This window comes from Roseofilum capinflatum BLCC-M114 (assembly GCF_030068505.1).
GTDB lineage: Bacteria > Cyanobacteriota > Cyanobacteriia > Cyanobacteriales > Desertifilaceae > Roseofilum > Roseofilum capinflatum.
This window is the reverse complement of record NZ_JAQOSO010000087.1, coordinates 54705-112375: the sequence shown is the minus strand read 5'-3', so window position 1 is coordinate 112375 and position 57671 is coordinate 54705. Positions and strand designations below refer to the sequence as shown.

General features: G+C 44.9%; 53 protein-coding genes, 1 tRNA gene and 1 pseudogene (1 of these 55 only partly in view). 26 read left to right on the top strand and 29 right to left on the bottom strand.

Annotation, left to right across the window (positions count from 1 at the left end; genetic code table 11):
• From PMG25_RS16730 to PMG25_RS16700, 7 genes are all read left to right on the top strand, one after another.
• Positions 1-1015, top strand: the 3' portion of a protein-coding gene (locus tag PMG25_RS16730) for a DUF1822 family protein (RefSeq protein WP_283768038.1). It extends 320 nt beyond the left edge of the window; only the last 1015 of its 1335 coding nucleotides appear in the window; its start codon lies off the left edge, out of view; it ends in the stop codon at positions 1013-1015.
• A gap of 84 nt (positions 1016-1099) precedes the next feature.
• Positions 1100-1906, top strand: a complete 807-nt coding sequence (locus PMG25_RS16725; RefSeq protein WP_283768037.1) for a substrate-binding domain-containing protein — start codon at positions 1100-1102, stop codon at positions 1904-1906.
• A gap of 132 nt (positions 1907-2038) precedes the next feature.
• The gene (locus tag PMG25_RS16720; RefSeq protein WP_283768036.1) at positions 2039-4057 is read left to right on the top strand and encodes a HAMP domain-containing sensor histidine kinase; all 2019 of its coding nucleotides are present in this window, start codon (positions 2039-2041) and stop codon (positions 4055-4057) included.
• A gap of 53 nt (positions 4058-4110) precedes the next feature.
• Positions 4111-4497, top strand: coding sequence for a hypothetical protein (locus PMG25_RS16715; RefSeq protein ID WP_283768035.1), 387 nt, complete (start codon positions 4111-4113; stop codon positions 4495-4497).
• Positions 4472-4831 carry a DUF5615 family PIN-like protein gene (locus tag PMG25_RS16710; RefSeq protein ID WP_283768034.1) on the top strand — a complete coding sequence of 120 codons (360 nt, stop codon included), beginning with the start codon at positions 4472-4474 and terminating at the stop codon, positions 4829-4831. Before PMG25_RS16715 ends, PMG25_RS16710 begins: the two co-directional genes overlap by 26 nt.
• A 20-nt stretch (positions 4832-4851) precedes the next feature.
• A complete protein-coding gene (locus tag PMG25_RS16705; RefSeq protein ID WP_283768033.1) occupies positions 4852-7281 on the top strand; it encodes a CHASE2 domain-containing protein in 2430 nt (809 codons plus the stop codon).
• Between the two features lie 12 nt (positions 7282-7293).
• Entirely contained in the window at positions 7294-8022 is a 729-nt protein-coding gene (locus tag PMG25_RS16700) for a hypothetical protein (RefSeq protein ID WP_283768032.1), read from the top strand.
• A 20-nt stretch (positions 8023-8042) separates the two neighbouring features.
• On the opposite strand, the gene PMG25_RS16695 is transcribed toward PMG25_RS16700, so the two are convergent.
• The 9 genes from PMG25_RS16695 to PMG25_RS16655 form a co-directional block, all read right to left on the bottom strand.
• Positions 8043-8243, bottom strand: coding sequence for an element excision factor XisI family protein (locus tag PMG25_RS16695; RefSeq protein ID WP_283768031.1), 201 nt, complete (start codon positions 8241-8243; stop codon positions 8043-8045).
• A 432-nt stretch (positions 8244-8675) separates the two neighbouring features.
• Entirely contained in the window at positions 8676-10433 is a 1758-nt protein-coding gene (gene pyk, locus PMG25_RS16690) for a pyruvate kinase (protein WP_347178864.1), read from the bottom strand.
• A 137-nt stretch (positions 10434-10570) separates the two neighbouring features.
• Positions 10571-10780 carry a hypothetical protein gene (locus tag PMG25_RS16685; RefSeq protein ID WP_283768029.1) on the bottom strand — a complete coding sequence of 70 codons (210 nt, stop codon included), beginning with the start codon at positions 10778-10780 and terminating at the stop codon, positions 10571-10573.
• A gap of 20 nt (positions 10781-10800) precedes the next feature.
• Positions 10801-11019, bottom strand: coding sequence for a hypothetical protein (locus PMG25_RS16680; protein ID WP_283768028.1), 219 nt, complete (start codon positions 11017-11019; stop codon positions 10801-10803).
• Positions 11020-11122: 103 nt separating this feature from the next.
• Complete coding sequence (locus PMG25_RS16675; RefSeq protein WP_283768027.1) at positions 11123-11446, bottom strand: BrnT family toxin; 324 nt, start codon at positions 11444-11446, stop codon at positions 11123-11125.
• Between the two features lie 77 nt (positions 11447-11523).
• Positions 11524-12558 (bottom strand): ribonucleotide-diphosphate reductase subunit beta, encoded by a 1035-nt coding sequence (locus PMG25_RS16670; RefSeq protein ID WP_347178863.1) that lies wholly within the window; start codon positions 12556-12558, stop codon positions 11524-11526.
• Between the two features lie 123 nt (positions 12559-12681).
• Positions 12682-14946 carry a ribonucleoside-diphosphate reductase subunit alpha gene (locus PMG25_RS16665; RefSeq protein ID WP_283768025.1) on the bottom strand — a complete coding sequence of 755 codons (2265 nt, stop codon included), beginning with the start codon at positions 14944-14946 and terminating at the stop codon, positions 12682-12684.
• Between the two features lie 192 nt (positions 14947-15138).
• On the bottom strand, positions 15139-16449 hold the full coding sequence (locus PMG25_RS16660; protein WP_283768024.1) for an AAA-like domain-containing protein: 1311 nt from the start codon (positions 16447-16449) through the stop codon (positions 15139-15141).
• 97 nt (positions 16450-16546) lie between these two features.
• Positions 16547-17311: a PEP-CTERM sorting domain-containing protein gene (locus PMG25_RS16655; protein ID WP_283768023.1), complete on the bottom strand. Its 765-nt coding sequence runs from the start codon at positions 17309-17311 to the stop codon at positions 16547-16549.
• Between the two features lie 766 nt (positions 17312-18077).
• Here PMG25_RS16655 and PMG25_RS16650 point away from each other — a divergent pair.
• Positions 18078-18845, top strand: coding sequence for an SIMPL domain-containing protein (locus PMG25_RS16650; RefSeq protein WP_283768022.1), 768 nt, complete (start codon positions 18078-18080; stop codon positions 18843-18845).
• A 146-nt stretch (positions 18846-18991) separates the two neighbouring features.
• Here the strand turns inward: PMG25_RS16650 and PMG25_RS16645 are convergent, their stop codons facing one another.
• Positions 18992-19345, bottom strand: coding sequence for a single-stranded DNA-binding protein (locus PMG25_RS16645; RefSeq protein WP_283768021.1), 354 nt, complete (start codon positions 19343-19345; stop codon positions 18992-18994).
• A gap of 228 nt (positions 19346-19573) precedes the next feature.
• Between PMG25_RS16645 and PMG25_RS16640 the strand changes: the two genes are divergently transcribed.
• From PMG25_RS16640 to modB, 6 genes are all read left to right on the top strand, one after another.
• A complete protein-coding gene (locus PMG25_RS16640) occupies positions 19574-20611 on the top strand; it encodes a rod shape-determining protein (protein ID WP_347178861.1) in 1038 nt (345 codons plus the stop codon).
• 5 nt (positions 20612-20616) lie between these two features.
• Positions 20617-21402: a rod shape-determining protein MreC gene (mreC, locus tag PMG25_RS16635; RefSeq protein ID WP_283768019.1), complete on the top strand. Its 786-nt coding sequence runs from the start codon at positions 20617-20619 to the stop codon at positions 21400-21402.
• A 20-nt stretch (positions 21403-21422) separates the two neighbouring features.
• Positions 21423-21998 carry a rod shape-determining protein MreD gene (gene mreD, locus PMG25_RS16630; protein WP_283768018.1) on the top strand — a complete coding sequence of 192 codons (576 nt, stop codon included), beginning with the start codon at positions 21423-21425 and terminating at the stop codon, positions 21996-21998.
• Positions 21999-22083: 85 nt separating this feature from the next.
• Positions 22084-22779, top strand: a complete 696-nt coding sequence (gene hetL, locus PMG25_RS16625; RefSeq protein WP_283768017.1) for a heterocyst differentiation pentapeptide repeat protein HetL — start codon at positions 22084-22086, stop codon at positions 22777-22779.
• Positions 22780-22856: 77 nt separating this feature from the next.
• Positions 22857-23642 carry a molybdate ABC transporter substrate-binding protein gene (gene modA, locus PMG25_RS16620; protein ID WP_283768016.1) on the top strand — a complete coding sequence of 262 codons (786 nt, stop codon included), beginning with the start codon at positions 22857-22859 and terminating at the stop codon, positions 23640-23642.
• Between the two features lie 155 nt (positions 23643-23797).
• Positions 23798-25651, top strand: coding sequence for a molybdate ABC transporter permease subunit (gene modB, locus PMG25_RS16615; protein WP_283768015.1), 1854 nt, complete (start codon positions 23798-23800; stop codon positions 25649-25651).
• A gap of 27 nt (positions 25652-25678) precedes the next feature.
• Here the strand turns inward: modB and PMG25_RS16610 are convergent, their stop codons facing one another.
• From PMG25_RS16610 to acsF, 4 genes are all read right to left on the bottom strand, one after another.
• Positions 25679-25807, bottom strand: coding sequence for a hypothetical protein (locus PMG25_RS16610; protein ID WP_283764744.1), 129 nt, complete (start codon positions 25805-25807; stop codon positions 25679-25681).
• Between the two features lie 33 nt (positions 25808-25840).
• On the bottom strand, positions 25841-26053 hold the full coding sequence (locus PMG25_RS16605; protein ID WP_283768014.1) for a hypothetical protein: 213 nt from the start codon (positions 26051-26053) through the stop codon (positions 25841-25843).
• Positions 26054-26186: 133 nt separating this feature from the next.
• Positions 26187-26777 (bottom strand): CAP family protein, encoded by a 591-nt coding sequence (locus PMG25_RS16600; protein WP_283768013.1) that lies wholly within the window; start codon positions 26775-26777, stop codon positions 26187-26189.
• A gap of 100 nt (positions 26778-26877) precedes the next feature.
• Positions 26878-27954 carry a magnesium-protoporphyrin IX monomethyl ester (oxidative) cyclase gene (acsF, locus tag PMG25_RS16595; RefSeq protein ID WP_283768012.1) on the bottom strand — a complete coding sequence of 359 codons (1077 nt, stop codon included), beginning with the start codon at positions 27952-27954 and terminating at the stop codon, positions 26878-26880.
• A gap of 390 nt (positions 27955-28344) precedes the next feature.
• Here acsF and hemF point away from each other — a divergent pair, with 390 nt between their 5' ends.
• Complete coding sequence (hemF, locus tag PMG25_RS16590; protein WP_283768011.1) at positions 28345-29385, top strand: oxygen-dependent coproporphyrinogen oxidase; 1041 nt, start codon at positions 28345-28347, stop codon at positions 29383-29385.
• Positions 29386-29403: 18 nt separating this feature from the next.
• Here hemF and PMG25_RS16585 read toward each other — a convergent pair whose 3' ends face one another.
• A complete protein-coding gene (locus PMG25_RS16585) occupies positions 29404-32295 on the bottom strand; it encodes an NACHT domain-containing protein (RefSeq protein WP_283768010.1) in 2892 nt (963 codons plus the stop codon).
• A 311-nt stretch (positions 32296-32606) separates the two neighbouring features.
• Here PMG25_RS16585 and PMG25_RS16580 point away from each other — a divergent pair, with 311 nt between their 5' ends.
• On the top strand, positions 32607-32744 hold the full coding sequence (locus tag PMG25_RS16580) for a hypothetical protein (protein WP_283768009.1): 138 nt from the start codon (positions 32607-32609) through the stop codon (positions 32742-32744).
• Between the two features lie 30 nt (positions 32745-32774).
• Positions 32775-33455 carry a Uma2 family endonuclease gene (locus PMG25_RS16575; protein ID WP_283768008.1) on the top strand — a complete coding sequence of 227 codons (681 nt, stop codon included), beginning with the start codon at positions 32775-32777 and terminating at the stop codon, positions 33453-33455.
• A gap of 63 nt (positions 33456-33518) precedes the next feature.
• Here PMG25_RS16575 and PMG25_RS16570 read toward each other — a convergent pair whose 3' ends face one another.
• On the bottom strand, positions 33519-33998 hold the full coding sequence (locus PMG25_RS16570) for a helix-turn-helix transcriptional regulator (RefSeq protein WP_283768007.1): 480 nt from the start codon (positions 33996-33998) through the stop codon (positions 33519-33521).
• Between the two features lie 371 nt (positions 33999-34369).
• Here PMG25_RS16570 and PMG25_RS16565 point away from each other — a divergent pair, with 371 nt between their 5' ends.
• Together PMG25_RS16565 and PMG25_RS16560 are read left to right on the top strand one after the other, a co-directional pair.
• Positions 34370-34888 (top strand): hypothetical protein, encoded by a 519-nt coding sequence (locus PMG25_RS16565; protein WP_283768006.1) that lies wholly within the window; start codon positions 34370-34372, stop codon positions 34886-34888.
• Entirely contained in the window at positions 34845-35384 is a 540-nt protein-coding gene (locus PMG25_RS16560; protein ID WP_283768005.1) for a COP23 domain-containing protein, read from the top strand. Before PMG25_RS16565 ends, PMG25_RS16560 begins: the two co-directional genes overlap by 44 nt.
• 46 nt (positions 35385-35430) lie before the next feature.
• On the opposite strand, the gene PMG25_RS16555 is transcribed toward PMG25_RS16560, so the two are convergent.
• Genes PMG25_RS16555 through PMG25_RS16540 form a run of 4 tightly spaced genes read right to left on the bottom strand, consistent with a single transcriptional unit; the run spans position 35431 to position 36729 of the window.
• On the bottom strand, positions 35431-35820 hold the full coding sequence (locus tag PMG25_RS16555) for a type II toxin-antitoxin system VapC family toxin (protein WP_283768004.1): 390 nt from the start codon (positions 35818-35820) through the stop codon (positions 35431-35433).
• Positions 35813-36055: a hypothetical protein gene (locus PMG25_RS16550; protein ID WP_283768003.1), complete on the bottom strand. Its 243-nt coding sequence runs from the start codon at positions 36053-36055 to the stop codon at positions 35813-35815. The genes PMG25_RS16555 and PMG25_RS16550 overlap by 8 nt, the downstream gene beginning before the upstream one ends.
• 3 nt (positions 36056-36058) lie before the next feature.
• Entirely contained in the window at positions 36059-36253 is a 195-nt protein-coding gene (locus PMG25_RS16545; RefSeq protein WP_283768002.1) for a hypothetical protein, read from the bottom strand.
• Between the two features lie 2 nt (positions 36254-36255).
• Positions 36256-36729 carry a type II toxin-antitoxin system VapC family toxin gene (locus tag PMG25_RS16540; protein ID WP_283768001.1) on the bottom strand — a complete coding sequence of 158 codons (474 nt, stop codon included), beginning with the start codon at positions 36727-36729 and terminating at the stop codon, positions 36256-36258.
• 169 nt (positions 36730-36898) lie between these two features.
• Between PMG25_RS16540 and uvrA the strand changes: the two genes are divergently transcribed.
• Both uvrA and PMG25_RS24515 read left to right on the top strand, forming a co-directional pair.
• The gene (uvrA, locus tag PMG25_RS16535; protein ID WP_283768000.1) at positions 36899-39739 is read left to right on the top strand and encodes an excinuclease ABC subunit UvrA; all 2841 of its coding nucleotides are present in this window, start codon (positions 36899-36901) and stop codon (positions 39737-39739) included.
• Positions 39740-39931: 192 nt separating this feature from the next.
• Positions 39932-40090 (top strand): annotated as a pseudogene (locus PMG25_RS24515) (transposase); the annotation flags it as partial.
• Positions 40091-40102: 12 nt separating this feature from the next.
• Here the strand turns inward: PMG25_RS24515 and PMG25_RS16530 are convergent.
• The 6 genes from PMG25_RS16530 to PMG25_RS16505 all read right to left on the bottom strand — a co-directional run bounded on the left by PMG25_RS16530 (position 40103) and on the right by PMG25_RS16505 (position 44604).
• Positions 40103-40186, bottom strand: a tRNA-Leu gene (locus PMG25_RS16530).
• An 86-nt stretch (positions 40187-40272) separates the two neighbouring features.
• Entirely contained in the window at positions 40273-41427 is a 1155-nt protein-coding gene (locus PMG25_RS16525) for an ABC transporter permease (RefSeq protein WP_283767999.1), read from the bottom strand.
• Between the two features lie 110 nt (positions 41428-41537).
• Positions 41538-42704, bottom strand: coding sequence for an RNA-guided endonuclease InsQ/TnpB family protein (locus PMG25_RS16520; RefSeq protein ID WP_283767998.1), 1167 nt, complete (start codon positions 42702-42704; stop codon positions 41538-41540).
• A gap of 213 nt (positions 42705-42917) precedes the next feature.
• Positions 42918-43115: a hypothetical protein gene (locus PMG25_RS16515; RefSeq protein WP_283767997.1), complete on the bottom strand. Its 198-nt coding sequence runs from the start codon at positions 43113-43115 to the stop codon at positions 42918-42920.
• Positions 43116-43198: 83 nt separating this feature from the next.
• Entirely contained in the window at positions 43199-43381 is a 183-nt protein-coding gene (locus tag PMG25_RS16510; RefSeq protein WP_283767996.1) for a hypothetical protein, read from the bottom strand.
• A 2-nt stretch (positions 43382-43383) separates the two neighbouring features.
• Positions 43384-44604 (bottom strand): hypothetical protein, encoded by a 1221-nt coding sequence (locus tag PMG25_RS16505; RefSeq protein ID WP_283767995.1) that lies wholly within the window; start codon positions 44602-44604, stop codon positions 43384-43386.
• A gap of 162 nt (positions 44605-44766) precedes the next feature.
• Between PMG25_RS16505 and crtR the strand changes: the two genes are divergently transcribed.
• A complete protein-coding gene (crtR, locus tag PMG25_RS16500; protein ID WP_283767994.1) occupies positions 44767-45666 on the top strand; it encodes a beta-carotene hydroxylase in 900 nt (299 codons plus the stop codon).
• Here the strand turns inward: crtR and PMG25_RS16495 are convergent, their stop codons facing one another.
• Positions 45667-48732, bottom strand: a complete 3066-nt coding sequence (locus PMG25_RS16495) for a PAS domain-containing hybrid sensor histidine kinase/response regulator (protein ID WP_283767993.1) — start codon at positions 48730-48732, stop codon at positions 45667-45669. It lies immediately after the preceding gene.
• Positions 48733-49025: 293 nt separating this feature from the next.
• Between PMG25_RS16495 and PMG25_RS16490 the strand changes: the two genes are divergently transcribed.
• The 4 genes from PMG25_RS16490 (at position 49026) to PMG25_RS16475 (ending at position 56777) form a co-directional block, all read left to right on the top strand.
• Positions 49026-50369 carry a GTP-binding protein gene (locus PMG25_RS16490; RefSeq protein ID WP_283767992.1) on the top strand — a complete coding sequence of 448 codons (1344 nt, stop codon included), beginning with the start codon at positions 49026-49028 and terminating at the stop codon, positions 50367-50369.
• A gap of 103 nt (positions 50370-50472) precedes the next feature.
• The gene (gatA, locus tag PMG25_RS16485) at positions 50473-51930 is read left to right on the top strand and encodes an Asp-tRNA(Asn)/Glu-tRNA(Gln) amidotransferase subunit GatA (RefSeq protein WP_283767991.1); all 1458 of its coding nucleotides are present in this window, start codon (positions 50473-50475) and stop codon (positions 51928-51930) included.
• A 96-nt stretch (positions 51931-52026) separates the two neighbouring features.
• Entirely contained in the window at positions 52027-52914 is an 888-nt protein-coding gene (locus tag PMG25_RS16480) for an alpha/beta hydrolase (protein WP_283767990.1), read from the top strand.
• An 86-nt stretch (positions 52915-53000) separates the two neighbouring features.
• Complete coding sequence (locus PMG25_RS16475; RefSeq protein WP_283767989.1) at positions 53001-56777, top strand: DNA polymerase III subunit alpha; 3777 nt, start codon at positions 53001-53003, stop codon at positions 56775-56777.
• A 116-nt stretch (positions 56778-56893) separates the two neighbouring features.
• Here the strand turns inward: PMG25_RS16475 and PMG25_RS16470 are convergent, their stop codons facing one another.
• Complete coding sequence (locus PMG25_RS16470; RefSeq protein ID WP_283767988.1) at positions 56894-57193, bottom strand: DUF3593 domain-containing protein; 300 nt, start codon at positions 57191-57193, stop codon at positions 56894-56896.
• Between the two features lie 95 nt (positions 57194-57288).
• A complete protein-coding gene (locus tag PMG25_RS16465) occupies positions 57289-57591 on the bottom strand; it encodes a DUF2499 domain-containing protein (protein ID WP_283767987.1) in 303 nt (100 codons plus the stop codon).
• Between the last annotated feature and the right edge of the window lie 80 nt (positions 57592-57671).

The following is a 57671-nucleotide window of genomic DNA, read 5'->3' as shown; positions in this document are numbered from 1 at the left end:
TGAAATTGCTGTTCCCAGGGTGGGGGTTGAGTTATCGGAATTCACGGATCAACTGTATATTGTTGTGAGCTTAGATGAGGATTTAGAGGCGATCGCCATTCGCGGATTTCTCAACTTCCCCGAACTTGCTGCCCTAACTGCTCAAATTACCCCCAGTCCAGATTGGAATTATTATCTAAACATTGACCAATTCCATACCCATCCCGATGACCTCCTCTTAACCCTACACTGTTTAAATCCAGAAGCCATTAAAACTCCAGAAAAAACTCTAGATCATTCTGCTTTACAACCCTATCAACAGAGCTTACAAGAGCATCTTCCTCAAGTTAAACATCGTCCCCTCTGGCAAATTTTAACCTGGGAAGAAAGCAGAGCGCTCTGGCTCCACCCCGAATTACTGCAATGGTTAGACCCCAAACCGGAAGAACAACCAGAAACCCTAAACAACCATCTCGGTGACCTTCTCAACCTGCTCATCCAGCCCGCCATTGATGTCACCCAATGGCTGCAAAATGAAGCCAAAGAGCTACAAAACTCCCTGCATGAGGGGGGATGGCAACTCATTCCCGCCAGCGCCTTCCGTCGCCATTTACCCCTCTCTCCAGCCACAGATTTAAGCACCTTGCTCACCCAGATTTATCAAGAAACCGGCGTGAGTGTGCCCTCAGATGCTGGTCGTGCTTATCAGGATTTAAACGTAGGGTTAGGGGTCAGGCTCTATGCCCTGACCTGGTGTTTATCCTACGAAGATAGCTGGACATTATTATTAATTTTAGGCAGCAGTTCCGGACAATCCTTAAACTCCGATCTCGGTTGGCGAATTAGCGATCAAACCGGTATTTTAGTCGAAGAGAAGATGAATCTTGATTCTTCCAGCGCTTATCTGTTTACCCAAGTGATTGGAACCTATGACGAGAAATTTGTGGTAACCTTATTCTCATCCCTAGGAACAGCGATTAGCTTGCCTCCCTTTTCCTTCCCTTGGGGAAAAGTCTCCCTAGATCACCCCTGTTAGTCATCAGTCACGCCATGGATATAGGGCATGAAGCTCAAGAGCCTTAAGATCGGATGGATCAGCATCTGCGTTGGAGCCATGTTAATGAGTTGTACGACTGGCACTGATGGCGATCGCGCCTCATCTTCCCAGAGTACCATCAAAATTGGCGGATCTTCCGAAGCCTATCCCATTTTAGAACTATTGGCAGACACTTACGATCAACAGCAAGAGAATGTAGAAATTCTCTTTATGCCCAGTAGCCAAAGTAGTGGCGGACTCAGTGGCGTGCGAGATCAGGTGATTGATATCGGAGCAATTAGTAGACCTCTAACCCCCGCAGAACACACAGAAACCCTTCAGTATATGCCTTTGGTTCGCAATCCCTTAGTCCTGATTGTCAATCAACAGGTAAAAGACCTTAATAACTTAAGCAGTGATGCCATTAAAAAAATCTATAGTGGTGTGATTACCAATTGGCAACAATTAGGCAGTGTAGATGGCGAAATTGTAATTATCGATATCCCAGAAGATGAAACCGACAAACAACTCTTACGAGAACATTATTTAGGACAAGACCTCAAAATTACTCCCCAAGCCATCTTATTTGAAGAAGATGAGAAAGTTTTAGAAGGAGTTGCAATCACACCTTACAGTATTGGGGTCATTGCCCAATCCCAAAAACTGAAAGAATTTCCCGTAACCCCTCTCACTCTAGATCGGATTGCTCCCACTGTAGATAATATTCAGAATGGCAACTACAAAATGATTCAAATGATTGGACTTGTTTTTGCAGATCGACCCCAACCCGCAACCGAAGACTTTATTAAGTTTATATCCACTCCCGAAGCTCAAGAAATACTGAAAGCAAATGGGTATGTGTTTTTTAGCTCTGAATCTCAATCCCCATAGGAAATTGTGCAGGAGAAAATAACATAGGAGCGTTTAAGTATAAAAGTGTATATGGCCTATAGAAGAGAAAGACCAGTAGCGCTATACTGATAACTATAGTTACCCTCCAACCTCCCAACTCCCCTTTTTGTAATGATTTCTAGTGAAAACCCCTCTAATTTTTGGAAGACAACGTTACTGTTTAGGACGTACTCAAAGTTACCGTTACAGCAAAAAATTAGTGTTCCATTTGTTTGTCTCTTCCTAGGATTATGGTTTTTGGGGACAATTGGTATTGGTTATTACTTTTTAAACCATTTAGAAAAAAGGCAACTGGCAGAACTGCAAAGTGTAGCAGCATTGATTCTACAGCAATTCCAAAATGAAACTGAAAAATTGCGTTTAAATGCAAAACTGACTGTTGAATCCGAAAAAGTTCGTCAAGGAGTAGAAGATGCTAACCCAACCATATTACTACAACATTTATTACCCTTAAAGCTTTTGTTGGAACTGGATTTAGTGCAAGTCATTGATGTTGAAAGAAAATTATTAGTTGACTTAAAACTTAATAGTCTTAGTGACTCTCAAATCAACCATGAAATGACTATTTCACAGGTTATGAATGGAGTGAGCCTATCCACAATAATTAATGCAGAAAACGAAAACAATAACGATCCATCCATCTTAATTAGCACTGCCGCGATTAAATCTAATCAAGGAATAATTGGTGGAGTCATTATTGGTCGTGTTGTTAATCATAACTTTTTACATGGTTTGACTGAACACATTGATGAATCCATAGTTGTCTTTCAAAACAATGAAATTATTGCTTCTAGTTTACGAGAAGCTGAAAATTTTGTGTGGCTACCTCCTTCAGAAAACTCCGTAAATAATTTTCATAAGTCGATGGTAAAAATTGGCGATCGCTCTTACCTCGGAAGAACAGTTCCTATCTCAGGAATTTATCAGTCTCAATTACAATTAGTCATTCTTGCTCCTCTAGATTCTCTAGAAAAAGCTAAACGAAATTTTTTAATTGGACTGGTTGTGTTTTGTTTGGTGGGATCGCTGATTGCCATACTTGTGGGTTCTTTAGTGTCTGGCTTAATTGCTATGCGGATTCGCTCAGTCACTAAAGCCACGGAAAAATTAGCAAATGATGATTTATGGGTTAAGTTGCCTGTGCTTTATAATGATGAGTTAGACCGGTTGTCTAAATCGTTTAATCGTATGGCCAAAAAGTTAAAAAATAGGGATGAGGCATTAAAGATAAAAGTAGAAGAGTTGGAAGAAACATTACAAAAGCTTTACTTAACTGAATCTCAACTGATTCAGTCGGAAAAAATGTCGAGCTTAGGGCAAATGGTAGCGGGTATTGCTCATGAATTTAACAATCCCGTGAATTTTATTTATGCAAATATTGAACCGGCTATTCATTATGTAGACGATCTGTTATACTTAATCGATCTTTATCAAAAAGAATATCCGTATCCAAGTGAGAATATTAATCAGGCTCTATCGGATATAGATTTTGATTTTTTGGTTGGAGATTTTCAGCATTTATTGAATTCAATGAAAGCGGGAGCAGAACGCATTAGTTCAATTGTTCGAGGTTTACGCACATTCTCTCGCTTGGATGAAACGGGAATTAAAAAAGTTGATCTTCATGAAAATATAGAATCGACGTTGTTAATTGTGCAACATAAAATCCAAGAAGATGTTAATATGGGAATTGTTTCAAAAAGAAAAATCAGTCTACTTAAAGACTATGGAGAGTTGCCCAAAGTTACTTGCGATCCCAGTCAATTAAATCAGGTTTTTTTATATTTGATCAATAATGCCATTGATGCGTTACAGGAGTTGAGAACGGATATAGAAAGCTCCAAACTGCCGCAAATTGTCTTAAAAACAGAATGGGGCGATCGCTCTTCAGTCAAAATTACGATTGCGGATAATGGGTGTGGCATGAGTGAGGAGGTTCAAAATAAGATATTCGATCCCTTTTTTACGACTAAGCCAGTAGGGAGTGGAACCGGCTTGGGCTTGTCGATCAGTTATTCTATCATTGTGGATCGCTGTGGAGGAAAATTGAGGTGTCATTCTATTCCAGGAGAGGGAACTGAGTTTATCATTGAGCTGCCGGTAGAGGGAAGCGGAGGAAGTAATGAGTAATTCAGTATGAAAAGTGCTGTATATTGAATGTCAAGTCAAATGGTGTTGTGCCTATGTTATTAGAAGAGCTGAAGGAACAAGCCTGTAAATTGTCTGTAGGCGATCGCATTGCCCTGATTAATGCTGTGGTACAATCCCTACAAGAAACTGAACCCAATTACAACTGGCAATATCTAGTCAGTCGTCCCCATCCTTGGCGAAAACAGCTTTATATTAAAGGACGTAAGCTATTAGCCTCAACGATTTGGCGAGATATGATGAGTAATCAAATGTCACCAGAAGAAGCTGCGGAAAACTGGGATTTACCCCAGTCAGCGATTAATGAGGCGATTCGTTATTGTGAAAGTAACCAGGAATTGTTAGCATTGGAAGCGGCTGAAGAACGTTATCGCTTGGAGTCGAAAGGAGTAGCAGTTGAGCCTACGAATCTTACTCGATGAAGACTCTCAAGCGAAGTATTTAGTGAATCTTTTAGAAATAGAGGGTCATGATGTACTTACTGTTAACTTGGCAGGCTTAGTTAATTCCACAGATGTAATGGTTTTAAGTTATGCTATCAATAATAAAAGAGTTTTGCTAACTCGTAACTGTGAGGACTTTCAAGAATTGCATCAAGAAAATCCAATACATTCTGGTATTTTGGCCATTTATCAAAATAGTGATTTTTCTAAGAATATGACTTATCAAATGATTGTTATGGCAATTAGGAACCTGGAAACATCTGAATATTTACTGGAAAATCAGTTCGTTGTTCTCAATCAGTGGATTTATTGAATTTATAGTCTTATTTTTCCATGTTTTCCCAAGTTTATAAACTGCGAGTCCGACAAGTCAACGAAGTTTGTGATTTTGAGCTGACTTGGGGAGAAGGACAAACTCTATCAACAGAACTGCCCTATCCGGCAAAGTTATCCCAAAGTTATCAGCGATGGCAAGAGACTTATTTGCAGTTTTATCGCCAATTGCGGGGCAAGGTGGTTAAGCGGGGACAGGTGTCTAAACCGTCGGAAGATTGGCGTTCTTTGTTGGTGCAAGCGGAGGCGGAATTACTGGATCAATTTCATTATTGGTTACTGTCTCCGGAGTTAGTCGCGATTCGCCGACAGTTGGCAACAACGGCGGTGAAGAGTTCTCAACCTCTGATGGTATGTTTGACTTGTACGCCTTTAGATTTGGCGAGGTTGCCTTGGGAAACTTGGGAAATTGGTACGGATCTAGGGGCGGCAAATTCTATTTGTTTGGTGCGAACTCCGGGAAATATTGCCCATGAACCGGTTTATCCTCGGCGGAGAAAGGCGAGGGTGTTGGCGATTTTAGGGGATGATACGGGATTGGAGTTTGAAGGCGATCGCACGGCGGTTACTTCTCTGTCTCGATTGGCGACGGTGGAGTTTGTGGGATGGACGGGAAAAGAGGATCTCCAGCAACTTAAACATGATATTTGTCAGGCGATCGCCGATCCCCGTGGATGGGATGTTCTCTTTTTTGCTGGACATAGTAACGAAACGGCGTTAACTGGGGGAGAATTGGCGATCGCCCCAGGGGTTTCCCTCTCCATCCATGACATCAGCGAATCCCTACATCTGGCAAAAACCAGGGGCTTACAATTTGCCATTTTCAACTCCTGTAGTGGCTTGGCGATCGCCCAATCCCTGATCAACCTGGGCTTAAATCAAGTCGCCGTCATGCGCGAACCCATTCACAACCGCGTCGCCCAAGAATTCCTAATCCAATTTATCAAACGCCTCACCCAATTTGACACCGTTTATCAAGCCCTATTCCAAGCCTGTCACTATCTCAAACAACAGGAAAAACGCCTCACCTATCCCAGCGCCTACCTGGTTCCCTCCCTCTTCACCCACCCAGAAGCAGAACTCTTTCACATTCAACCCTTTGGCTGGCGAGAACATCTGAAACAATGGATACCCAACCGTTGGGAAACCGCTACCTTAGCCACCCTCACTACCCTCAGTTGTCTCTTTCCCCTGCAAACTTGGCTCCTGAATCAGCGCGTGGGGATACAAGCTCGCTATCGCCACATCACCCAACAAATAGAAACGACTCCTACCCCATCCGTGGTGATGCTGCAAATCGACAATGAATCGATCGCCAAAGCCGGAATTTCTAGCCCAGTTCCCATGAATCGCACCTATCTCGCCCAACTCATTGGGCGACTAACGGAACTTAATGTTAACGTTATCGGTATAGATTATCTCCTCGATCGCCCCCATCAAAACCTAGGCAACGGCAGCAGCGATACCATCCTTACCGACACCCTACAAACCGCCGTTGAAAATCAGCAAACCTGGTTTATCTTCGTCAGCAAACGCGATCCGCGCCAAGGCTGGATCGGTGTTCTCCCCGAAATAGCCGATCCCAATTGGAGTTTACAGGGACGGATCAATATCTTTAAACAGGGATACATGCAATTGCATATTCCCCAAACTCCTGCAATTCCCTTACCCTTTTCCTATCTTCTCGCCCTGTCTCATTCTTTCACGACTCACGGCGATCGCAACCCACCCCAACCCGATCTCAACAGTACCCAAGACTTCGAGCAACAAATTCTATCCTATATTTCCCAATATCCCAATCCTCTCCCCCCAACTGCCCAGACTTCCCCCATTACCGCGTTTTCCTATCCCCTCCAACAAATGTGGTTGCATCCGATTATTGATTACTCCCTTCCCCCTTCCCAAGTCTATTCCTGTCTTACCGCTTGGCAGCTTTTAGAACAATCCAACTATGGAGAAAATCGGGACGATCATTATTGTCAACCTCCCCCCAACCCGGAAACTCTCGCTAATTCCGTCGTTATTATTGCCCCAGGGGGTTATGATGAAGCCGGAATTACCCCCGGTGGTGATAATCTTAGCCCTCCTCCGGCAGCCTTTGAATATTGGACTCAACAGAATTTGCTCACAGGGGGAGAAGTCCATGGGTATATGCTGCATCATCTGCTCAAGGGTAGGCTAGTCGTTCCCCTTCCCGATTTGTGGATCGCTCTAGTTGCAGCTTTGTTGGCAAAAGGACTAACGTTAATGGTGGGGTTGACTCGCTCTTCTGTTCGTGGGATAGCGATCGCTCTCTCCATCGGAACAATAGTGTACGGCTTACTGTCACTACAAGCCTATATTTCCATGGCTATCCTCTTACCCTGGTTTTTTCCTACAATCATGGTATGGGGGTTTGTCTTCTCACAAACCATCCACAACCGAGAATAAGGAAGACTCGTAATGGCTAAAACGGTGCAATATGCTCGCATGGGTTTACTGAGCTTAATTGGGGCTGGACTCATGGTAACCCATGCCATGTCCAGCTTTGCCCAAACTCCAGAGATTACAGAAAAACTGCGTAACCTGATTGAATTGAAACCTCCAGCCGATGAAGGAGAAGGAGGATCGCGGGGAGCTGCCAGTAGTGGAGTTGAGTTAATTTGTGCTATTTCACCGACTCGCGATACGGATCTCGATACCTTGACTTGGTTAGAACCCGAAGTGATTTGGAGCGATCGCCCCCTATTTCTTTGGCAGCCCAAAATCGACGATCTCGTGATTCAATCCATTCAAGTTTTACGAGACGATACCGAAGAAATCATCTGGGAATCTCCTGTTGCGGCAACTCAAAACTTTATCATTTATCCCCCCGATGCTCCCCCCCTACAACCCGGAGTTGCCTATATTTGGCAACTGGTAACAGATCGTCCCTACATGCAAGCCACCTTTCAAATTTTAGACGGCGCAGAACGTTCATCGATTAATAGCCAAATGCAAGCCATTTCTAGCCAACTGACGGGTGAAAGTGCAACGCCTGCTGATATTGCCCTCAATCAAGCCCTTTACCTGGGAGAACAAGAGCTTGTATCCGATATGCTCAAATATATTTACGCTGTTGATCAGCCCTCAGAATCCGTTCAAAGTCTTCAAAATCAGATTGTCACTCAATTTTGCCCCTCAGACTCTTAGGAACATCACCGTTTCAAGAACTATAGTTGATTGGAATAGCAGTGAGACATAATAAAAGGATCGTAAATATACTCCTTTCCTTTCCAACCCACATCTAACAACAGATAATGATCTCGTTCCTTATCCAAAATGATTTCCGAAAAAACATCTTTTTCTTGACGAGAAGTATTATAGTGGTGTAATTCTTCCAATACAGCAGTTTTCGCTGTTATGTGGGACATCTTGATCCCCCTAAATCCCCCTTAAAAAGGGGGACTTTCCTATTCCCCCCTTTTTAAGGGGGGCAAGGGGGGATCTTTTCCTACTGTCCACCTATACAGCGCAAAGCGCTATATTTGAATGACTGCACTGCGTAAATGTTCTAAGGTAGCCATTGTTGAATTACCTCCTCCTCTGGATTGTAAATGATTAAATTATATGATGTCCGGTTAAATAGATGTCATTGCGACCGTTCATGTCCACGAAGTGGAAAGGGAAGCAATCGCCAAGATTACCGAGATGGTTGGGATTGCTTCATTCCACTGCGTTCCATTCGCAATGACATCGAGATTGCTTCATTCCACTGCGTTCCATCGCAATGACATCGAGATTGCTTCATTCCACTGGCGTGACCTTCGCAATGACAAATCATAGCTGATTATTCGGATTTGATATTACATTCTCGATGAGCCAGAATAGACCAAACCTCGTGCCATATCTAAGGTGACAAACTCGCCATCGCGAATCACCTGTGTTGCTCGCTGAACGCCCACAATCACGGGAATACCTAAGCGCAAGCCAATAATCGCTGCATGGGAGGTGGTACTATCCATTTCCACAATAATGCCCCCCGCTTTGCGAATGGCTTCAATAAAATCAGCTCCAGTTTCTGGGGCAACTAAGATATCACCGGGATGAAAATGGGTTGCTTCTAACCCATTGTGGGCAATTCTGGCTCGACCACTGACTAAACCTTGGCCAATGCCCGTGCCTTTTCCTAAGACAGCCGTAACAATTTGGACTTTAATTAAATCCGTTGAACCGGCGACTCCGGTTAATGTCCCTGCCGTCATCACCACTAAATCGCCCTCCTGAAGTAAATGCTGCTCTTGGGCGGCATTAATAGCCGCTTCAAAGGTCTGATTCATGGAGGGTAAATCTAGCACTAAGAGGGTTTGAACTCCCCAAACTAACTGCAAGCGCCGTGCCACAGACACTTGAGGCGTAATGGCTAAAATGGGAGCGATGGGGCGAAACTTAGATACATTGCGGGCTGTTGATCCAGTTTTCGTCAGGGTCATGATGGCGGCGGCATTGAGCTGTTCGGAAATGCGGCTTACCCCTTGGGAAATGGCGCTAGGAATGGATTGCCGACCATTGGTATCGGCGTTGCGGGTATGGGGTTCCTGTTCGATCCGTTGGGCAATACGGGCCATGGTGGCTACTGCTTCTACGGGGAATTTACCGACGGCAGTTTCATTGGAGAGCATTACCGCATCGGTTCCATCGAGGATGGCGTTGGCAACATCGGAAATTTCGGCACGGGTGGCGCGGGGGGAACTGACCATGCTATCGAGCATTTGGGTGGCGGTAATGACGGGAATACCGAGACGGTTGGCGGTGGAGATCAGACGTTTTTGCAACATGGGTACGTCTTCGGCGGGGACTTCTACCCCCAGATCGCCACGAGCGACCATTGCGCCATCAGATAGGCTCAGAATTGCGTCCATTTGTTCGATCGCCTCATGTTTTTCGATTTTGACGATCACCGGCACTTGTTTGCCCGCATTGGAGATAATTTCCTTAATCTCCAGAACATCCTGGGGGTTGCGGACAAAGGAGAGTGCTATCCAGTCTACCCCTTGATCTAAACCAAAGGCTAGATCCACCCGGTCTTTATCGGTTAAGGCTTTAACGGAGAGATAGACCCCCGGAAAATTAACCCCTTTGTTGTTGGAGAGGGTTCCGGGAACGATCACCCGACAGTGGAGTTGATGGGTATTTTGATCGATCTCTTCCACTTTCATTTCGACTCGACCATCATCGAGGAGAATGGTTGAGCCAACGGGGACTTCTTCTGCGAGGCGATCGTAGCTGACAAAACTAATTTCTTGTGTTCCCAACATGCGATCGCTCGTCAGCGTGAAGCGATCGCCCTTTTTCAGCACCACCGATCCCTGCTCGAATTTCCCCAACCGAATTTTCGGCCCCTGTAAATCCTGTAAAATACCCACCGGCTGATTCAGCTCAAACGACACTTGGCGAATGAGGCGGATATTGCGCTGATGATCCTCATGGCTGCCGTGGGAAAAATTCAGTCTCAGCGTCGTTGCTCCGGCTAGGATTAGCTCACGAAGCACGTCTGCACTGCTGGTAGCTGGGCCGATAGTAGCAACAATCTTGGTTCGACGGGGAGAATAGGGCGATCGCATGGAGTCTTTATCAACGATGAAGTCGTTGTTCATTGTACCGAGCAACCTAGGCCAATGGATCATTTCAGTCTAACAATTCCTTTTCCCCTTCGCCTACCGTTAGAGTTCATCCCTTCAATTTATAAAAGTAACTTATTTTACACTACATGCTCTGAATTAAGGATTTTTACTTTCAATTCAGTTAGCTCCCAATTCCTAACATTTTCAGTTTCACCAATCATTTGTTTGAGTAAAACCTCTTTATCTGTTGTTGAAACTTTTTCTTCACCAAAGTAACGGATTAATTGTTCATCGTCAATTATAAATTCTTCTTCAAGTTTAGCCTTAGCTTTAACTCTGTATTCCATATTTTGATCATCCTCCTATTTTAATTCGTAATAATGACTTCTGACTCAAAAGATGATTGGGCTAAATCTTGACGTAAACCTTGTCCAATGTAGAATCTTAACAGAGCCTCTAAAGACATATCCCGATTATGAGCAATGATTTTAAGAGACTCTAGTGTATCTTTAGGGATTGAAATGGATACATTTTCTGACGGGCGAGGTTTAATACTAAGGTTGATTAATTCATTCGGCTTGTTCATATTGTTTTTTCTCTATGCGAGTAGCTGGACGTGCAGAAATAATTCGAGTACGTTCCTTTCGTTCTATATAGCAGGCCTAAATGAGTTATGTAACGATTGCCCCTCATCCCCCTACCCCCTTCTCCCACAGGAGAAGGGGGAAAGTCCCTCTCCCGTGGGAGAGGGATATAGGGAGAGGGCATTTCCAATTGCACAATTCATTTAGACTAGCTATATAAACAACGAACAATACACGATAAGCTAGAGAATAACCGAGAATAAATTCTCTTTGTTCACTATTTACCGTTGCATCTCCTGTTTGATAAAAGGGATCGAAAAATGCTTCTGCTGCTTCTTCAAATGTTACGCCATGTTTCTCAAAATTGACTTGAGCTTTATTGGCATCCCATTCAAATTCTACACCTTGTAAGCGATAAACGACATTCATAGAGTATATTTTAAGCAAAAGTGTTGATCGCCCTCTTTCGTCCCAGGGTGACAAAAGAGGGTTACAGCTTACAACCCCTAAATTTCGTCCCAACCGGTTACCCCGGAAGACATCACATAACTGGTGACTCCCGCTTCAAAGAAATTCGCCTTCGTATGGCCTTCTTTCTTCGTATCCGAAAAACGCTCTAGATGAGCATAGGGACTCTTCTTATATTTATCATCCGGATACATCGGCGGCAAACCGATCGCCCCTAAGCGAATATTAGCCAAGTATTTGGTATACTGCTCCGTACTCCCCTCCGTAATTCCCAGGATTTGATTGCCAATAATATGGTTAGTCCACTGACATTCATGGCGCACGGCATGATCGAACATTTCATAAATTTGATCCACCGAATGGGGAAACACCGTCATTGCCTCCGGCAGAATTTTTTGATAGAGCCGGACATGGGATAATTCATCTCGATTAATCAACTTGAAAATATCCGCACTGCCTGGCATCAACATCCGCGAAGCTAGATTATAGAAAAAACAGAATCCATTGTAAAAATACAGCCCTTCTAAAATATAGTCGGCTACCAAAGAAACAAAATATTTTTCTGGGGTCGGATCGTCAATATACTGTTGATAAAGTCCCGCCACAAATGTACAGCGCTCCTTTAAAACCTTATCGGTGCGCCAGAAGTCATATACTTCATTCCGTCTTTCTGAAGGAATAATCGTCTCAATCATATATTGATACGATTGATTGTGCATTCCCTCTTGGGCAATTTGTTCCGCCATGCAGAGACTAATTTCTGGCGCGGTAACCGTGCTTTTTAAGTGGGGAATATTGCAGGTTTGAACGGAATCTAAAAAGGTTAAATAGGATAAAATTCCATCAAACGCTTTTCGCTCTTCTGGGGTTAAATTCCAATAATCCACCACATCTTGAGTAATGTCCAATTTTTCGGGAATCCAGAAGTTCTCACGCATCATTTTATAGAGACTGACTGCCCAAGGATAGCGGACATCATTGAGTTGCATGAGATTGGTGGTTTCCCCAAACCAAATGGTTCGATGCTCGGTGTCGTCATTTCCCCCAGGGTTAAAGATGGGGTTCATTGTCATTTTTTGCCGATCGATGAAGTGTGTATGATTCATGATTTTTGTAGTCCAACTTTAGATTCAATGACAAAAAAATGGAAGCAGATTATAATCTACTTCCATTTCCTAATTTTGGCAAATGTGGGTTTAATTGGCGCAAGAACTACAGTCGGTTAACCCTTCCTTAAAGTCGTCCCGTTGAACGGTGCGGACATAGTATACGGCTTTACATTGTTGTTGCCAAGCCATGACTAAAGTTTCAAAAATGTCTTTAGCTTTGAGGGTACGTTCGGGTTCATCCTGAAAATAGACACCTGCGTTCAAATTAAAGAGCAATTCCATGGAAATGCCGGTATCAATCCACTGTTGAATGGTGGAGACAGCAGCGACGACTTTTTTCTGTTCTAAGTGTTTGTTTTCTTGGTAGTACCAGAGAGCGTCGGTGATAAATGGGGGGGCAATGGGTACGCTGCCTTTTGCCCATTTATCGTAGAAGAAACGGCTGTAGGTGGGCAGAATGCTGGCGGTGCAACCTTGGACGAGGGAGGAGGAGGTGTTGGGGGCGATCGCCGTAATATGACTATTACGAATACCATATTTCTGGATATCTTGTGACAATTGCTCCCAGCGCTCTGGCTCCTGGGAATGTTCCCGAAACCACTCCACCGGTTTGGCTCCAATCAAATGCCCTTTACTCCACTGACTGCCGGCAAAGTATTTATAAGCACCGCGCTCTTTCGCCAACTCCATGGAAGCATGGGTACACCAATAACCCATTTCCTCAAATAAATGGCTTATCTGCGGCAAATCCTCATAGGAAAGTTGGTTTTTCGCCAACCAATCCGCTAATCCCATGGCTCCTACGCCAATGGTGCGATATCTATCATTATGGGTTTTACTGGCTGCGAAAGGAGGATGGGTGACTTCAATGGTATTGTCCAACATGCGGACTGCCGTTTGGCAAATGTCGGCCAATTCCTCGGCTTCTAGGTTGGCAAAATTGAGGCTATTCAAGTTACAACAATGGGCTTCTTCTCCAGGGCTGACATTGCTGAAGGATTCACAGCAGAGATTAACGCCGGGAATGTAGCCTTTATGGGAGTTGGGATTAGCACGGTTAATGGTATCTTTGAATGCCAGATAGGGCATACCCGTTTCTACCTGGGTACGCATGATCGTCTTAAACAGTTCCCTGGCATTAATCCGGTTATACAAGGTTAGAGTATGACCCACTTCGGCTTCAATTTTTTCATAGGCTTGCTCGAAGTCTTTGCCCCAGAGAGTCGGTAAGTCAATGCCTAGCTTGGTTTTGACTTCGTAGGGATCGACTAATGTCCAGTTTTCTTGGGCAATAACCCGTCTCATGAATTCATCGGCAATCACCAATTGAGGGAAAATATCATAAGCTTTGCGCCGTTGATCCCCGTTTTCGGTTTGCATTTCCAGGAATTCGAGGATATCCAAATGCCAGATATCGAGGCTGACGGTGACTGCTCCTGCGCGTCTTCCCCCTTGGTTAACGGCGATCGCCGTATCATTGAGCAATTTAATCCAGGGAACCACCCCCCCAGAAGCATTGGGTTTACCCATCACCCAAGATCCGGTTGCCCGAATGCGGCTCACATTCACCCCTACACCGCCCCCATTTTTGGAAATGCGGGCCGTATCGGTTAAAGTGGCATAAATGCTCTCTAGGTGGTCATCCATAGCGGTAATGAAGCAACTGGAGAGGGAACCCCCAGGAATGCGGAGATTGGCGAGGATCGGGGTGGCTAAGGAAATTTTCCGTTGGGCGATCGCCTCATAAAACTTTTTCGCCCACTTCAGCCGGTTTTGCGGTTCTTCCACCGACGCAAGCAGCAGCGCACAAGTCAGATAAGCTTCTTGGGGCAATTCATCTTCAAGCAAATACCGCTTCGTTAACAGAGTTGCCCCAGCATAATCATAATCCGTATCCCAATCCGGATTAATCCAACCCCCCGCAATTTCCAATTCATCCGGAGAATAGGTTAAGATCCGTTGGTCATACTCATTGGCAGCCACCTTACGGGCCACTGTTTTCGGATAGTTGCTATATTGATAGCCACGGGAAACTAAGGTATCTTTCCAAAGGCTCCACATATGCAGCCGTCCCGCCACATACCGCCAATCGGGTTCAGTCGGACTACATAGCTCTAAGCTACAATTAATCAGGTTTTCCTGAATTTCTCTAGTGGTCACCCCATTACGCAGGCGCGTCGTTAATCCTGCTTCTAAAGGAATTGGGCTGGCTTGGGTTCCCAAACACGCCCACTCCACAACAGCACGAATTTTGGTGATATCTAGGGCTGCACGAGTGCCATCTCGTTTAATCACATGAATCGGGGTTGTGTGGGGGGTATGGGCTGTTACGGAGAGCGTTGGTTGCATCATAGGGAATGGAGGTACTACGATCACATGAATGAAGTGATGAGATCTTAATGTACTCCATTTTCTACATCTAGTGAAAGTATTTGACAATTTTTTAATTTTGCGCTATACCTAGGGTGTTTATATCAAGTCGGCTTACCCCAAAATTTTCTCCTTCTCACTGAAGATATTGATCAATTTATCCCTTAAGCGAATTTAAGGGCGATCGCCAAAATACCAACGATATAACCCATTGGCTACCGTAACTCCATCCTTACCCGACTTCACCAAACCCAAACTTTCGAGCTGAAACTCCATTTCTGGAGGTAATCTTACACCTCCTTGAGCTTGAATTACCTCTTGAAACCCACACAGTAGAGTAGCATTCCCTTGAAGAATTTGACCATAGGTGTTTAAATATTTCTTGAAAATAGGATCTCCCTCAATGTTAGCATTTAAGACAGTCTTTAAAGTGGCATTGTTTTGATAAATTGTGTATAAACTCAAGCTTACTAAATAAGGGTGTCCTCCTGTAAACCGCATGAGTTCCTCAATTTCAGAATAGGTAAGTTTCACCCGATAATAGTTGGCCAACTCGTCTATCTCTAGGGTGGTAAAGTAAGGAAGTTTCATCGATTTACCAATGCGGATAGGAGCGCTTTTAATATTGAGTTCAGCATAAATATCTGTACGGGTCACTAATATAAATCGTAATTTTTTCCAAGACCTAGTTTCTGGACTTCCATATCCTGAAAATTCATGCCAAGAATGCAGTGAGCGTAAGAAATCAATCGCAATTGAATGATGATTAAATAATAGATTGAATTCGTCAATAGCGACTACTAAAGATGACTCAATTTTGTTGAGTAAATTTTCTAGGTAATGAGTTGATAACCCTTTGCATCCTAATCCATCTATAGCACAATTCCATTCAGGAGGCGATAAACTTAATCGATAATGCAACTCATAGATTAGCCATCTTAGCAAATGATCTAAATTTTGTAAAAACTCTGGGTCAACCTGTTCTAGGCTTAAAGGAATGACCGTCATATTTTCTTGTCTTGCTCGATGCAAAAGCCGAATCATCAGAGAGGTTTTACCTATTTTTCGAGGCCCCACAAGACTTAGAACTCCTCCCGGCTGAGACAAGACTTGAAAACCCAGTTGCTCTACACTGGGTCTTTTAATATACAACTTAGAGTCAAGAGAAAGGCGATCGCCAGGAAGATCTAGGAAACCACCGTCCAAATTTCCAGTGGCCAGATACTTCTTTACCACAGAAGTAAAGCTTTTTTTACTCACTTTTTCCCCCAATACGCCAGATAAGATACGCCATAGATGGGGAGCGGCCACTTGCTGAATATACTGGCAGGAATAGTTTTCCTGAGCGGCAATCTGATGATATGGGATTGCTTCCTCTCCCCAGGAACCCTGGAGAATCGCTTTCTGAATAGGACTTAGAGGTTTACCGGTCTTTCCTATCCATCGTTGTTCAATAAACTGTAAAGCTCTCTCAAGATTAGGCATGGGTGCGTATTGAGTTCACTGTACCTCAGTATAATACGCACCCATGCCTAGGAGTTATAATGTTACATCTGTTTACTCAATACTCAAATCGGATGAGCTAGTGCGCTTTACGCTTGAGTCCAGTCACTGCACCGATAGCACCTACCGCCAATAATCCGAGGACAGACGCGGGTTCCGGGGTACTAGCCACTTGTTCCTTGCTACCAATGGTCATATTATCAAAAGCAAACCAATCTCCTTGTCCAGTCGTCATGCTGAACGAAAGACCATTAATCAGTTCATCATCATTTTCCGCAATCAGTCCAAAGTAGAGAACAGAACCATCCGTACTACCAGAGCTACCTACCGTATTAGGAACTGTGACGGTTTGCTGAGTTCCATTGGCCAAATCTAGAATCAGGGACAGTTGACCGCCAAAGTCACCAATATCTACCCCATTAAACCCAAAGGCTGCCACTTCTTGACTAAAGTCAATGGAAAATGCACCTGCATCAGCTTCACCTTCCCAAAACTTTGAGCCTGACACAGCATAACGACCTGCGGCGGATGTACCAGAGGCACGTTGTTGTATATACCCATTACCTTGTAAGGTAGCAACTCCCGCTTCACCAAAATCGAGACCCACTGGCCCTCTTGTACCCGAAGAAAATCCTTCAAACGTTTCTACTCCTACTCCTACTAACCCAGAGAGAAATTCACCTTGAGCGGCTGAAGAGTTAGGCGTAGCAGATAAAGGAGTAGACCAACTATTATTTAAGTCTTCTCCGAAGAAGAGGCGATAAGCTTGAGCAGAAGGCTGAGTGGCAACGAGAGCAAAAATAGAGGTTGCAGCCGTAATCACTAAGGTTTTGGTTGTATTCATTGGTAAGGACTCCTATAACTTTTTCTGTGTTGTTTCCATAGGTCTACTATGACGAATTAACCCGCCAATGAACATATCCAAAAGTCATAGGATTGACTCCTACAGGGGTCTCAGTAAGTTTAAGGAAATTGGTTGATGGTTTCTGCAAGTCTTTATGAAGCCTTTAAAATTGAGCGATCGCTCCTTCTGTACTATTACTCACTTTTCTCTCCCAGGTGATTTGAATACATACATTGTGGTTTTTGTCAATCTATAATCTTCATGGTCTAAGGCAAGGTACTCAAGGTTAACGTCAGTTTTGCTTAAGGTGTTTAAGGCAAAACCCCGATCAAAAAAAAATACGATCGCGCACGCGCTGCACAACCGTATAGAAAAGTTCTAGGAGTTTATATTTAACATTTCTACTGAACAGAAACCTTTTAATCAGCTACTATAGCGACCTCTGATTTCTTACACCTAACTTCCTTACCCTACTGGGAAAGACCCAGCTTAGGCTTCGGTTGGTTACGCTTCAGTACCTTACCTTTTATTTATAAAGCTTTTTATTCTCTGATGCAAGTCTAAGACCTCTATTTTATTAAAACTTTATAAAATCAGACGATTTATAAAGTTTATGTGAAGGGGAGTCAGGGCAACAGCTAAGAGATCTAGGCAAGTTTATGGGGCTACCATAGAGTTACAAAAATGGTAACAGTATGCTGGAATTTATTGGGGTGAGCCAAACTAAGAGTCATAGACATTCACGTTGAGGAGAGAGACTCCAGCTATGTATCCTATTCATAAATCTGATTCAGGTGTAGCCCAAAACTGGCGACGGTGGTCAATCTTGCCTTTAGCGGTTGGGGTTATGGGGTTGGCTGTGTTTGTGGGTAGTCTTCAGCCCCCCAAACCGGTTCTCGCTCAGGAACAACAGCACCTGTTGCAAACGTTGACGGTGACGGGGAGAGGGATAGAAAGCATTCCCACCACGTTAGCGGTGGTCAATTTAGGCGTACAAATTGAGGGAAAAACGGCCCAAGAGGTACAAGCACAAGTGGCTCGACAGTCTTCAGCAGTGGTGGAATTGCTGAGATCGCGTCAAGTGGAGCAACTGGAAACGACAGGAATTCGGTTAACGCCCAATTATAGTTATAGCGATCGCACTCAACGCCTCACCGGTTACACGGCTACCAATACCGTCAGCTTCCGCATCGAGACTTCTAAAGCCGGTAGCCTCATCGATGAAGCCGTACAAGCGGGAGCCACTCGCATTGATGGCATTAGTTTTATTGCCACTGATGAAGCCATTGCCGCCGCCCAACAGGTTGCCCTCCGCCAAGCCACTGCCGATGCTCAAAAGCAAGCTGAAACGGTTCTAGATGCCCTCAATCTTAACTCTCGTGGGATTGTCAGCATTCAGATTAACCACGCCAGTGCCCCTTCTCCTATCCGGTTGGATGGGGCAAACTTTGCACGAGCAGAATCTGCCCCAACCCCAGTTATCGGAGGTGAGCAACAGGTTGAAGCCTCGGTTACCTTGCAAATTCGGTATTAGACTTCTTGTAGAAGTCAGGCAATAGGCAGTAGGCAGTAGGCAATAGGCAATAGGCAATAGGCAATAGGCAATAGGCAATAGGCAATAGGCAGTAGGCAATAGGCAATAGGCAATAGTCTAGTAAAGACTTTGGCGCTGGCTAGAGGTCAGAATTCGCTGGGCATTCCTTCTGCTTCCTCATCTCGCTTAGAGCCTAATAAGTCTAAGCGATCCACTCGAATAACGGGGCTAGAGCGTTCGGCTTGAGTCATGCGATCTTCCCACTGGTCAATTTTCAACGATCCAGTCACTCCAATCTGTTTGCCTTTGCGAACATAGTTGGCGGCAATTTCAGCCGTTTTACCCCACAATTCTAGATTAAACCAATCCGGTTGATCCGTGCGTCGCGTGCGGCGATCGACGGCTAGAGTCAGTCTACATTTGACCGCCCCTGACTCAAAATACCGAACATCGGGATCGCCACCGACGCGACCGACTAAATGTACAACGTTGAGATCCATGTTGAATTCCACCACTGGGATGATGAACAATTAATCTACTTTAGCGAATCTCAGGGGGAGATGGGGAGGATGGGGGAGATGGGGATTGCGATCCTGACTTTGGGGTAAGGTGAGGGAAATAGGGTAACTGACTGGACGGTAGCTCAAAAACATAATAGAATCCACGTCAGTTATATATTTTTACAATTCTAGATATTTGGACATATTGAAGTGGGGAGAGAAAAAGCGGTGGGCGTATTTAGTCGGTTTTCAAGAGATATGGGTATCGATCTCGGTACTGCGAATACCTTAGTTTATGTGTCGGGGAAGGGGATTGTGTTGCAGGAGCCATCTGTAGTGGCGATCGACACGGAAACCAAAGCTCCCTTAGCCGTTGGGGATGATGCGAAGAAAATGTTGGGTCGGACTCCGGGGAATGTGACCACGTTTCGCCCTCTGCGGGATGGGGTAATTGCGGATTTCGATACGGCGGAGCTGATGCTCAAGCATTTTATCGAACGGGTGCATGAAGGGAAACAGGGGTTAATCCCCCCACGGATGGTGATTGGTATTCCTTCGGGGGTAACCGGTGTGGAGCGTCGGGCGGTGATGGAAGCGGCTTCCCAGGCGGGAGCGCGGGATGTCTATTTAATTGATGAACCCGTAGCGGCGGCGATCGGAGCTGGCTTACCGGTGGCGGAACCGACGGGGAATATGATTATTGATATCGGCGGTGGAACCACAGAAGTTGCCGTTTTGAGTTTACAAGGGACGGTAATTAGTGAGTCGGTGCGTGTCGCGGGTGATGAGCTGAATGATTCGATTATTCAGTATATGAAAAAAGTCCACAATTTAACCATTGGGGAACGGACGGCTGAAGATATCAAGATTCAGATCGGTTCAGCTTATCCGACTCCAGAGATTGATGAGGGGGCGATGGATGTGCGGGGGTTGCATTTACTGTCGGGTTTGCCTAGAACCGTTAGCATTAAGGCGGGTGAGATTCGCGAGAGTATGTCTGAGCCGTTATCGATGATTATTGATGCGGTGAAGCGGACGCTAGAGCGGACTCCCCCTGAGTTAGCGGCTGATATTATCGACCGAGGGATTATGTTGGCAGGGGGTGGGGCCCTGCTTCAGGGTTTGGATACTCTGGTGAGCCATGAAACGGGAATTGTTACCCATGTGGCGGCTGATCCGTTGAGTTGTGTGGTGTTGGGTACAGGCAGGGTGTTGGAAAACTTTAAGCAGTTGGAACGAGTGTTTAGTGCGCGATCGCGCATGTAAGGTGAATGTATATACGTCAAATTCGTCGATGGTGGGAAAGAAATTGGTTAAACTTAGTGCTGATGATTGTCGGCTTAGGTTTAGCGGTTTATGTGCGGCAAACCCAAGGAACGTTGGTGTTTGAACTCTATGGCCGTTTGGTTGAACCCTTCCAAGGAAACCCACCTCAAGAACAGTTAGTGACGGCACGGATGTTGGAGTTAGAAGCGCAAGTGGAAGAACTCGAACAGCAAAATAGTCGTTTAAAGCAGCTCATTGATTATCAAGAACAGTCGAAACGTCAAGGGGTCATTGCTCCCATTATTGGCCGCAGTGCGGATCATTGGTGGAAGCAAATTACCTTGGGTAAAGGCAGTGGGGATGGGATTCAAAAGGATTATATTGTTACGGGAACGGGAGGATTGATCGGTCGTGTAATTAGTGTTACAGAAAATACTAGCCGAGTCTTGCTCTTAAGCGATCCTACCAGTCGGGTGGGGGCGACTATTCGTGTCGGCAAAGACCGCAGCTTTATGGGGATCTTACATGGTAGGGGCCAAAATAAGGCGGTGATGGAGTTTTTTGATAAGGTTCCGGAGGTTAAACCGGGATATAAGGTGTTTACTTCTCCCTATTCTCCTCGATTCCAATCGGGTTTGTTAGTGGGGGTGGTGGAGTCGGTAGATTTGAAAAAAAGTCCAGCTCCAGAGGCAATTGTTCGGTTTTCGGCTCCCATTGGCCATTTAGAGTGGGTGATGGTTTCTGAGGGTAAACCGGCGATGGATTTGGAATTGAATGAGTTGGATGAGTAGAAACGAATAGTGATACAACAGTGGTAAAACAGTTACTCGATCGCCTGACTTCTTTGAGTCGTTTGGTTAATATTTTCCTCACAGGTTCCTCTATCGTGTTGTGTGCCCTAATTATGTTTACCCGATGGCCGGGTATGGAATTGTTGGGTATTGGGGTGAATTGGCCGTTGGTGTGGGTGGTGGTATGGAGTCTAAAACGCAATGCTTGGCAAGGGGCGATCGCCGGTTTAGGCTTGGGTTTACTTCAAGATGCCCTCACTTCTCCCTATCCCCTGTTGGAAAATGGGGTCATTAATGCCTCGCCGACTCATATGTTGGGATTGGTTTTGGTTGGCTTTTTGACGGGTAGATTCAAAAAGGATCGGTATTTCCAGGAAGATTTTATTTCGGTGGCTCTGCTCACCTTTGGCATGACCCTGTTGGCGGAAACGCTGATTGCGCTTCAGTTGGTGTTGATTGGCGATCGCGATTTCTCTAGTATTTGGTTAGCCCATCAACAGATTGCTCTGTGTTCTGCTATTCTCAGTAGCCTGTGGGCCCCAGTCATCTATGTGCCCATGAATTTGTTTTGGGAGCGCTTTGCCCCGAAAAACTAAGAGAGCATAGATTCAGATTGACAGTCCTTGGTAAAGTAAGGATTATTTCCGATGAGCGGAAGAGAGTGAGGTTTAACAGGCTGTGATGACTTTATCTGAACTACTCGAAAAGTACCGTCAAGGCGATCGCCAATTTCAAGGACTCGACCTCAAAGATTTAGAATTAGTCGAGATCGATTTATCTGATGCTGATTTTTCCGGCACAGATTTCCGACAAGCTCGGCTGGGAAAAAGCAACTTTTCTGGCGCTCAACTCAACGGTGCTAATCTCAGTGAAGCCTTACTCTGGGGAACCAACTTAACTGGAGCTAACTTGACGCAAGCCCTTTTGCGCGATACAGACTTGAGTGGAGCCAAGTTAGACCAAGCCAATTTAACCCGTGCTAACCTGATCAAAGCGATTCTATCTGGCGCAAGTTTGAAAGGAGCCAACCTATCCCAAGCCCTCCTCGTCGATGCTGATTTACGCCCCACTTCTGACCAACCCACGAACTTAGAAGAGGTTATCTTATCTGAAGCGAACTTAAGCTACGCCAATCTCAGCCAAACCATTCTCCATCGAGCGAACCTAGACCGAGCCATCCTCTGTCGCGCTAATCTTGGATTAGGCCGCAGACTGCAAGGATTTCAAACTGATTTACGGGAAGCCAGTTTGCGCTATGCTGACCTCAGTTATGCCGATTTAACCGGAGCCATCTTAAGTCATGCGGATTTAACGGGAGCCGATCTCACGGGCACAATTTTGACAGATGCAGACCTTGAGGGGGCAAAACTGCCATAGGGGAGTGGGGAATGGGGAATAGGGAATGGGGAATGGGGAATAGGGAATAGGGAATAGGAATAGGATTAATTGGGTTGATGATTGGAAGACGAAAGGTTATAGGATGGGGAGTATTGGGGTTAGTTTCTGCATTTACTCTGTCGAGTTTAGGCAGCTCACAATCCCAAAAATCAACTGTATTAGTGATTTCAGCCGCCGCTAGTCTCCAAGATGTCCTGCAAGAGATTGGCGATATATACCGTCAGCACACTCCCCATATCCAACTGACCTATAATTTTGGTGCTTCGGGTTCTTTGCGCTATCAAATCGAACAGGGTGCGCCCGTGGATATTTATATTTCTGCTGCCCAAAGGTATATGGATGCTCTGCAAAGCCAAGACTTGCTGCTGCCGGGAACGCGCAAAGATCTGCTCAAGAATGAGATGGTTCTAATTACAGCGAAAAGAAACACTGACATTAGTGGATTTACTCAGTTAAAGAGCGATCGCGTCCAGAAAATTGCGATCGGCGCTCCTGAAAGCGTGCCAGCCGGAGCTTATGCCAAAGAAGTCTTAGACACTCTACACCTCTATCAAGCCTTAGAATCTAAATTTGTCTTTGCTAAAGATGTGCGGCAAGTCCTGACTTATGTAGAAACCGGTAATGTAGATGCAGGTATGGTTTATCGGACGGATGCGAAGATTTCAGATCGGGTTAAAATTATCGAGATTGCCCCCGATGATAGCCATTCTCCCATTGTCTATCCCGTAGCCATTATCCGAGAGAGCAAAAATCCAGAAGCAGCCCAAGAATTTGTTCAATTTCTCTTCAGCCCACCTGCACAAAAGATCTTCCAAAAATATGGATTTATGAATAGGGGATAGGGGGATAGGGAATAGGGAATAGGGAATGGGGAATGGGGAATAGGGAATAGGGAATAGGGAATAGGGAATGGGGAGAAGCCCCATTACTCATTACTCGTTACTCATTACTCATTACTCATTACTCATTACTCACTACTCATTACTCAATAGAATTAATGCCCTTAGATTTTTCTCCGCTCTGGATTTCTCTGAAAACGGCTTCTGTTGCCACACTTCTGGCATTTTTTGCTGGAATTCTTCTCGCCGGGATCATGTTAAATTATCGGGGAAAAGGAAAGAATATTATCGATGCAATTTTAACCCTTCCTCTCGTCCTGCCGCCGATTGTTGTTGGTTTTTTGCTGTTATTATTATTTGGCCGTTATAGTCCCCTTGGACAACTTTTACAATATTGGGGCATCCGTATTATTTTTTCTTGGCAAGGGGTGGTTATTGCTTCCACTGTCGTTGCTTTGCCTTTGATGTACAAAACTACCTTAGCGGCTTTTGAACAAGTTAATGTAGATTGGGTCAACTGCGCTCGCACGTTAGGAGCGACAGAACTGCGGATCTTTTGGCAGATTATTCTTCCTTTAAGTTGGCGAGGAATTGTTGCAGGAGCTATTTTAACCTTTGCCAGAGCCTTGGGCGAATTTGGAGCTAGTTTAATGTTAGCGGGTAGCATTCCTGGAAAAACGCAAACCATGCCGATCGCCATCTATTTTGCTGCCGAAGCCGGAAAGATGCAAGAAGCTCTCCTTTGGACGATGATTTTGGTGGCGATCGCCCTAGCTGTGATTACCACCATTAATTATGGCTCAACCACTCAAGGGGGGTTGTATCAGTTCTTAGATCGATGGGGCGCTCCTGCCTTAAGTCGCTGGTTAGTCATTCTGAGTCGTTGGCTCTTACCTCACCGATCGCGTCCATTAAGATCGGTAAATTTCCCCCATGTCTACACTCAAGAACTGATTGTTGATCTGCATAAAACTCTCCCCAATTTTCCTCTTACCGTTCAGCTTAAAGCCAGCGATCGCCCCTTGGGAATTTTAGGCGCTTCCGGTTCCGGAAAAAGTATGACCTTGCGCTGTATTGCCGGTTTAGAAACCCCTTCTCAAGGAACTATTGTTCTCAATGGTCGGACTTTGTTTGATTCGGCACAAGGCATTAACCTGCCTTGTCGCGATCGCCGCATTGGGTTTGTTTTCCAAAATTATGCCCTCTTTCCCCACATGAGAGTCTCTCGTAACATTGGCTTTGGTTTGCAACATCTAGAGCCAACTGAACGACGCAAACAAGTCCACAAATACTTAGAACTGCTGCAACTGCAAGAAGTCGCCCAACACTATCCCCATCAACTCTCTGGGGGACAACAGCAAAGAGTGGCTCTGGCGAGAGCATTGGCGATCGAGCCAGAAGCCTTACTTCTCGATGAACCTTTATCTGCTTTAGACAGCTATTTACGCAGCCAAATTGAACAACTTTTAGCCAAAGTCTTTACCAACTATAAAGGCGTAATTTTATTTGTAACTCACAAACTCGAAGAAGCCTATCGGGTTTGCGAACCCTTAACCATTCTCGATCGCGGTCAAGTTATTGCTTCTGGCTCTAAGCAGGACATTTTCCAACACCCGCCTAACTTTAGAGTGGCACAACTGACCGAGTGCAAGAACTTCTCGCGACTGCAAATTCTCGATCATCATCAAATTAGAGCCATAGACTGGGACTGTCAACTCACCCTCAAGCAAGTTGTACCTCCAACATCCGCCTATATTGGACTCCGCGCTCATCATGTGCAATTTCTCCTGGAACCGAAACCGATCAATACTTTTCCCTGTTGGTTAGTTAAAGTCAGTGAAACCCCTCATCGCATGACTCTTTATCTCAAGCTCCATTCTGTGGGAAAACACGAAGAGGATTATCATTTACAAGCAGAAATCTTTAAGGAAAAATGGACTGAAATTCAAGAGCGTCCCTTTCCTTGGTATGTTTATCTCGATCCACTGAAGCTGATTGTAATGTCTGCCTAATATCAATGGACAATTAACAATTAACAATTAACAATTAACGATTTTCATGTCGGCAATTTCAACATCTTTCATGCCAGCCAGTTTTTCTAAAATACGCTTTCCTTCTTCTCCATTACGTTGGATCAAGCTCAGATGGTCAGTGTCAAGAATATACATGATGAGCCAGTTAGATGTAGTTAATTGACAAATCTACTCAGCAGACTTACGCCATTGCTGTCCCAGATGCATTGCCTCATCAAAAGTGGGGTCATCTTCACAACTACCAGCAATCTTTAACCACCAAGGGATTTCTTTTTCGGTAACTTTAGATAGAAGCTGTTTCATTTGCGCCAGTTCTATCTCTAAATGAGTGACTCGTGCTTCAAGTTTTTCAGCAGGTTCTTTCACAGGTTGAACAGTCATAGGAACTGACTCAGTAATTGATGGGCACTCCTTGATTATATCAAATCCTTGATTGTTGAGATTGCTTCATTCCACTGCGTTCCATTCGCAATGACTTACTCTGGCGGATTTAGATTCATGAATTGAGTTAGATCTAAGGTTGCAATACATTATTCGGAAAATCTCCTGTAACATTACCCGCAGGATTATAATGGCAGACCACATAAAAGGCATTAAAATTCCTGCCCTGAAGGGTTGCTGTTCCTTCTGCTGCACCACAGCCTAATTCGGTACTGTTTTTCCAAACGACTTGGGTAAAATGTCCGGTTGCAGAAGCAAAACCTGGATTGGAATAGTTGTAGTCTGAGACCTCGTTGTACCAACTGGTAACGGCTTCTTCTGCTAAGGTATTTGCCCCAGGAGCCGAGCCTGTGGTGTAGTAAACATATAGGTTTTCTCCCGCATTGTTTCGTTGACTGCGGGAACTATGTTCAAATATGGCATTGGCTGCTAAATGTTGTGCCCAATTTTGTGCCGTATTATTGAGGGAGTTATTGAGGCTCAGATTGGGGCTATGATGAGTGCTGCGATAGCTGTTGTGTTGCGATAAGGCAATGCTACGCAAGGTGTTCAAGTCTATGGATGTTTGGGCTATAGCTAGATGAGTGGCGATCGCCCCCCATGAAAGCATACTCGCTAATCCAACTAAAGTCAGGCCCATAAAAGCTGTCGTTTTGATTTTCATCGTTTTCAGTCTTGATAGCCAACAATCATTACCCTTGTAGTCACAGCAGTAGGGTGGGCAGTTCTGCCCACCCTACCCGCTAAGAAAACCGGTTTCTGGGTTAACGCACGGTCTCGCGGATAGCTTCTGCATCAATGGGTTTAATCAGATACAAACGTAGCATATCCCAGCCAATTCCAGCCATTAAGGGCAGTTTGCGGAAGAATTTGACGATTTTAGGCGAATTGCTCTTATCGATCGCTGCCATCTCGATATTGCGCTCTGAACAGCGATAAACCCGTGGGAAAAATTCGGGGTGATCGACATTTAACATGACTGGGAAGGCGCGACCGGCAGTGGCGTTAGTGTTGCAAACCACGGTTTGGTCATACTCTCTGGCATCTAAACCAATCATTTCATAAAAGTCGGTGCGCTCATCGACGGTGAGGGAATGGGTGACAAAGACGGTGAGGAGGAAAAAGCGGGCCCAGAGTCGTCCTGTCCAGCTATCCCACATATGGCGCTGCGATCGCAACAAAGCTGTAAAAATATCCCCATGACGGTTTTCATCCTGACACCAGCTTTCAAAAAACCGGAATAGGGGATAAAACTGATATTCGGGATGCTTTTCTAAATGACGATAGACGGTGATGTAGCGCCAATAGCCAATTTTTTCCGACAGATAAACCGCATAGATGATCCACTCTGGCTTAAAGAAGGTATAGGTGCGGTTTTTGGTTAGATACCCCAGATCCAGAGAGATCTTAAAATCACTCATGGCTTTGTTCAAGAACCCAGCATGACGAGCTTCATCCCGTGCCATCAGGTTAAAGATTTCTGATAATAGGGGTTTCGTTTCTTTGAGCTTGCGCGAGAGTTCCTTAAAGAGTAAAAAGCCGGAGAATTCAGATGTACAGGAGCGCTCTAGGAAGTCTACAAATGTAGCGCGGGTTTTCTCATCGAGATGTTCCCAAGACTGGTTAAAGCTCTCATCCCGGACAAAGTGATGGCGGTTGTAGTCCGCTTTCATTTCAGCGACCATGGCCCGCAGTTCTGCTTCTTGGCTAGAAATATCCATCGAGGCGATCGCCTCAAAATCCGTGGTATAAAACCGAGGAGTCAGTAGGGTTTCCTTGACTGGAGCTTTTACACCCGGCTTGAGTTCTGCGATCGTGGGTTGTGAGAGCGTTTTTACCATAATCGGATACAAAATCAATTTATCGATACATCAGTCTATAACGAAGATAAGAATTGGTCGTCAATTCTCATAAAATATTTACATTGCTTTACGGTTTTTCTTCCTTGTATGCAAAACTCTACAAATACAAGGCGGGTCAAACTAGAGCCAGGTTCAGAGATCGCCGGAGTCAGAAGAATGCAAAACTTAGTATAGGAGAAGATTTCAGGGGCATCTTGGCGGCGATCGCTCCTCCAATGATGCCGAACCTAGCCCAGGGCTGTGGCGATCGGGCGTACTTGCAAAAGTATTAAGTTTTGAAAAAAAATCGACCATTTGAGCTTAATCACTATAAAGTGATTAGAGTTCAAATTCTAAAACATCAAGTCTACGACGTTACTAAAAGTTACTATGAGTCATTCCGAAGCCTCCAACCTGCCTCCGACAGATTCTCGCGAACGGTTTAAAACCTGGGTTATGGGCTTACAAGAGCAAATCTGTCAAGGACTAGAAGAGATCGATGGTCAAGCTAAATTTAAACAAGACCAATGGGAAAGGGCCGAAGGAGGTGGGGGTCGTTCCAGAGTGATCCGAGACGGTCGAGTGTTTGAACAAGGTGGCGTGAACTTTTCTGAAGTTTGGGGAGAAGGACTTCCCCCTTCTATCCTCACCCAACGTCCCGAAGCAGCCGGTCATCCTTTCTTCGCTACGGGAACCTCGATGGTGCTGCATCCTCGTAACCCCTATATCCCCACAGTTCACCTCAATTATCGCTACTTTGAAGCTGGGCCGGTTTGGTGGTTTGGGGGTGGAGTAGATTTAACACCCTACTATCCGTTTGCTGAAGATGCGATTCACTTCCATCAAACGATTAAAGACGCTTGCGATAAGCACGATCCGGAATATTATCCCACGTTCAAGCGCTGGTGTGATGAATATTTCTATCTCAAACATCGCCAAGAAACGAGAGGAGTGGGCGGCATTTTCTTTGATTACCAAGATGGTCGGGGACAACTCTATCGAGGCCCCAATGCGGAAGGAGGAGCGGCACACTATAGTCAACAAGTGGGTGAAACCTCCCATACTTGGGAAGAGATCTTTGGCTTTGTGCAAAGTTGTGGTAATTCTTTCCTCTCTGCCTATCTTCCTATTATTGAACGCAGACAAGATACAGAATATGGCGATCGCGAGCGTGATTTCCAACTCTATCGTCGCGGACGCTACGTTGAATTTAACCTCGTCTACGACCGGGGAACCATCTTTGGCTTACAAACCAATGGTCGTACTGAGTCCATTTTAATGTCCTTACCGCCCCTGGTGCGTTGGGAATATTGCTATAGTCCAGAACCGGGTAGCCGAGAAGCAGAACTTTACGAGACGTTCCTAAAACCCCAAGATTGGGTTAACTGGGACAAGCAAGCTACTTCGAGCGAATTAGTCGGAGCCAAATAGATCGGTAATCTGAGCGATTTACTCTAGCGGAAGTTGGGCAAAATGTTCCAGCAATAGGCGGTGGATAAAAATATAGCCACCGCCTACTTTTTGCAGGAAAATGAGGCTGGTGCCGTAATCGAGAAAGCGGGCATAATTCCAGGGGATTTTGCCGGAATAATAGAGAACAGTTCGCAGGGTAAAGTGTTGTAAGCAGGCGATGCTTCCAGGGGAAAAGAGACCAATTAATAAACCGGCGATCGCGCCAACTAAAGTGGGATGTCCTACCATTTTCGCTAATACGATCAAGGTACAGATGCCTAGAGTGGTAAAAAAGGATGCATTGCGAGCGCTCAACCAAATTCCTTGATTGGGTACGGTATGGGTATCGATATCGCCCCCGCTTAAGCCCCTGAGTAAAATAAACATTACGCCTAAATTTAAGCCCGATACCCAAAAAATCAAGAGTTCCTTAACTCCCATATTTAAGCCATAAATGACATTAAAGACTAAGGCGACACTTAAGGCATAAAATCCACCGGCAATTAATCCGACTCGCAGACCGGGAATCAAATTCATCCTCATTTTGCGCCAAGACCATTTCATTTTTTCTACGGGTTCAATTCGAGGTAAAACCCACATTAAAATAATCCCTCCGGCGAGTCCTCCAGCGATGCCCAAAATTGATCCAGAGAGTAATCCGATCCGACTCCCGGCAATATGGCCCACACTACATCCAATGCCTAAAGCGCTGAAGATACCACCAATGAGGGCAATTAAACCGCAATATTTCAATTGCTCCGATTTTGTGGTTAAATAATTCGGTTGTATTCGCTCAATTAAAAATACGGTTTGAGAGTCTTTGATCATCCATTGGGCGAGTTGAATTAACCCGTTTTTGGTTTGAGATTTTGTATATAACTGTTCGCCGATTTTTCGGCTAAACATGCGCTCAATATAGGTGTTAAATAAATGATGGTGATACTGTTCTTTGGTTGCCCTAGGAAAATCGTCATAGCTCATACCTTGATAGGCTAATGCCATGATATTGAGCATTAAGGGAGATTGGGATAATTCTTGTAAAACGGGATCGGTTTGAATGGCTTGCCGTAAGCCGGATAAATCGGAGCCACAAAATTGTAAATATTGTTCAATGCGATCGGGGGTTAGGGGTTGGAGATAAATGGCGGCTAAAACTTGCAGTTTTTGCGAGAGTTGATCGTAGTCTTTGCGGCGACTGCAAATGACAATTTCTAGAGTGCCATGGTTTTGCATGAATTGATTTAAGGCAGTGACGCAAGCTGGACGCTTGTTAGGAGGAACTTCATCTAAGCCATCGAGCAGGAGGAGAAGTTCAGCGTTATTGATCCAATTTTGGCTAATTTCTTGAGGGATCTGATATTTGGTATAGAGTTCCCGAATTAACCAGTCTAAAATTGATTGTTTTTCGCCTAACCAGGAGGATAAGTTAAAGACGACTGGGATGGAATGATGATGATCTGGATTGGCTCGATGAATGAATTGTCGGGCGAGTTCTAAAAGGGTGGTGGTTTTTCCGGAACCAGGTTCGCCTAAAATGAGGAGCGATCGCCCCATCCCTAAAGCGTCGAATTTTTCCAGGGCTGAATGGTGAGTCACGGGAACCGGTTGCATTTGCTCGGTGTTTTGCCAAACTAACCCCCAAGGATGGGCGATCGCGTCATGACGTTCTTCGATTCCCAATTCGAGTAACACTCGTCCATGGAGCGAAGCTTCTAAAACTCCTTTCACCCAGTATAGATTGACTTTATTGAGTAAAATTTGACGATTGCGAAGCTCCGAGCGGCTTAAACTGGATTGAGGCGTTAATTGAACTTCTGCCTTTTTCCATACCAAAGGTAAGTACGCGGGATTCTGGAAAATGACGGGTAACCAGGTGGCGCAAGGGAACCGATCTTCTAAACCTTGTAGTTTTTCCCGCGCTACTCTGACGGACTCGTATAACTGGGTTTCCTGGGAGAAGTGATATAAAAAATGCTGCAAAAACTCGTGGGCGATGCGATCGGGGACTTGCTCCCGCATGACGATCATTTGCGGCAAATTGAGAGCGGCTAACTGTTGAGCGAGTCCCAAACCATCGCAGGAATTGAAAATGGCTAATTTTAAGCCGCGATCGATGCTGCGGTTTAAGGCATATTTTAATTGGTCTAAGCTTAAACTCTCTTGGGGATTGAGTTGAAAGCGACCTCCAGATTCACTGGAACTATGGCCGGCAAAAAAGAAAATATCCCAGGGTTGAGACCAGAGGCGATCGTGGAGTTGGGCAAAACTGGGACGCTCTAGATAAGTAATTTGTGCATTAGACAAGCGTTCTAAACTCTGTTGATCGGAGGCTAAATTTAAGCCGCTCTCTGCGCCCAATACGGCTAAAATATTCACTGTTCCCTGTAGGGTAAGTTCGGGTTTGATGCCTTGATAGTCGAGTAAACTGAGGGCAATTTCGGCTTTGGGATAGCGCTGCCAAAAGTCCCAAACTGTCCAAGGGAGTCTCTGGAGAACCCAATCTTGAGTTTGGATAATAATGCGGACTGGGGTTTGGCGATCGAGGGTTTCGAGGATGGCTTCGCGTAAATCGAGGACATTGGGTTGACGCAACCATTGGTTGAAGTGCGATCGCAGTTTTTCAGCCGCTTCTCGACATTGGGTTTGCTCTTCTGGAGTCGCTAAATGGGTTACTGCTAGGGTTGGAATCCGAATCCGAGTATCCAACCCCCCCAAGCGATGATAAGCTGACACCCACTCCTGATAGAGGTGGGGTAAATGGGGAGCTGCATCTAAAAACCGGGTCAACTCAACCTGTGGGGTGCGTCCTTCCTCCCCCAGTTGCAGCGTCACGGGAAACCCCTGCTCAAAATCTCCAGAGCCAATTTTGAAAACGATGCGTTTACTCACTCAACCCTATCCTGATTATCTCTGTTAGCGGCGATCGCACGATTGCAACCATTCTATCAAGCAAATCATCGTAGAGTACAATGAGCAACGACTCCATATATAGAGGATTGGTGCGTTACGCTTCGCTAACGCACCCTACTGCCGTGACACAGTTAAAATAGTGCATTAGCGTAGGGTGGGTTAGGCGGCTAAAACCTAGACTGTGATAGCAATCTCTCAATCCGCCGTAACCCACCATTTTAGGGTTGTCACGACATGAAAATTGTTAATTGTTAATTGATATAATCCTAACCCAAAGACGATCGCCGCCCATGACCGAAGACAATACGATCCGCATCCGAGGAGCGAGACAGCATAATCTCAAGCATATCGATCTGGAACTGCCCCGCGATCGCCTCATTGTCTTTACCGGAGTTTTGGGATTGGGAAAATCATCGTTATTGCTATGATCGAAGTGCTGTCCCATCCTTAGAAAAACCATGATACTCCAGTATAATCCTACAGATCACCTACCTTCGGCTAAAGACCTCCCCGACTCTGACGAGACTCCTGTGGATAACCAACTACAACACCTGATTGCTGGACTTCTCGAAGCCATTCTCGCGCTGATCTGGCCAGAACGGATGGATTGGTTTTTTGGAGTCGATATGGGAATTTATTACCATCCGAAGAAACCCGCTATTGTCCCCGATGGCTTTCTGAGTATGGGAGTGCCTCGAATTATTGACACCAATTTACGTCCCTCCTATGTCCTCTGGGAAGAAGAAAAAGTGCCCACTTTCGTGTTAGAAGTGGTGTCTCAAACAGGACGCAAAGAATATAGCAAAAAGAAAGCCGACTATGCCGAACTGGGAGTCTTATATTATGCCATTTATAACCCTTTACGAAAAAGGCTGCCTAAGCTAGAAGTTTATCAATTGCAAGGAGAAGAATATCAACGTCTCTCAGGAGAAGAACCGTTCTGGTTACCGGGAATTAATTTAGGACTCGGTAGAGGGGAAGGAACCTATCAAGGAATCACTAGAGAATGGTTGTATTGGTACAATGAGCAAGGAGAACGCTATTTAACTCCAGAGGAGCAATTGTTATCTGCAAGGCAACAGATAGCACAATTAACCGAAAAACTGAGGGAATTGGGAATCGATCCCAGTAGCTTGTAAGAGAGGAGATCGCTGCTGAAAGGGGCGATCGCTCCACCGAATTATCCGGATTGCATATTAAAATTACCCTTCATACCCATTCCAGTTTTCTCTTGTCACTTCTACTTCCCCAACTCTGGGAATGGTTAAATTAAACTGAAAAACGATCTGCTTATTTTCAATAGTAATATTTCTTATATCTATAAAACTTTTATCTGGCAATAGATCATCTGGTGAAACAGAGCTATCTGACTTGTTTTGATACCCAGACTCTTCTAACCATTCTGTAATATTTCTCCAATTCTCCACCTGAGCATTACTTTTCCTCACCAGACTTTTCACGTAAACATACAGAGTCCTACACACCTCACTTTCCACACCCTTAACACTTTTGTGCAGTTGTTGTGCCACTTCTGCGGGGGACAAGCCACACAGCAAACCCCGTAAATGTAACTTTTCCACCGGAGTCAACCGTTTTCCCTTAGCCGATGCCAAGTCGGTATACAACGTCTCCAAGTCCCATTCCTTGGCAGCTTCAGCAAACTGCACGTTACTTGATGGCATATGACACCTAATTTAAAAAAATTTTACCTAGCCAAATTATAGCTCAATTTACAGCGATCGCTATATCACGGCTGAGATTAACTGGTTTACGCTTATAGAAAAGCCTCACACTGCCTGCCCTAGTTGGTTTGGTGACTTGAGTATAGCCTGATCGGGCGGAAATAAATTCACAGTAGTACAGAGTGAGTATTGATATCATGTCAAATAACAATCAGAACTTCATTGCTATTCTGACTCTTTTGGTTGCAGTTATTGCCGGATTCCCCGGTTGTTGGTACTTCTTCAAAGATGAAATTTCACCTCATTTTCAAGGGATAAAAATCGAAAAGAGAATACCAGTTAATCAAAATATATAAGGGCTATTTTTGTTTATGTTATTGAATAGTAGTTCCCAAGACGGATTTCAACAAGAAGGGTCAATTGATGTCAGGCCTTTTATCGATCCTGAAGATGGAGGTTCGCTGAACGAAACTCCATCTTCATCGATACCAATGTATTTGACTCTTATGGTCAGTATTATTGCTCTTTCTCTCATCCTGCCAAAGGTTCTCGGCATTATTTCTGTCCTAAAAAAAGCAAGAGACTATCAAGATAGTGAGCTAGTGTTTATATCCGATCTGGCAACGCAATATTCTCTTGAACAGGATGAAGTTCTAAATAATTTAGAACAACTTGAAATTGAGATGCAATATGAAGAAGAAAGTGGTAAACCATGTATAAGCGGAGATTCTTCTGAACGTTTTAAGGATTATCTTGCTCAAAAACACAGTGAGAAAGATTGTTCTGAAGGGGTTGAGGAATCAAGCCAACCGAAAATTAAAACAATCAAATGGCTGAAGGTTTGTTATGAGTGTTGCGTGGACTTTATTAGGTCAATTTTTTCTAAATAGCTCCCTGTATTTTCTCTCCATCATAGCTATCATTTCTGTTGGTGGGTGTAGCTTAAAGCAGGATGTAGCAAGATTTGGCGCGAATGGAACACAGGATGTCCCTGGATACACAACTGCTGAGAGAGAGGCAAAATTCTCAACGATGGAAAGCCCCTTTGGAGAAATTCAACCCTTATTTGTAATCTATACTTCAAATACAGGAAAATCTTATGTTTGGTTCATGCTTAGACCACTGGGAATATATTCCAGTGAGGAGAGATCTACAATCATAGTTAATAATCTTGAAACTTACAGACAAGAGAAAATGACTGAGATTGCTTGGGGTACTCTAAATGGTGAAAATATTATGTGCGCCTACACAGAGAAAACACCCCAAGAGTGTCAGCTTATATTGACTCTTTCACCTGATGTTGACGCTGATCAGGTTCTGTATCTCTTACGTTGTAAATTAGAGACACCAGATGCTCCTGCATGTGCTGAAGCAATAAGAAGCTGATTAATATTAAATCTCTTTAATAAGAGATTCGTAACGGATTATTGAGCTATGGGTAAGGTAATAGATTTAGATTTTGAATGAATCGGTAATCGCGCTGGTTTTTACTGATCAAAGGATAATCCCATATTATTGCTGTAGCTGCAATCAAACTATCAGCAATTAATAGACCGTGACTGAGCCGATACAAGCGTAATAATTGAACAGCTTGATCTGAAATGGCTTGGTTGATCGGGATCGCATCAAAACGCTGAAGAAATTTTTCTAAAGCCTGCAATTCTAATTTGTTCGCACAGCCAACGATTAACTCCATTTTCGTAACGATGCTAAGAGCCAACCTAGAACTAGATTGTAGCTGTTGGAGACAATTGACAGCTTCCGGAATACTGCGAGCAGCGTCAATGATGATATCAGTATCGATTATCGTTGAACTATTCATGAGCTTTTGACCACTCATTCTCTCGCAAATTTCTTAGCCAACTCCTACTCCCTAATTCTTCGCGATCGCGCCACATGCCAATAAACTCATCATCCATTAGATCGGCTTGCAATGATGAAGAGGTAGATTCAGCATCTTTATACTTCTCTTTCAAAGACTCTATCAGCCTGATGACTTGAGTTTGTGCTTCAGGAGGGAGAGCTAAAAACTCACTGAGGAACTCTTGATTTTGCATTGTTTATCCTTGATATCTCTTATTTACCAACTCTAACCTGCTGTGAGACTTTTTGGCTGATAAATCTACAATTTCTCGACCACTTTCTGCTTGGTGCTTTTGCAAATCAGCAAAGATAGCTTTTAGGTCATGGTTGAATACAGCAGAATACTCTTGACGAATTCTGTGGATTTCCTCAACAATTGGATCTTGATACATAATTAATATCCAAGTAATTCATAGGGTGTACAAAAAATGGGTAGCTTGTATCCAAAATCTAGACTAATTTCTGCCAATTTCCTTTGAATTTGAGCATTAGCAATATGCTTGCAATTCCATGTGAGCAGATAATCCATACCGTGAATAGTTGCAACTGCCATATGAACGGCATCAATATTAGCTTTTGTCGGAAGGTTGCTGTGTTCCAAGAATTGACCGGCTAAATCAAACACTAACTGGTTTAAATCAAGTAGTGTAAGGTCGCCCATAAATTCCAGTCTTTGAGATGCAATTTTAGGATCGCCTTTGGATGCTTCTTTGACAACTGCTAGTGAGGAGTAGAGTTGGAAATAACTGCGGCATGTATCCCACCATTCTCTAGTTATCTCACTATTAGCAGCAACGATAAGGTCTCTGCTCGGTCGAGCCGTCAGATAGCCCAAAATACTTGTTTCAATGTAAACAGTTTCACTCATTCAGGAAATGGACAGTAGTCTTTTGCTATTTTAACGTAATTTTCAGATAAAGAGAGGATGGGGTACGCTCAAAAGTTAGCGGCCATGTCTAAAGGCGCTACAATACTCAATGCCTTAAAGCTAGTCTGAGTCTATCGAACTCACCCTAACCCAAAGACGATCGCCGCCCATGACCGAAGACAAGACCATCCGCATCCGAGGAGCGAGACAGCATAATCTCAAGAATATCGATCTGGAACTGCCCCGCGATCGCCTGATTGTCTTCACTGGGGTGTCCGGATCGGGCAAATCCTCCCTTGCCTTTGATACCATCTTTGCTGAAGGGCAACGGCGCTATGTGGAGTCCCTCAGTGCCTATGCGCGGCAGTTTTTGGGTCAGGTGGATAAACCGGATGTGGATAGCATCGAGGGGTTGAGTCCAGCCATTTCTATCGACCAGAAATCAACCTCCCATAACCCCCGCTCGACGGTGGGAACAGTGACCGAAATTTATGACTATTTGCGCTTGTGGTTTGGTCGTGCGGGAGAACCCCATTGTCCGATTTGCGATCGCTCCATTGCTCCCCAAACCATCGATCAAATGTGCGATCGCATCCTGGAACTTCCCAACCGTACCCGCTTCCAAATTCTCGCTCCCGTAGTCCGAGGCAAAAAAGGAACCCATAAAAAGCTGCTCTCTAGTTTAGCTTCCCAAGGATTTGTCCGAGTGCGAATTAATGGTGAAGTTCAGGAACTTTCCGACCCTATCGAACTCGAAAAAAACCGCAAACATGACATCGAAATCGTCATCGATCGCCTGATCATCAAACCCGGATTAGAAGAGCGCTTAACCGACTCCTTAAGCACCGCGCTCCACCACGGGGAAGGGATGGCCATGATTGAAATAATTGCCGATACAGACCCCGAAACCCTCCTGTTTTCCGAAAACTTTGCCTGTCCCGAACATGGCGCAGTCATGGAAGAATTATCCCCCCGATTATTTTCCTTTAACTCTCCCTATGGCGCTTGTCCCGACTGTCACGGGTTAGGAAGTCATCGCCAATTTTCCCCAGCACTGCTCATTCCTGACTCAGACGCTCCCCTGTTGCGGGCGATCGCTCCCTGGTCAGAAAAAGAAAACACCTACTATTTATCCTTACTCGAAAGTGTGGGAGAAGCCTATAATTTTGAATTAACAACCCCCTGGAAAAAACTCACCCCCGAACAACAAGAAATCATCCTTCACGGCACAACCGAAGAAATCTATCTCGAACCCCAATCCGACTATCGCCAAGTCTCCGGTTATCATGCCAAATTTAAGGGAGTTATCCCCATTTTAGAGCGCATTTACCATGAAACCGGCTCCGACTTACAAAAACAGAAACTCGAACCCTATCTCATCGATCAACCCTGCAATTCTTGTCAAGGAAAACGACTCAAACCCGAAGCCCTATCCGTCCGTTTAGGGCAATATCACATTCACGATTTAACCGAAATTTCCATCACTGATTGTTTGCAGAAAATTAAGGACATCAACCTATCCGAGCGCCAAGCGAAAATCGGCGAACTTGCCCTGAAAGAAATTCAAGCTAGACTACAGTTTTTAATCGATGTAGGCTTAGACTATCTTACCCTCGATCGTCCGGCAATGACCTTATCTGGAGGAGAAGCGCAACGCATCCGGTTAGCCACACAAATTGGCGCAGGTTTAACGGGAGTTTTATATGTGTTAGATGAACCGAGTATTGGCTTACATCAACGGGATAATTCTCGCCTGCTGCAAACCTTAACTAAATTGCGCGATTTAGGCAATACTTTAATTGTGGTTGAACATGATGAAGAAACCATCCGCAATGCCGATCATCTGGTGGATATTGGCCCCGGTGCAGGGGTGCATGGTGGGGAAATTGTCGCCCAAGGAACTCTAGAGCAATTACTGGATAATGAGTTATCTGTTACCGGTGCTTATCTGTCAGGAAAGCAAGTCATTGAAACGCCAAAAAAACGCCGGGAAGGAAACGGGCGATCGCTCCAACTCAAAAATGCCCACAAAAACAATCTCAAGCATATCAATCTGGAAATTCCTTTAGGCAAACTCGTCAGTATTACCGGAGTTTCCGGTTCCGGAAAATCCACCCTCATTAATGAACTCCTTTATCCTGCGCTCCAACATCATTTAAACCGGAATATTGCCTTTCCCCCAGAATTAGGAAAAATCACCGGACTCGATGCCATTGATAAAGTGATTGTCATCGATCAATCTCCCATTGGCAGAACACCAAGATCCAATCCTGCCACCTATACCGGTGTTTTTGATTCCATTCGCGCCATTTTTGCTGAAACCATCGAAGCCAAAGCCAGAGGATATAAACCCGGTCGCTTTTCTTTTAATGTCAAAGGGGGACGCTGTGAAGCTTGCGGAGGACAAGGGGTAAATGTGATTGAAATGAATTTTTTACCCGATGTTTATGTGCAATGCGAAGTCTGTAAAGGCGCTAGATATAACCGGGAAACCCTGCAAGTGAAATATAAAGGATATTCGATTGCCGATGTTTTGAACATGACAGTTTCTGAAGCTTTAGAAGTGTTTCAAAATATCCCCAAAGCGGTTAACCGTTTGCAAACTTTGGTCGATGTTGGCTTAGGATACATTCATCTCGGACAACCTGCCCCAACCCTCTCTGGAGGAGAAGCGCAACGGGTGAAGTTAGCGACAGAATTATCCCGGAGAGCAACTGGAAAAACCCTTTATTTAATCGATGAACCGACTACCGGACTCTCGTTTTATGATGTCCATCAACTGCTGAATGTTCTACAGCGTTTAGTGGATAAGGGCAATTCTATGATTGTGATTGAACATAATTTAGATGTAATTCGCTGCTCCGATTGGATTATTGACTTAGGCCCAGAAGGAGGCTATAACGGAGGTGAGGTTGTAGTTACTGGAACCCCAGAGGAAGTTGCCCAAACTTCTCAGTCTTATACTGGGTTTTATTTGCAAGAAGCTTTAGATTGTAGGGAAGATAATTAAAAAACATGACATACCGTAAATTATTTGTGGTTGGTTGTCCTCGTTTAATAATGTACTAACTTTTGATTAGATTTTACTTGCACTTCTGGTAAATTGATAGCTTCTAAGACCTTGAGATCGACCTTCTGGGAAGCTAAATCAATATCAATATTTTATTCTATCTTCTTTATCGGAGAGTGACAGAAGAGGTTTAACGATCGCGGAGAATTGCTTAATGTTACCCTGACACCCGGCAATACGGATGACCGAAAACCAGTTTACCAAATGGTTCAGCACTTGACCGGTAAGCTATTTGGTGATAAGTGCTACATTTCCTGCTCCCTCACTGAGCAACTTTGGCAAGCTACCGGATTCATTCATTGATGCGGAACCGGGGACTTGAACCCCGAAGTCCTTGCGGACACTAGAACCTGAATCTAGCGCGTCTACCAATTCCGCCAGTTCCGCTCATGGGAGGCTATCAGCAACTTAAGCAAGCACTCCGATCTTCTATTATTATCGATTTTTAGTTTAAAGTCAAGTCCACAATCAATTTAGGCTCGTAGAGCTTTGACCGGATCGAGTTGACTGGCTTGCCAAGCTGGAAACAAGCCTGCTCCCATGCCCACAACAAGGGCCGATCCGAGGGAAAATCCAGCGACTGGGGGATCGAAGCGATAGGGTAAGTCAAAGCGATCGCTAACAATTAGGGTTACACCGTGAACTGTGACGATCGCCATTATTCCCGCCACCAAACTCAGTAGGGTGGCTTCGAGGATAAATTGATGGAGAATATCGCGCTCCGTTGCCCCAATAGCCAAACGCAATCCAATCTCGGCAGTCCTTTCCATCACCGAAGCAATGCTAATGTTGGCAATGCCCACACCCCCAACAAACAGAGCGATTAATCCCACCAATGCTAATCCTTGGGAGGCTAACTTCAGGGTCGTTTGTTGTTCTAAGATTTCATCGATATTCGTTCCTACCCAAAACCCCTGTTGCGGAAATCTTTGCTTCATTAAAGCCTCGACCTGCTTTTCTAGATCGTTAAGCTGTTCTAGACTTTGGGGGCGAATTAACATATTATGAAACGTCCGAGAACCAGTCAGGGCATAATGAACAGTTGCAGGAATGAAGACCAGTCCTTGTCGCTCCCCTTCGGCTGGAAGGGTAGAAACAATACCAATAATAGTATAGGGTCTGCCCTGAATGTATAGACGTTGATTGATGGGATTGCGGTCTTCAAAGAGCTGATCGACCAAATATTGATCGACGATCGCCACTGCCCGAAACTCAGTAAAATCTCTAGGCGTAAAGGGTCTTCCTTTAATCACTTTCCGGCCCGAACTGGAAAGCAAGGCTTCAGATACCGCACTTGTCGTAGCACTAGCTTGCTGGTCTTCAAAGAACACTGACCCCCCCCAACTGATATATTGTTTGGTGGCGATCGCCTCCACTCCGGTTAACTGTTGATGGAGAAACTCCTTATCCTCTGGAGTCATATGCCCTTTCCAGATTTCTACCTGTGGGGACTCTCGTTCAGCTAAGTCTCTCTCCATGACAGCTCTGGAAATCGTACCCACTTTCAAGGTGGCATCAACGGCAAAAACGCCCATAAACACTCCAACCAGGGTTAACCCCGATCGCAAGGGATTACGCCAAAGGGAACTCCACGTCAGTAGAATTAAATTGGGTAAGGATAAACTCATCTTTTCTCTATCGGTTGCGCTGGGTATGTAGCACTTTTGGCTGTACCTATAGAGTATATCAATTGACTCCTCCCCGGTCTAAAGACACGGGGATTCCTAATCATCACTAATCAGGGTTTCTGTTTCATCGCACCAGCCTTCCGAGATTTACTCTCTTCAGGTCTTACAGTCGCTCCACAGACTGAAACCGCCAGCCCAGCGGCCAAAATATTCTTTGCTGCATTAACATCACGATCATGGTTGCACCCACAGTCAGGACACACCCAATCACGAATATTAAGCGGCATTTTGTCAACGATGTGCCCACAGTTAGAACAACGTTTAGATGATGGGAACCAACGGTCAATCTTGACCAGTTCCCGCCCATACCATTCCGCTTTGTATTCCAACTGTCGAACTATCTCACCCCAACTTGCATCACTAATAGAAAGGGCAAGCTTGTGGTTTTTGATCATGTTCTTCACAGCCAAGTCCTCTACAACGATCATTTGGTTTTCACAAATCAATTGAGTCGTCAGCTTGTGAAGATGGTCTTGTCTAGCATCGGCAATTTCAGCATGGATACGAGCAACCTTAAGCCGTGCCTTATATCGGTTGTTCGAGCCTTTCTGTTTCCGTGCCAGTGCTTTGTGAGCTTTGCGAAGTTTCCGACGCTTATCCCGAAACGTTTTAGGGTTGGTTATCTTAGTGCCGTCACTCAGGGTCAACAAACTGGAAATACCCAAGTCAATCCCTAGCTTGCCGGTAGCTGGTGGCAATGGCGCAATGCTGATATCAACCAACAAGGATACATACCAGCAACCAGAAGGTGTAAGTCTTACGGTGATAGTGCTAGGCACTGCTTCTTTAGGGAGTTGTCTAGACCACCGAATCGGTAATGGATCAGCGCACTTCGCCAAATATACATTGCCATCACGATACTTGAAGGCAGACTTGGTGAACTCTGCACTTGCGCCGTTCGACTTTTTCTTGAAATTGGGATACTTAGCCCGGCCTGCAAAGAAGTTTGTATATGCCTTCTGCAAATGCCTTAAGCCTTGCTGTAATGGGACACAACTAACTTCATTCAGAAAGTCTAATTCATCCAGTTTCTTCCACTCAGTTAGCATTGCCGACGTTTCCTTATATCCGATACGCTCTTGCCGCTCATACCATGCTTCAGTCCTTGCCGCTAATGCACGGTTATAGATCAAGCGAGTACAGCCAAGCGTCTTCCTCAACAGGGTTTCCTGTTCAGGAGTTGGATAAAAACGAAACTTAAATGCTTTTTGAGTCATGCTCACATTATATCATTTATTGTGTGAGACTGCGGCTAAAGCCGCTTGCCTCGCTTTTCCTCCCCACTCTAAAGAGACGGGGTTTCCAAGCTCAGTGGAGGCTCTCATGACTTTAAAAACAGAGTTAACCGCCCTAGGGGGGCGGCATTCTCAAGAAACTTTTATTGATGCGCTAAAGTCCCTCGTCTGGGAGATTGGGGAACCTGTGGCGGTTTAGAGAGAGGGTTTATTTTGAGTAATCAGTTGAATTTGCTGTAACAGACATTCAACTTCAGCTTCTAAGTGCAGATATTTCACTTGTTGATCGGCCTGATACAAATTCTGCATCTTTTTCCAGGATGCTTTAGCTTGAACGGAGGTTGATGCAGATTTGTTTTGAGTAGCCAAGGCAACAGCAGAAGAGTTTTTCATTTGGTTTAGGAGGATATGCTTATTCACACCACGGGAGAATTATAGCCTAACTTTTTCTAATCATCAAGTTTTGTAACGAGATGCTAGAAACGGGTGACGCTCAACTGGAGGATACCGGCGGCGATCGCTGTCCATATCAGCAAAATGATGATCCCTCCAGGGATAAACGTCAACAAACCAATGCCTCGAAGTATCCAGAGGATGGCAGCCCCTGCGAGGCTAAATACAAATAACCAGTAGACGGGACTACTCGATCTCATATTCATATTTACCTTGCCTGTTTCATCCTAGATTGAGAGTTTGGCCAAGGAATATTAGCACGTTTGGCCAATTCACGTGCCACGGCGATCGCACCCCATTGATTAATATGGCTGGGATCGGCAAAATAGTCAGGATTTTGTAAATTTTTTAGCTCAGGGTGAACCAAATTCACCACCTTTAAACCTTGATGATTGACCCACCCATTAAGTTCCTGATGAAACTCTTGTTCATAGCCCAAACGGACTGGATCGAGATAATCGGCCGTCAGGGGAAGATTGACGAATACTAAGGGGATCTGCCGTCTTTGGGTATAAGCAACCAGTTGAGAAAGGGCGATCGCCTGTTCTCCCTGAAGATAAAATCCACTATAATCGCCATCAAACTGTCCGGCAATGCGAGGATACTGAGTATAGTAAGTTTGTGGATTAAAGACTTGCTCAACCGGTAAAAAGCCCAAAGGCGTTAAATCGCTCAACGTGCGGTTCGCCTGAATAGTGGCTAGAGCCTTCTCCCAGATTGAAGCTTGATGGCGTTCAGAAACCGGAGGCAATAGACAAGGAGAACTTAAGGTATGAGAGAGTAAGGATATCGATGGCTCTGAACTGGCAAAAGGTACAGGGAAGTCATAACACTGCTCGCCATCTGGTAACAGTAGGGGAACCATAGGGCGCACTCCCTGCAAGAGGAGTTGATAGCCTTCCGAGGTAAGAATTGATTCATAGGTACGATCGCGCCGACCGCTATTAAATGCCCGTACTCCATCAGCCCAGAGAATCAGACGAGGAAGTTGATCGGGGGTAAGAATTTCCCGAATTAATAGATCGACCACTTGGGCTGTGGCCCCATTAATGCCAAAATTGTAGATCCTCAAGGGCCCGGAAGATCCCTCCCCTAGGGCTTTTCTTAAGGCTAAAGGATCGACCCCTTGCAGGGCGCGGGAACTGCCCACAATTAGAATATCAGGGGGCCCATATAAGGCCACTTGATATAAATACCAACCCAGATGCTCATTGAGTCGTTGACTGCCAAAATTAGCCGGAGTAAAGCGGGTTAAACCCGGTTGGGGAAATCCTCCCTCCATGGCTAACCATCCGGAAACCCCAGATTCTTGAGTCTCCAGGGTAGAAACCTGAGTGGGTTGGTGGGCATAGGCTTGCCAGAGGCGATCGCTACTTTCCCAAGGTAGGAGGACACTCGGCAAGAGGAACAACCAGAAGCTTATCACCATAGATCCATTTTGATGCTCTTTTCGTAAGATAAAGGCGATCGAGGCATAGTGGCATAGATTTATTAAATGAGTTGATGTTACAAAACTTTATTATGTTACCCTCATCCTCTATACTACCCAAAGGCTTATTTGTACGAGTTACATGAAGGAGTACCAAATCGCATGATGGTGTCGGAGGCACAAAGACCCCTGACCGTTCCCAAAGAGTTGCTTCATCCACCTGAGACGTTTTTGAATCTCAATGTGATCATGTTTATGGCAGCTCTGATCTTAATTGGACTGTCAGTCTGGGGATATTGGTGGGGGGGGTTACCCCATTGGCTCTCATTTGTTGAGAGTATTTTGGCATTGCATTTAGCAGGAACGATCATTCATGATGCCTCCCATAATGCTGCACACCGCGATCGCCTACTGAACGCCATTCTCGGTCATGGTAGCGCCCTCATGCTCGGTTTTGCCTTCCCCGTGTTTACCCGCGTCCATATTGAGCATCACCTCAACGTCAACGACCCGGAAAACGATCCCGATCATTTTGTCTCCACCGGGGGCCCCCTCTGGCTGATTAACGCTCGCTTCTTCTACCACGAGATCTACTTTTTCCGGCGCAAACTGTGGAAAAACAATGAGCTGCTCGAATGGTTTCTCAGTCGTTTAGTGGTCGTGGCGATCGTCGCAGCCGCCTCTCATTGGGGGTTCTTAAGTTATATCCTCAACTTCTGGTTCGTTCCCAGTGGTATCGTTGGCTTGGCCCTGGGCTTATTCTTCGACTATCTTCCCCATCGCCCCTTCCATGAAACTGCCCGATGGAAAAACGCCAGAGTTTACCCCAGTCCCATCCTCAATCTGTTAATCTTTGGGCAAAACTATCATCTTGTTCATCATCTTTGGCCCTCCATTCCCTGGTACTACTACCAAAAAACCTATGGAGTCATGAAGCCTCTGTTAGACCGCAAAGGCTGCACCCAAACCCTAGGACTGCTAGAAAAAAAGAGTTTCTGGAGTTTCCTGTACGATGTATTCATCGGCATTCGTTTCGGGGGGCATGGCAAGGCTAAAAATTAGCTAGATTTGATCGGCTCCATCCATTCGATCCAGAAGTTGATATAATTCTTCAAACTGGAAAGAATCCGTCAAAGCCTCTAAAGATTTAGCTAGACCTCGATCGTAGTCTTGTAGTTCAATAAGGAGCTGCAACATATAGTCTATATCCCCCTCTAGGATAGCTTGGCGAAAGTTTTTATTCCAAGCGTGGGGCAGGTTTTGTAGTTGTTCCAGAGTTGATGCGGGAGTAACGGGAGCTGATTTCTGGCAACTAGATGTGGAGATAAATTGTGCATTGAGATGCTGTTCGAGAATGGTAAGAATCTGTTCTTGTTTAAAGGGTTTGCCAATAAAATCATTACAGCCTAAATTAATAAATTTGCTCTGGTTTTCAGCAAATGCACTAGCACTTATAGCGATAATTACCACTCGGCCATCTGGCATTTGTTGACGGATCTTTTGCGTTGCTTGTTCGCCATTAAGTTTGGGCATTCTCATATCCATAAAAATGAGATCGGGTTGCCAAGCTTGACATTGTGCAATTGCTTCTTCACCATCCCTTGCTTCCAGGACTTCAAAACCCCAATTCTTTAACATAATCACCAGCAGTTGACGATTCATTTGATTGTCATCAACCACCAAAATTCGATACTGAGGTTGATCGGGAGCTAGGCTAACTTGGTCATTGTTATGGGTTAATTGCAAATCACAAACGCTTGATTCTTGGGCAATGGGAATATCAAACTTAAAGGTTGTACCTTTTCCTAGTTCACTCTCGACGGTTAATTCGCCTCCAAGTAAATGCACAAATTTTTGACTGATCGCTAACCCTAATCCTGTTCCTTCTTGACTATTTTTTCCACTTTTAGTTTGTACAAATGCTTCAAATAGATGGTTGATTTCTTCCGAGGCAATGCCTACCCCTGTATCGCTAACTTCAAAGAGTAGATGGTTGCTATCTAGACTTGGGAGTTTAATGGTTAGAGTTACGGAGCCTCGATCGGTAAATTTAATGGCATTATTGAGTAAATTAACTAAAATTTGTTGCAGTTTCGTTTCATCAGTATTCAGGAGATCGGGAACATCGGGTTGGCGGTTGATCTTCAACTCTAATTCTTTTTTATCAGCTTTTGGCACGAACATCACTTCAAGATTTTCGAGTAGAGTTTCGAGGGGGAACGTTTTAGGCTCAAATGCGATATGACCGGCTTCAATTTTGGAAATATCGAGGACTTGATTAATTAAGCTGAGTAAATATTCGCCACTATTTTCAATAATTTTTATGAATTCGCGATCGCGTTGAGAAAGGGTGGGACTATTGATTAAAAGCTGGGGATAGCCGAGGATAGAATTGAGAGGGGTACGAAGTTCGTGGCTCATATTGGCCAAAAAGGTGCTTTTGGCTTGATTGGCAGATTCGGCGGCTTCTTTGGCTTGTTGTAATTCTAACTCTAGTTGTTTGCGATCGCTAATATCTAAGGCAATCATGGTTGCATTCCAGCATTGTTGCTCTTCATCCCATGTAGAATTATGGGTTTGGGAGATCCATCGAGTATTGCCGCTCTTATCATAAATTCGATACTCATAGACTCCCCTTTTTTCGGCAAAAATATCAGTCAACACTTGTTCTTCAATGAGTTCCCAGTCCCTGGGATCAATCCGGGAAACCCACAAATAAGGATCGGAGATTAACTCATGCGGGGCATAGCCAGAGATGATCTCACTACCTTCAGAGACTTGATTGATTTTCCAGGTGCGATCGGCATACACTTGTAAGTAGGTGATCGCACCACTGGCGCTATTAAAAATTCTTTTGAGTTTTTGCTCTGAGGCTTGGATGGACAGTTCGAGTTGTTTACGCTCTGTAATATCTTTAGTGACGACCAGTACATAGGTTTCGTTTTGGATTTGGCATAATTCAGCCGAAACCAGTACGGTTTTGATTGCACCTGATTTAACTTTTATGGGGAGTTCTAGATTGGAAACACTTCCTTCTGATTTGAGGATATTCAAAAATCGTTCTCGATCGCTCAAATTTCCCCAAAGTTGCAAGTCTAGTGTAGTATAACCAATCACTTTGTCACGAGAGTGTTCTAGGAACTCAATCTGCCTCTGATTGGCTTCTATCAGTTTTCCGTCAGACAGATTAACAATAGCAATAGGATCGGGGCTAGTGCGGAAAATTGTAGCAAATTTTTCTTCTGATTCCTGTAGAGCGTTTTGAAGCTGCTCGGCAGTGCGCTCAAATGAGTCAGATAAACAGGAGATTTCGGCGATCGCACTGTGCTTACCCATGGAGGGTTCCCAGTGTCGTTCGGCTAAGGCGATGCTCTCTTCGCTGAGGCGCTGAATGGGGGTAGCAATGATCTGTGAAGTTAAGGTTCCCGTTCCTAGGAAAATAATGAGGGCGATCGCCGATAATTTTAAGGTGCGGTTTTGATTGGCTTTAATTTCAGCCGCAAAATCGGATTCTGGAATCGAGACAACAATCAAGCAATCGAGTCCATAGTCATCTGCATAGGGGGTAATCTGCACAAACTCCTTTCGATCCTTAATCTTAAAACTGAAGGTTTGAGCCTGTTTGATATTTTTCAATGTGCCAAAACGCTCTTGCAGTGCCAAGACAATCGCCTGAGTGTGTGGATCTTTAGATTCTATGAAGGGGGGTTCTAGGGTAGACGTGGCCATCAAGTCTCCAGAACGTTTTATAATCGAACTTTGACCCCATTGAGAGAAGTTTAATTCACTCAAGAATATGCTCAGTTCTGATCCATTTATAGGGGAGGCAACACCCTCCTGAAAAGACTCAAGATTGTTGAATTTAAAAACGGGTTGATTTCGAGCCTCTCGATCTCCTTTTGAGACTTCTGGGGGAATAAGACTGTAATCCTCAATTTCTTGACTAATTACGCTGGATGTATTGGTTAATAAACGATGGGAAAAATCATTAACAGATGCTTGACTGGTATTGTAAGTCAAGTATTGTACTAGACCCAGAATGATGACTAATTGCACCAAAAAGGGGACAATCAAAACAACTTGTAGAGGAAATTTCAAAGATCGCAGTTTAGAGATAATATATTTCATGGCTGATAATCGGCCCTAGACAGACTTGTGATAACGAATTAAACCCAATCGAGCTAAGTTATTTGGGGTGTAATACCATCATATCTCTGGTTTTCAGATTCGTGGGTTTATTCGGTTTCACATCTCCAAGTAGTTTTCGTATAACTTAGTCTGGTCAAGTTAGAGGTTTTTCAAGCTCCCGCTATAATGCCTAAGCGTTTAGCGGCGAGTTCTTGACTCTATTTTCTCATAATTATGGTAAAATAAGGATACAATCAACAGCTCCTTTCAGGAAAATAAAAACAGTAGATTCCTTGAGTACCCCATCAAACAGTCAAGAAATACACCTCAGTTTGGCTCGCGCAAGTATTCGCCGATCGCTGGCCCAGTATAACCCCTTGCTGCGCCAGGATCGTACTCTGGCGATTCAACCGGAACTGAAAATACTTAATGCTAACCTGGAAAAACTGGATCAAAATGTGATTCGGATTGCTGCGTTTGGCTTGGTGAGTCGGGGAAAGTCGGCGGTTTTGAATGGATTAGTGGGGCAAAAAATTCTGCCCACCGGCCCCATTCATGGGGTGACGCAATGGCCGCGATCGGTGCGTTGGATACCCCAAGGACAAAGTAAGGTGCAAATCGAGTTAATCGATACTCCTGGACTCGATGAAATTGGCGGCGAAGTGCGGGCGGATATGGCCAGAGAAGTGGCCCAAGAAGCGGATTTAATTCTGTTTGTGGTAGCCGGAGATATTACCCAAACAGAATATGATGCCCTGCTGTTTTTAGCCCATACCCACAAACCGTTAATTTTGGTCTTTAATAAGGTTGATTTATATCCCGATCCGGACTTAGAAGCTATTAGCCGCAATCTGCAACACTTGGGGCAACCGCAAGAGTTAACCCAACTGCTGACGACAAAGGAAATGGTGCGAGTGGCGGCCGAACCGATGCCCAGACAAGTGCGGGTGGAATTACCCGATGGCCAGGTGCGCTATGAATGGGAATATCCGGCTCCCCAAATTGAGGAATTGCGGGCAAAAATTTTGCAGGTGCTGAACCGGGAAGGGCGATCGCTGCTTGCCCTGAATGCCTTAGTGCAAACCCAAGCCGCCGAAGCCAGAATTGCCCAAAAAACCTTGGATGTTCATCATCACCAGGCAGAAGCCCTGATTTGGCAGTATGCCCGCTCTAAAGCCTTAGCCATTGCCGTTAATCCCATCGCTCTCTTAGACATTCCAGGGGGGGCGATCGCCGATTTAGCCCTGATTCGCGCCCTCAGTCGCTTATACGGCTTACCCCTCACCGATCGGGAAGCGCGAAAACTGTGGACAACCCTGTTCTTGAGTTCTGGAGGCTTAATCTTAGGGGAACTGATGACTATTCTTCTGGGACTCGGAAAAACCGCCGCCACCGTCATCGGAGCAACCGGAGAAACCGCCGGGTTAGGCGCTTGGATATCAGGAGCAATCGTGCAAGGGGCGATCGCCGGTTATGGAGCCTATCAAGTCGGGCAAATCACCCGCATCTATCTGCAACAAGGCTGCACCTGGGGCAATTTGGGGCCAAGTACCGTTATCGAGCAAATTCTCCAAGAACTCGATTCCCAAGCCATCCTCTATCGACTACGCCAGGAAATCGAGTCCTCGCTCTATTAGGGATGGGGTAGGGATGGGGAGATCTCCAATTACCCATTCCCCATTCCCCTCTGAATCTTGATAGGATTTAAAACGCTCAATCGCAAACACAGAAGGTATAAGCATGGCATCCATCCGCGAGTTGCACCAACAGCTTGTGACGAAAGAGCGATCGGCTGTAGAGTTGGCCCAAGAGGCGATCGATCGCATTGAAACCCTAGAACCAAAGCTCCATAGTTTTTTGGCAGTGATGGGAGAACAAGCCTTAGCCCAAGCCAAGGCTGTGGACGAGAAAATCGCAGCCGGAGAAGAGATCGGGCCGTTGACGGGGATTCCGATCGCCATTAAAGATAATATGTGTACCCCTGGAGTGCCCACTACCTGCGCCTCCAAAATTCTCCAGAACTTTATCCCCCCCTACGAATCTACCGTTACCCAAAAGCTCAAGGATGCAGGAGCAGTCATCGTCGGCAAAACCAACCTGGATGAGTTTGCCATGGGTAGCTCCACGGAAACCTCTGCCTATCAACTCACCGCCAACCCTTGGGATTTAAGCCGCGTTCCGGGGGGTTCATCCGGGGGTTCGGCGGCGGCTGTAGCTGGCTCAGAATGCCCGGTATCCCTCGGATCGGACACGGGGGGATCGATTCGGCTTCCGGCTTCGTTTTGCGGCATTGTGGGCTTAAAACCGACCTATGGCTTAGTGTCCCGATATGGCTTGGTCGCCTATGCCTCATCCTTGGATCAAATTGGCCCCTTTGGGCGCACTGTAGAAGATGCAGCTATTGTTTTAGAGGCGATCGCCGGTTACGATCCCAAAGACTCCACCAGTCTCAACGTCAAAATTCCCCACTATGCCGATTTACTCAAACCCAACCTCAAATCCAAAGGACGGTTAAGAATTGGCATCATTACCGAAACCTTTGGCGCAGGACTCGATCCAGAAGTCGATGAAGCCGTCAAAAAAGCCATTAGCCATCTACAAGATTTAGGCGCAGAAATTCAAACCATTTCCTGTCCCAATTTCCGCTATGGTTTACCCGCCTATTACATTATTGCCCCCTCCGAAGCCTCCGCCAATCTAGCCCGGTATGATGGCGTAAAATACGGCTTCCGGTCAGAACAAGGCGATAACTTGCTCTCCATGTACGAACAAACCCGCGCCCAAGGATTTGGTCAAGAAGTCAAACGGCGGATTATGATCGGAACCTATGCCCTATCCGCCGGATATTATGATGCCTATTATCTCAAAGCCCAAAAGGTACGCACCCTAATTAAACAGGACTTTGAAAAAGCCTTTGCTTCAGTGGATATCTTAGTGTCTCCCACTGCTCCAACCACCGCATTTAAGGCGGGAGAAAAAACCAAAGATCCCATTAGCATGTATCTCTCGGATTTAATGACCATTCCCGTCAATTTAGCTGGTCTACCTGGTTTAAGCCTTCCCTGTGGATTCGATCGCCAAGGGCTACCCATTGGACTACAACTGATTGGGGATGTGTTGCGCGAAGATATGTTATTGCAAGTAGCCCACACCTACGAGCAAACCACCAACTGGCACTTAAAACAACCCTCTCTGTAGTCACGACAACTCCGGGGTTGGGTTCTTTTTCTGTACTATTAAGAGAACGGATAGCCACGGGGTTGCTCTTCGTTTGTTGTTATTCCCCTTAGAATCATGTTGATGGCCTTATTTCATCAAGGATTATGGATTTTTTTGGCCGGTTTAGCGATCGCCTATGGAACACTCTGTTGGTATTTTTGGGCTACACAAACCCGGTTGATTTTTTTCCCCGTCGAAGAAATTACCCGCACCCCAGCCGATATTGGGTTAGACTATGAGGACATTTGGGTAGAGTCTGTGGAACCCGGAGTCAAGTTACATAGCTGGTGGATTCCCAATGAAAGAAGCGATCGCGTACTCCTCTATCTCCATGGTAACGCCGATAACATTGGCGCAAACGCCTATCACTCCGGACGATTTTACCATCTTGGCTTTTCCGTTTTCCTCTTCGATTATCGCGGATATGGTCAATCTCAAGGGGAATTTCCCACGGAAAAACAAGTTTATGACGATACCCAGACCATCTGGCAATACTTGGTCAAAGAGCGGGGGATCGCCCCAGAACAGATTGTAGTGTATGGTCATTCCCTAGGGGGAGCAATAGGTATAGAGTTAGCCACAAAACACCCCGAAATTTCCCATTTAATCATTGAAGGATCGTTTACCTCACTGCGGCGCATGGGCGATTATCGCTATCCTTTACTCAATATCTTACCCATCGATCTTTTATTGCAAAATCAATTTAATTCCCTAGCTAAAGCTCCTCACTTAAAAATGCCCACCCTCTTCATTCATGGCCTACAAGATACCGCCGTTCCCTCCTTTATGAGCGAAGAACTTTTTGCGGCTGCTCCAGAACCTAAAAAGCTCTGGCTCTTTCCCCCTGGCGATCATAGTACCGTTGCCCCTCTCGCTGGAGAAGAATACTTCAAAACCATTCGCGAATTTGTCGAAATGCCCGCTTTTCCCATTCCCAGTCATTATCTCAGTCCCAAAAAATAAGCCACGTTCATTGTTCATTGATATTACTGGGGCAGCGCAAAGCGCTGTATAATGACCATCATTGTTGCTTCATCCCCGATCGCCTTATGTCTTTCGTAGGATTACATATTCACACCGACTATAGCCTCCTCGATGGTGCATCTCAAATTGCCCAATTGGTGAGCAAAGCGCAGGAATTAGGAATGCCCGCGATCGCCATTACCGATCATGGGGTGATGTATGGAGCAATTGAGTTAATTAAAGCCTGTCGCAATAGTCCAGTAGATCCCATTATTGGCAATGAAATGTACATCATTAATGGGGATATTGAGACCAAATATAAGAAAATCAAGAAATATCACCAATTAGTATTAGCGAAAAATACTCAAGGGTATAAAAATTTAGTTAAGCTAACCACAACATCCAACTTAAAAGGTATTCAAGGCAAAGGAATTTTTGCCCGTCCTTGCATTAACAAAGAACTGCTTGAACAGTACCATGAAGGGTTGATTTTAACCAGTGGCTGCTTAGGGAGCGAAATTCCCCAGTTAATCCTCGCAGGAGATATGAAAAAAGCGCGAGAAGTGGCGAAATGGTATCAAAAATTATTCAAAGACGACTATTATCTAGAAATTCAAGACCATGGATCGCAAGAAGACCGAATTGTGAATGTGGAATTGATGAAAATCGGTCAAGAATTGGGGATTAAACTGGTAGCTACCAATGACTCCCACTTTATTTCCTGTTATGATACGGAAGCCCATGACGCGCTATTGTGCATTAATACTGCCAGTTTAATTAGCGATGAGAAGCGGATGCGCTATAGCGGGACGGAGTACCTGAAAACGGCTGAGGAAATGGCGCAGTTATTCCGGGATCATCTTCCGGAAGCAGTGATTCAGGAGGCGATCGCCAACACCCTGGAAGTCGCGTCAAAAATCGAACCTTACAAAGGCATTCTCGGAGAGCCTCGCATCCCAGATTATCCCATCCCCAAAGACCACACCCCCGACACCTACGTGGAAAAACAAGCTTGGGATGGACTCCTAGAACGCTTACAACTCAAAAGTCGAGAAGAACTCAAACCTGCCTATAAAGAGCGCCTTGAATATGAACTCAAAATGCTCCAGCGCATGGGATTCTCCACCTATTTTTTAGTCGTTTGGGACTATATCAAATATGCCAGAGATAATAACATCCCCGTTGGGCCCGGTCGCGGTTCTGCTGCGGGTTCATTAGTTGCCTATGCCTTACGAATCACCAATATTGATCCCGTTCACCATGGACTTTTATTCGAGCGATTTTTGAATCCAGAACGGAAATCCATGCCGGATATTGATACCGACTTTTGCATTGAACGGCGAGATGATGTAATTGAATATGTAACCGAAAAATACGGTAAAGAACGGGTTGCACAAATTATCACCTTTAACCGCATGACCTCAAAAGCCGTGCTTAAAGATGTGGCACGAGTTCTCGATATTCCTTACTCAGAAGCGGATCAAATGGCAAAAATGATTCCCGTTTCTAGGGGGAAACCCACTAAGCTAAAAATCATGGTTTCCGATCAAACACCAACACCGGAATTCAAGCAAAAATATGAGTCAGATGATCGGGTTCGTCAGTGGATAGACATGGCGATGAGAATTGAAGGAACCAACAAAACTTTTGGAGTTCATGCTGCTGGCGTAGTTATTTCTAAAGAACCCTTAGATGAAATTGTTCCCTTGCAACGCAATAATGATGGAGCCGTAATTACCCAATATTCCATGGAGAATATTGAAGCCTTGGGATTGCTGAAAATGGACTTTCTGGGCTTAAAAAACCTGACCACGATTCAAAAGGCTTTAGAGTATGTGGATAAAAATCATCACTTAAAACTTGATCCCTATGATATCCCGGCTGAAGAACGCAAAGCCCAGGAAACCTATCTGCGGCTTAAGAAGTTACCCAAAGATGTGGATAAAACCTATAAAGTTCTAGAAAAAGGAGATTTAGAAGGTATTTTTCAGTTGGAATCTTCTGGGATGAGGCAAGTGGTTCGGGAACTGAAACCCTCTTGTATTGAAGATATTTCTTCTATTCTCGCTCTCTATCGACCGGGGCCCCTTGATGCGGGTTTAATTCCCAAGTTTATTAACCGCAAACATGGCATTGAGCAAATTGTTTATGAGCATCAACTGTTAGAGCCGATTTTGAATGAAACCTATGCGGTTTTGGTCTATCAAGAACAGATCATGAAGGTGGCTCAGGATTTAGCGGGCTATTCCCTAGGGGAAGCGGATTTATTGCGCCGTGCCATGGGTAAAAAGAAGATGTCAGAAATGCAAAAACATCGCAATATTTTTATGGATGGGGCAGCGAAAAATGGCATCGATAAAACCATTGCTGAAAGTTTGTTCGATCAGATGGTTAAGTTTGCTGAATATTGCTTCAATAAATCTCACTCTACCGCCTATGCTTATGTGACCTATCAGACCGCTTATCTGAAAGCCAATTATCCGGTGGAATATATGGCGGCTTTGCTGACTTCTAATAGTGGAGATCAGGATAAGGTGGGTAAATATATCGCCAATTGTCGAGAGATGGGGATATCGATTGAACCGCCGGATATTAATCGATCGGGTGTGGAATTTACGCCGACTGAAAACCATACTATTTTATTTGGCTTATCGGCGGTGAAAAATTTGGGACAGGGGGCAATTGATTGTATCTTAAAAGCTAGAGAAGAAGGGGAATTTAAGGCATTGGCGGATTTGTGCGATCGCGTGGATTTACGAACGGTGAATAACCGCGCTTTAGAATCTCTAATTAAATGCGGTGCGTTTGATGGTTTTGATGATAATCGCGCCCAACTGTTAGCCGATTTAGAAAAGATTGTACCCTGGGCCCATAGTCGAGCAAAAGATCGGGAAATCGGCCCCAATTTATTCGATATGTTGGGCAATACTCCCTTTAGTAGTCAAAACACCAATAGTCGTGCCCATGAAGTCGCCCCAAAAGCGGCTCCTGTGCCGGAAATTAGTTTAGCTGATAAGCTGCAAATGGAGAAAGAATTGCTTGGCTTTTATGTTTCTGAACATCCCCTGAATTCGGTTACTCAATTTGTGCAACATTTAGATCCACAACCCATTCCTCTATCCCAGTTAGAAGAAGCGCCAAAGCGCAAGCCGGTTAAAGTCTTGGCTATGATTACAGACATTAAGGAAATCATGACTAAATCGGGTAAATTAATGGTGATTCTCAATCTGGAAGATTTAAGCACGAAGGCAGAAGCTAAGGTTTGGGGGGATGACTATGAACGAGTTAAAGGTAATTTAGTGACTGAAATTCCAGTGATTTTAACGGGAAAAGTGAGCTGCTGGAACGATCAAACGCAACTGACGGTTAGCGAGGCGGAAAAGGTGAAGTTAGAAGAGATTCAAAAGCCGATAGAGGGTGAACTCGAATCCTCTGTCAAATCTCCTATTGAATCACCCGTTAATGTCATAGATTCTGATTCTATTTCTACTCCTGTAGAGCAAGAAATTTCCCCAAATCCTGGGCCTAACATTGAGAGTCAACCTTCTGGGGTTGTTTCTTCATCTCCTGTACCTGATGTTCGCCAATCTTGGATTGTGATTACTCTGTCTTTGGAAGAGGCTTCTGAAGCAGTGATGCGAAATCGGCTGAAATTATTATTAGAGGAGTATTCGGGACAAACAAATACCCAAACTTATCCGGTTCTGATTGTGATTAAAGGCGATCGCTTTGGATTTTCGCAAGGGGTGAAGCTTCCTCTACAATGGCAAGTTCAAGATCCGGATGCTCTGGTGGAACGACTGCGCCAAGAGCAGGTAGCGGTTGAGTTTAAACCGTTAGAGTTGCAAAACTTGCGAGTGTAATTATCCATTAAAAATTAAAAATGGGTCTGGGTCGTTTACCAACTGTACTAGGGCGGGTTCACGGAGAGGGTTGATGCGATTTCTAGATCTGGGTGAACCCGCCCCTACAATGGGTTTTAAGGATCGGAGGCTTTGGCTTGTTGAGATTTAACGGCTTGATAAAATCCTAGGACAATGAGGATATTGGAAATACTGAGGAAAATTTCCGCGCCGCCATGGAGCCAGTCTACATTAGCGAGGGCTTCATGGTAGACGACTTGGGCATAAATCCCGGCGGGAATGGTTACGCCTACAAAGACTAAGGTCATATAAAAGCCAATTAGGGCTAACCGGGGCATTTGTCCAGAGCGGGTAATAAACCATAGAAATCCTAAATAGGGAAACAAGGATATTGCAAATAGGGCATCTTTAGACATTGTTATATAGCGCTTCGCGCTAGGCAAAAGGCAAAAGGCAAAAGGCAATAGAAAGTGTCCTAACACTTCCTTTACTCTGCCATAATCGTTGAGTTTTAAGCTTGAGATTGGGTTTGTCGCCACAGGAGCCAACCGGCGGCGCAAAGGGTACAATTGCCGACAACGGTCATGGCGGCTTGTAGGGTAACAATCCATTCTAGGTTGGGATCGTTATCGAAGAAATGCCAGGTGCAGGCAGACATGGCGCTGATGAGGGCGGGAAGCATGGCGAGGGAAAACCACACCCAACGGCGATCGCCGGTTAATTCTCCATAACGCCAAATCAGCCAAATGGCCATGAGCCATTCAATTACACTGGAGACATGAATCACCCAAGTGGGAATTGACAGTACATTCATAAATTGGTTGAATCCAAAACGCCAGACCTTATTTTACCTTGATGGGGTATGGGGAGAATGGGAAGGATCGAAGGAGAAAG

Bases quoted from the DNA above. Each gene is read 5' to 3' on its own strand.
- PMG25_RS16725 (WP_283768037.1), top strand. From the start codon at position 1,100: ATGAGTTGTACGACTGGCACTGATGGCGATCGCGCCTCATCTTCCCAG.
- PMG25_RS16720 (WP_283768036.1), top strand. From the start codon at position 2,039: ATGATTTCTAGTGAAAACCCCTCTAATTTTTGGAAGACAACGTTACTG.
- PMG25_RS16715 (WP_283768035.1), top strand. From the start codon at position 4,111: ATGTTATTAGAAGAGCTGAAGGAACAAGCCTGTAAATTGTCTGTAGGC.
- PMG25_RS16705 (WP_283768033.1), top strand. From the start codon at position 4,852: ATGTTTTCCCAAGTTTATAAACTGCGAGTCCGACAAGTCAACGAAGTT.
- PMG25_RS16700 (WP_283768032.1), top strand. From the start codon at position 7,294: ATGGCTAAAACGGTGCAATATGCTCGCATGGGTTTACTGAGCTTAATT.
- PMG25_RS16695 (WP_283768031.1), bottom strand. From the start codon at position 8,243: ATGTCCCACATAACAGCGAAAACTGCTGTATTGGAAGAATTACACCAC.
- pyk (WP_347178864.1), bottom strand. From the start codon at position 10,433: ATGCGATCGCCCTATTCTCCCCGTCGAACCAAGATTGTTGCTACTATC.
- PMG25_RS16685 (WP_283768029.1), bottom strand. From the start codon at position 10,780: ATGGAATACAGAGTTAAAGCTAAGGCTAAACTTGAAGAAGAATTTATA.
- PMG25_RS16680 (WP_283768028.1), bottom strand. From the start codon at position 11,019: ATGAACAAGCCGAATGAATTAATCAACCTTAGTATTAAACCTCGCCCG.
- PMG25_RS16675 (WP_283768027.1), bottom strand. From the start codon at position 11,446: ATGAATGTCGTTTATCGCTTACAAGGTGTAGAATTTGAATGGGATGCC.
- PMG25_RS16670 (WP_347178863.1), bottom strand. From the start codon at position 12,558: ATGACAATGAACCCCATCTTTAACCCTGGGGGAAATGACGACACCGAG.
- PMG25_RS16665 (WP_283768025.1), bottom strand. From the start codon at position 14,946: ATGATGCAACCAACGCTCTCCGTAACAGCCCATACCCCCCACACAACC.
- PMG25_RS16660 (WP_283768024.1), bottom strand. From the start codon at position 16,449: ATGCCTAATCTTGAGAGAGCTTTACAGTTTATTGAACAACGATGGATA.
- PMG25_RS16655 (WP_283768023.1), bottom strand. From the start codon at position 17,311: ATGAATACAACCAAAACCTTAGTGATTACGGCTGCAACCTCTATTTTT.
- PMG25_RS16650 (WP_283768022.1), top strand. From the start codon at position 18,078: ATGTATCCTATTCATAAATCTGATTCAGGTGTAGCCCAAAACTGGCGA.
- PMG25_RS16645 (WP_283768021.1), bottom strand. From the start codon at position 19,345: ATGGATCTCAACGTTGTACATTTAGTCGGTCGCGTCGGTGGCGATCCC.
- mreC (WP_283768019.1), top strand. From the start codon at position 20,617: ATGTATATACGTCAAATTCGTCGATGGTGGGAAAGAAATTGGTTAAAC.
- hetL (WP_283768017.1), top strand. From the start codon at position 22,084: ATGACTTTATCTGAACTACTCGAAAAGTACCGTCAAGGCGATCGCCAA.
- modA (WP_283768016.1), top strand. From the start codon at position 22,857: ATGATTGGAAGACGAAAGGTTATAGGATGGGGAGTATTGGGGTTAGTT.
- modB (WP_283768015.1), top strand. From the start codon at position 23,798: ATGCCCTTAGATTTTTCTCCGCTCTGGATTTCTCTGAAAACGGCTTCT.
- PMG25_RS16610 (WP_283764744.1), bottom strand. From the start codon at position 25,807: ATGTATATTCTTGACACTGACCATCTGAGCTTGATCCAACGTAATGGA.
- PMG25_RS16605 (WP_283768014.1), bottom strand. From the start codon at position 26,053: ATGACTGTTCAACCTGTGAAAGAACCTGCTGAAAAACTTGAAGCACGA.
- PMG25_RS16600 (WP_283768013.1), bottom strand. From the start codon at position 26,777: ATGAAAATCAAAACGACAGCTTTTATGGGCCTGACTTTAGTTGGATTA.
- acsF (WP_283768012.1), bottom strand. From the start codon at position 27,954: ATGGTAAAAACGCTCTCACAACCCACGATCGCAGAACTCAAGCCGGGT.
- hemF (WP_283768011.1), top strand. From the start codon at position 28,345: ATGAGTCATTCCGAAGCCTCCAACCTGCCTCCGACAGATTCTCGCGAA.
- PMG25_RS16580 (WP_283768009.1), top strand. From the start codon at position 32,607: ATGACCGAAGACAATACGATCCGCATCCGAGGAGCGAGACAGCATAAT.
- PMG25_RS16575 (WP_283768008.1), top strand. From the start codon at position 32,775: ATGATACTCCAGTATAATCCTACAGATCACCTACCTTCGGCTAAAGAC.
- PMG25_RS16570 (WP_283768007.1), bottom strand. From the start codon at position 33,998: ATGCCATCAAGTAACGTGCAGTTTGCTGAAGCTGCCAAGGAATGGGAC.
- PMG25_RS16565 (WP_283768006.1), top strand. From the start codon at position 34,370: ATGTTATTGAATAGTAGTTCCCAAGACGGATTTCAACAAGAAGGGTCA.
- PMG25_RS16560 (WP_283768005.1), top strand. From the start codon at position 34,845: ATGAGTGTTGCGTGGACTTTATTAGGTCAATTTTTTCTAAATAGCTCC.
- PMG25_RS16555 (WP_283768004.1), bottom strand. From the start codon at position 35,820: ATGAATAGTTCAACGATAATCGATACTGATATCATCATTGACGCTGCT.
- PMG25_RS16550 (WP_283768003.1), bottom strand. From the start codon at position 36,055: ATGCAAAATCAAGAGTTCCTCAGTGAGTTTTTAGCTCTCCCTCCTGAA.
- PMG25_RS16545 (WP_283768002.1), bottom strand. From the start codon at position 36,253: ATGTATCAAGATCCAATTGTTGAGGAAATCCACAGAATTCGTCAAGAG.
- PMG25_RS16540 (WP_283768001.1), bottom strand. From the start codon at position 36,729: ATGAGTGAAACTGTTTACATTGAAACAAGTATTTTGGGCTATCTGACG.
- uvrA (WP_283768000.1), top strand. From the start codon at position 36,899: ATGACCGAAGACAAGACCATCCGCATCCGAGGAGCGAGACAGCATAAT.
- PMG25_RS16525 (WP_283767999.1), bottom strand. From the start codon at position 41,427: ATGAGTTTATCCTTACCCAATTTAATTCTACTGACGTGGAGTTCCCTT.
- PMG25_RS16520 (WP_283767998.1), bottom strand. From the start codon at position 42,704: ATGACTCAAAAAGCATTTAAGTTTCGTTTTTATCCAACTCCTGAACAG.
- PMG25_RS16515 (WP_283767997.1), bottom strand. From the start codon at position 43,115: ATGAAAAACTCTTCTGCTGTTGCCTTGGCTACTCAAAACAAATCTGCA.
- PMG25_RS16510 (WP_283767996.1), bottom strand. From the start codon at position 43,381: ATGAATATGAGATCGAGTAGTCCCGTCTACTGGTTATTTGTATTTAGC.
- PMG25_RS16505 (WP_283767995.1), bottom strand. From the start codon at position 44,604: ATGGTGATAAGCTTCTGGTTGTTCCTCTTGCCGAGTGTCCTCCTACCT.
- crtR (WP_283767994.1), top strand. From the start codon at position 44,767: ATGATGGTGTCGGAGGCACAAAGACCCCTGACCGTTCCCAAAGAGTTG.
- PMG25_RS16495 (WP_283767993.1), bottom strand. From the start codon at position 48,732: ATGAAATATATTATCTCTAAACTGCGATCTTTGAAATTTCCTCTACAA.
- gatA (WP_283767991.1), top strand. From the start codon at position 50,473: ATGGCATCCATCCGCGAGTTGCACCAACAGCTTGTGACGAAAGAGCGA.
- PMG25_RS16480 (WP_283767990.1), top strand. From the start codon at position 52,027: ATGTTGATGGCCTTATTTCATCAAGGATTATGGATTTTTTTGGCCGGT.
- PMG25_RS16475 (WP_283767989.1), top strand. From the start codon at position 53,001: ATGTCTTTCGTAGGATTACATATTCACACCGACTATAGCCTCCTCGAT.
- PMG25_RS16470 (WP_283767988.1), bottom strand. From the start codon at position 57,193: ATGTCTAAAGATGCCCTATTTGCAATATCCTTGTTTCCCTATTTAGGA.
- PMG25_RS16465 (WP_283767987.1), bottom strand. From the start codon at position 57,591: ATGAATGTACTGTCAATTCCCACTTGGGTGATTCATGTCTCCAGTGTA.